The organism is Nocardia brasiliensis, assembly GCF_011801125.1.
GTDB lineage: Bacteria > Actinomycetota > Actinomycetes > Mycobacteriales > Mycobacteriaceae > Nocardia > Nocardia brasiliensis_C.
In genome coordinates, this window is record NZ_CP046171.1 from 6131632 (window position 1) to 6187749 (window position 56118).

The window sequence follows — 56118 nt, forward strand, 5'->3', positions numbered from 1 at the left end:
CGCAAACTCGCCCCCATCAGCCAGGTATGGATTGCCCGCGTGCGCAGGCAGCACGCACGCGACATCTCGGCGACCGACCATCTCTTGATCGGATCATCCCCGCGTGCGCGGGGAGCACGCTCACGGTCGCGATCCGGTGATCCGTTTCCCCGGATCATCCCCGCGTGCGCGGGGAGCACACTTGTTGACTGGGAGTTCTCTTCGAGTCGGCCGACTTTTCGATCGGTTTCTCCCGGCGACCAGAGTCCACAGACTTGGTCACGTCTCGCCTTCTTCTCCGCTAGCTCATCGGGCTTGGGCCCATTCTCGTTCGAACTCGTCTTGTGGTATTTCGACGGCGTCGAATTCGGGCTGGCTTGCGATCTCTTCGACTGGGGCGATGGGTATCCCGGCTAGGTCATGTCTCCCAATAGTTTGAGCCATTCAACTACAAGGGCGATGACGATCCCGGCGCGGTAGGTCAAGGCGAGTTTGTCGTAGCGGGTGGCGACTGCGCGCCAGTGTTTGGCCTTGTTGAAGGCGCGTTCGACGACATTGCGGCCCTTGTAGGCAGTCGAGTTGAACGCTGGTGGTCGCCCACCGGCACGACCGCGGCGTTTCCGGTGGGCGACCTGATCGCTTCGTTCGGGAATAACGCAACAGATACCTTTGCCACGCAACAGAGTTCGGTTGCTTGCTGAGGAATATGCCTTGTCCGCGAGCACCTGGTCTGGATTGCGGCGCGGTGGGCCGCCACCCAGCCGCGGCACGGCGATCGCCTCGGGCACCGCTGGCATCATCGGTGAATCACCTGCCTGGCCCGCACTGAGCAACACCGCCAGACCTCGGCCGTTGCCGTCACTAGCCAGATGAGCCTTCGTCGTCAGCCCGCCCCTGGACCGGCCGACCGCGTGATCAGCCGGCTCATAACTCACCATCCGGGCTGGGGCTCGTGTCCTTGCCACGAGAGGAATTGGCTCCGTGCTGATGCACCCGCATGATCGAAGAGTCCACCGACACAACCCAATCCAGATTCCCGGTCGCGTCCGCGAGCGCGGTCAACGCAACCAGCACCCGATCCCCAGGTTCCGTCACCGGCATACCGGCGATGCCGCTTCCACACCGTCTGCCAGGGCCCGAATACCTCGGGCAGATCCCGCCACGGCACCCCGGTCCGCAACCGGAACAACATTCCTTCCACCACCAGGCGATTGTTGGTGAAGTTGCGGCCCACCCGGCCATCGGATGTCGGCAGTAACAACTCGAGCAGCTCCCACTGCTTGTCCGTCAGAATCCGATATCGGTCACCAACCGCTGTCACCACGGCGAACATGATGCCCGACCCGACGACCTACCGGGACTCGATCCGCGAAACCCGATTGGGAGACATGACCTAGTCCCGCGGTAGCTGTTTCGTGGTTGTCGTCTGCCCATTCTCGGTGCCCGTCGCGGTAGAGCTGGACTCGGCGGTCTCGTAGTTGTCGTCGCCGACTTCGTGGAAGTAGGTGATGGGTTCTTCGTCGAAGTCGTGGTGCCAGTTGACTTTTACGTACCTCATGGTCAGTTCCTTCCCGATCGAACGATTCGTCCTGAGAGGTCGAGGGGCTCGGTGTTGGGGACGACGAAGACGCCAGGGCGTCCCTGGACGACGGTGAGTCCTGTGACGTCGATTTCCAGGAAGTGCGAGAACTGTTGCGCGACGCGATCACCGGCAAGACCATCCGCACCGCGTTCCGCAACGCCTGGCAGGACGACTACCCCGCCATGCTGAATTTCCTGATGCCGCAATATCTTTCCGATTCGGGAAGCAACGACATCGGCTACGTCAACACCGAATTCGACAAGGTGATCGCCACCGCGCTGGCCGCGCAGACTCCCGAGGAGTCCTACGCACTCATCGGCCAGGCGCAAGCCTTCCTGTACCAGGACATGCCCGACGTCCCGGTGTTCAACGACAACAACAACGCCGGACATTCGGACACGGTGCGCCAGGTGAAACTGACCTGGAACGGCCTCTTCGCCTACGAGGGCGTCGAAAAGTAGTCGCCGATGAGGCGGGTAAGGTCGCAGACGCGACCTTACCTGCTCTTCCGGGGCGGGCGGACCACCGTGCGCGTCCTCGCGTCCGGGATCTCATCGGCGAACCACCCGAAGCCGACCGAGCCAGGTCGGGAGCACGGTGCCGATTCGGCGGGCACGCGGGGCGGTGGCACCGACCACGGCGTGCGGGTTCGCCGCAACCCGCCGCAGTAAGGCAGTGAGTTCGGCCAGCACTTCAGTGACGGCGGAGTCGTCGTACTGAGTGGAATTCGCATCGATACGGATGCCGACCCGGCGGTCGCCCGGCAACTCGTACACCGAAACCAAAAGGTCGTCCACCGCCCCGTAAGACAAGGGCTCCATCGCACTCGTCGCATCGCCGAAGCGCGGCGACTCCAGGAAAGGCACCAGATTTATCGCCGGACCCAGTGGATTACGCACGTGACCGGACAGCCCCACGTCGGCAATGACATCGGACAAGGGGTAGCGCGAGTGCGTCATACATTTCGATACCTCGTCCAGGAACGCGGCGACGAAGCTGGAGAACCGGCGATCAGCCATGGTTGCCACTTTTACCGGGACCATGTTGGCCAGCATCCCCACTTCAGATCTCGCGAGCCCCGATCTGTTCGCCGCGACGTATCGCAGGACGAATTCGGAGCTGCGCGCACAGGTCGAGAAGTACGCCGCGACTGCGGCGGAAACGAATTGCAGGACCCACACTCCCAGCTGATCCGCAGCCAGTCGCACCGATTCCCCCGCCGCGTCGGACAGCACCAGCTCTTTGGTCTTCAGGCCGTCTTCGGTACCGTCACGCGCGGACGGGAGCGCGGGCGGCTCAGGAACAACGTCGAGATAGTCCGACCAGAATTGGCGATCCGCAATCCGCTCGGCGGAATCGAGATACTCCTCTTCTTCGCGCACGATCCTTTCCGGTCCGGCGAACGGGGTATCACCAACCGGGTCGCCTGCCAGCAAGGCAGCGTAGATCTGCGCCACCCGGCGGATGAAGATCATCGACCCGTAGCCGTCGATCACCAGGTGGTGCGCGGCCAGAAAGAGCAGGTGCCGGTCATCCGCGATCTTGATCAGGCCGACGCGGTGCAGCTGGTCCGCCGCCAGGTCCACCGGGGCGGCGAGGATGCCGCTGACCAGGTCACGCCCGCTGCGCTCCGGATCCTCCGATCCGCTCAGGTCGTAGTGCGCGGGACAGCAGACCACGTCGGTACGCCTGCGCTGCACGACTCGCCAATCCGCGACCTCGAAATTCACATGGAGAGCGCCCGCTTCAGTTTCGGTTGCCGCTAGCGCTGCAGACATCAGATCGGAATCAATGGGCCCCGTCACCCCCCAGACCACGGAAATCACGTTCTGTAACCGCGGTGCCAGGGACTGGGCGAGCCATAATCCTTCCTGCGGGCGCGTGATCGGAAGCTCGCCCGCAACGGGCCTTCCCACACCGACTTCCATCTCGTCCTCTTACTGTGTCGTCAGAGCTCGGTCATGACGAAATCTTCCTTTGCCGCGCCGCAGTCCGGGCACCGCCATTCGTCCGGAATATCTTCCCAGCGCGTTCCCGGCGCGATCCCTTCCGAGGGAACACCCAGGGTTTCGTAATATACCCAGCCGCACACTAAGCACATCCATGCTTTCGTAGCGGTCTGCTCGGACCGACCCATCGCGATCACTCCTCGATACGATGCGAATACGTGGTTGCCTGCGTTACCGGCGGCGCCGACGCCGCAGCACCGACGTGGCATAGAGTCCGGACACCGGATCGTAAAATCGGCATCTTTTCAATATCCGCCATAACGCCGATACCGTGGCCGGTTGTTCTCGGACCATGCCGGGATAGGCCTCTTTCAACGCCGCCTGCGCCTTGAGCAGGTTATGGGACGGAATTACCGGTGCCACATGGTGCGCGGTGTGGATAGAGATGTAGTGCGTCAGCAGCAGCAACCATCGCGAGTAGACGTAATCGGTGGTCACGAGTAGGCGGCTCGCGTTCCTGGTCCAATACTGGGCCGGTAGGAACGGAATATCCTCGGCGCTGTGATGCATCAGCGTCGTGATGCTGAACCACACATGCGTCAGGAACCACGGCGCGACGAAAAACAGCACCAAGCCGAGCCAGCCGCCTAAATATCCGACGACCCCGAGATAGAGCGATCCGCCGAGCAGGACGAAGACGATGGAACGCCGGACGTCGCGTCGCATCTCCGCCTTGGGAAAGTAGGACGGACGGAACGCCGAGGTAGACCAGTAGTTGATACTGCCCGCCCAGACCGCCCACGTCCGGACACTGAGGTAGCCGAGCCTGCGCCACCACGGCAACCGCCGATACACTGCCTCGGAAATCGGACACCAGTCTCGATCCTCCGTCAGACTGTTGGTGTGGGAATGATGCATATTGTGTGCGTGCCGCCACGAGTGAAACGGGTACAGCAGCGGTATGGAAACGATATGGCCCACCACGAAATTGAGCTTTCGGTTCCGGGAGAACGAGCCGTGTCCGCATTCGTGCGCGACCAGATGCAACCCCCACCCGCCGAGTCCGGACAGGATGATGAGGACAGGGGTCACATACCAATTCATGAGTACCGCGGCCAGTACCAGCGGTCCGAAATATAAGCCCGCGCTCATCACCAGACTCGCGATGCTTCGCGGCAACGAGGGCTCGAAATACGCTCGGGGAATCGCTGCCGCCAGCCGCTCGCCCTTGAGTTCCTCACTTTTCGCGACGAACTCGAGAAAGCGCGGGTCCGGCGCGGACGGTGTCACCTGGCTCATGACGGTCTGCCCTCCGCTCCGGTCATCGCGCCGACAGCTGCAGCCGGTCGGCGAGGTGGACGGTCAGATCATCGATGGTCTGGTACTCGAACAGGATCGCCGGGGACAGCCGCTGCTCGACGAGCTTTTCGAGCTTGCCCGACAACTGCACCGCCGCACGGGAATCCAGCCCATAGTTCTCGAACGGCTGCGCACTGTCGATGTCGGCGGGCGAACAATTCACCCGCTCGGCTATCTGCTCCACCAACCAGCCGTGCAACACGGCCGCGGTGAGCGGCGGCCTGCCCCCTTCGGCGCGGCGGCGTTTGAACATCATCCACGTCCCTTCTTCGGTAACCGCGCGCGGTTCAGGCAGGCGCGTTCCGTCGTAGCTTGGATCCGACGGCGGACGCGCTCGGCGCCTTGAGATCCCAGACAATTCGCAGCTTCGCCAACAGCGCCAAGATCAACCCGCTGAGATCGGGCTCCCACCACCGCATGGCGTGGCGGTAGGCGCCGGAAAAGGCGTGGTGGTTGTTCTGCAGTCCTTCACCGAAGGTGAAGATCGCGACCAGCCAATTGTTGGCGCTGTCGTCCTCGGTGGCGAACGGCCGGGTGCCGATCATGTGACTGATCGAGCCGACACACCAGGCCGCCTGATTCGCCACGAAGACTCGCGCCAGACCGCCGAAAATGAAGCCCGACCACGCGGACCCGGCACTGCCACCGACCAGATATCCGATGAGTGCGGGCAGCGCCAGGCTGGACATGGCCCACAGTGGATAGGTCCGGCTGTAGTTGAACAGCACGCGATCTCGGAGGATGTCCGGCGCGAAGACCTCGACCCGTGATTCCTTGTCACTGAACATCCACGGGATATGCGCGTACCAGAGGCCACGCAATTTTCCGCGCAGACCGGGCCCACTCATGTTCGGGGAGTGCGGATCGCCCAGCTCGTCCGCGAAACGATGGTGTCGGCGATGAGTGATGACCCAGAAGAGCAGCGGTCCCTCGAGCGCCATCGAGCCGGCTATCATCATGACGCCTTCGAACACTCGCGACGTCTTGAACGACTTGTGCGCGGCGTAACGGTGGAATCCTATTGTGATGCCGAGCATCTGCACCGCGTACAGCACGGCGAAAAGAATCCAATCGAGGGCGGAGGCGCTGCCGGTCACCACCAGGTAGACGGCGATCAGAAACCCGATTCCCGGAATCCCGATCGTGACAAGGGCGACGATCCGTTTTGCCCGTGCGCTCTTCGGATTGAGCTGCACGATCGCTCGAGCCACTGATTCCCGGTGCTCGGCCGTCGGGCCGGCGCCTCGGTTCGCGGAAGAATTCACTTTCCCAACTCTCCTTTCGTCTCGGCGCGCACCCTGCTGACCAAGCCGAGGATGTTCAGAAGTCGAATGAAGTCGCCGGCCAGGTCCAACTGCCACCAATGGCGCCTGGTGCGCGCGAGACTCGGCCGCGCATGGTGGTTGTTGTGCCACGAGCCGCCGACCGAAGGGGGTGCGAGCAATGCGATATTCGTGCTGCCGTCCCGCGTCGGATATGGCCTGCTACCGATGGTGTGGCCCAGGGAGTTGACCATCCAGGTGACATGGTCGAGCACGAAGATGCGCGCGAATCCGCCCCACAGGATGCCACCGATCAGACCGCGCACACTCTGCGTCGCCGCGGCGGCAACCAGTCCGGGCAATACGATTCCGGCGAGCGCGATATGAAAGTAGTAGGCGTTCATCTTCATCACGCCGCGGTCCTGCAGCAGGTCTTTGCAGTGCCTGCTCCAGTCCATTCTTTCCACTCTGAACAACCAGCCGACGTGCCCGTGCCAGAGCCCTCGCCACCGCTTGGCCGGGCCGGAACCCCGTGGTCGCGGCGAATGCGGATCTCGTTCGGTGTCGGCGTAGGCGTGATGCACCCGGTGCGTGGCTACCCAGAAGATGATCGGACCCTGGAGCGCCATCGACCCCGAGATACCGAGAAAGACTTTGACCGGATTCACCGCCTCGAACGATCTGTGCGCGAAGTACCGATGGAAGCCCGCTTCGATGCCGAGGGCGGTCACTGCATACATGAGCACGAAGGCGACGACATCCGATGCGAACAGTCCGCTGGTCGACGCGTGGACTACGGCCGCAACGGCGCCGACCGTCGGCAGGCCCACCGTGAGATAAGCGAGCCGCGACGCCGTGCGGTCGCGCTTCGCTGTGTGCCTGCTCGAATCGGTCGTCACGGGAGGCTTCGGAGATACGTCCGTCATAGGCGTACTTCTCTCTGGCGGATCGGCTGGAGTTTCGGAGCGAGGAGATCGGTGTTCGAGAGCAGCCGCCTTACTTCGTACCTACGCACCTTGCCGCTGGTCGTTGTCGGTATCGCTCCTTTGGCGACGATCGCGAAGTGCGCGAGACGCAGCCCGAACGCTGTCGCAATATTCGCCCGAACTTCAGTAGTCAGTCGTTTGTGTGATCGCTCGTCCAGACCTGCGCCATCGAATTCGACCAGCACCCCGAGCTCCTCACCGCGAGCACCTTCGAGTGACACGGCCGCCGCGCGCCTGAAATTCTGGTCGAGCCCAGTGACGAGCAATTCGATATCGCTCGGAAATATATTGCGCGCATTGATGACGATCACGTCCTTGATGCGGCCTCTGACGTACAACTCTCCCTGTTCGATGAACCCGAGATCGCCTGTGCGCAAGTAATTTTCGTCGCCGCCATGCAGGGAAGCAGCGAATGCGACTGCCGTCGACGCGGCGTCGCCATGGTAGCCCGCGGCCACGTTGCGGCCGGAGACCCATATTTCGCCCACGTCTCCTTGGGGCTGTTCGCGAAGCGATGTCGGATCGACGATCCGGACTCGATGCTCCTGATCTACCACGCCGCAGCTGACGACCGCGTCATGGCCAGCCCCGCTCAACCGCAACGGCTGCCCCTTCCGTCGTCCGGAGATGAACAGCGTCGCCTCGGCCAAGCCGTAACACGGAATGATCGCATCGGGATCGAGGCCGCAATCGCCGAAGCGTTTCACGAAACGGGTGAGAGTGCCCGACCGGACCGGTTCGGCACCGCAATACAGGTGGCGCACGCGCGACAGATCCAGCTCGTCCAGTTCCGCGTCGCGCACGGATTCGGCGCACAGATCGAGGGCGAAGTTCGGTCCTACTGTCGTCGTGGCACCGTAGTGCGTGAGCGCCGTGAGCCACCGCAGCGGGCGTTGGACGAAATGCAGCGGTGACATCGTGACCAAGGGCCAGCCGTAGAACATCGACAGGATGATCGTGCCGATCAGGCCCATGTCGTGATATGGGGGCAGCCAGGAGACACCGACGCGCTCGGGATCGTCGCCCATATTGCGTCCGAGTACCCGGCAATTGCTGACCAGATTTGCGTGGGTGATCGCGACGCCCTTCGGCGAACCGGTCGATCCCGAGGTGTACTGGATCAACGCGAGACTGTCCGGTCGCGCGTGCACACGAGGGACGGACGCGCCCTGCTCCAACTGCCTGCCGGTGACGATCGACGGCGCAGGCCGGTCACAGTCCAGGGCGGCCAGCTCTCGAACGCGGTGCTCGAAGATCTCGTCGATGATCACCGCGACCGGAGCCGCGGCCAGCAACGCGCGGAACCTTTCGACATCCTTACCGCGCAGCGGCGGATAACAGGGAACGACGACCGCGCCGATGCTCAGCACACCGTAGAGGGCGGCGATGTAATGCAACCCCGGACTGGACGCCAGGACTACACGGTCACCGGCCCGGACGCCGCCGGCGTACAGTGCGGCCGCATACTCATCGGCGCGCTTGCCACATTCACGAAATGATATTCGTTGCTCCGACTCCACCGTGCCATCGGAGAGAAAAAGGTACCCGGGGTCGTCCGATTCCGAACGCTCGATCAAGATATCGACAATACTGTTTGGCGTGGACATGGTGCAGCCTGTTCCATGCTGATACAAATGTCGGCTCAACCCGAGCAGAGTCGCCCGGAAGCCAACGACGCTGTATTCTTTCGAAGAGTTTACGGCGAGACGGTTGAATGCAGAAGTGGACAACATCCGAGCCTGAGCATTGCGCACATCGATCGCGCGCTCGGCTACCGAGATTTGCCGCACACCGCCCTTCGCGAGCTCACTTCACCGCGTGTCGCACGATGCACGACGCAGAAACGACAGCACCGCGCGTCGGCTCCGCTCGACCCGAAGCAGATCGGCGCTGCCACAAGCGACCTCGAGGTGCGCATCGATTTCGGCTCGAACCGGCTGTGTGCCAACATGATCCGAGGACGAGACATAGAGTGTGCGCCAGGGTGCCTGGTCCGGCGCATCGTCGCCGTAGGCCACCAGCAGAAAGGTGAGCCAGTCGACATACATGCGCGCAGAGGCCTCTGCCGAGACGGAAACGAAATCCTCGGGGATACCGCGGTCCCGCAGCGTGGTCGCCGCGAGCCCGCGCAATTCTTGCTCGAATACTGCGCGCGCCTGCGCCGGATGCCGCAGCGAAAGCGCGATCATCGACGGCTCGATGCTGGTACCACCGAGCATATTCCTCGCGGAGTTGTACGCGTCCGCGATGTCGTCCGCTGTGGCGGCGATCGGATTGAACGCAATCAGGGCTGCATGCGGATGTCCGGCGGCGACCAATTGCCGAATGCACTCTTTCGCCAACGCGAAACTCGAGCAATACGAGATTATTCCGGAAACCGGAATTCCCGTCCCGGCTCGGCCGAGCAGCTCGGACGCGTACTCGTGCCGGTCTGTCACGGCAGGTAACGGTTCGGAGAGCGGGTCCACCAGAACACACCCCGCCGCATCCAGACCCAAGTCCTGAACTCGGGCCTCCGGTCGCTTACCTGGGTAGTCGAGGACGAGTACCCTTTCCACGCCTCACCGCCCGCCGGTAGCAGCGGTGGTCGCGCCCCGTATTTCGGCCGCGATCTCCGCGCGATCGATCTTGCCGCTCGGCGTCCGCGGCAATTCGCCGAGCACGACCAGAAGCTTCGGCACGGCAACGTCCGGAAGTACCTCTTGCAAACGTGCCAGGATCGCCGTCGGGTCAGGACGGTCTGCCGCGGCGTCGGCGGTTACCGCCGCGGCTAGCGTGCGCCGACCCGGCCCGTTGTCCTCGACCACGCAGGCGGCCTCGAGCACACCGGGTTGCTCCAGCAACCAAGCTTCGGTTTCCAACGGATTCACTCGAACTCCGCGAATCTTCACCTCGTCTTCCAGGCGGGTGATGAAGTGCACCACCTCCCCGTCGTACCGCACCAGATCGCCGGTCCGGAATGCACGATCGTGGCCGTGTGCCGTTGGCGCGAGTGGTATGTACTTCGCCCGATTGAGTTCATCGCGACCCAGGTAGCCCAGCGATAACGGCGCGCCCGCCACCAATAGCTCGCCGGTATAGGGATCGGCGGCGTCCGCGGCATCGATCAGGAGTTCACAACCTGGCAGCGGCCGTCCGATCGGTGCCAACGAGGGCCAGGCGGGCACCGGTTCGGACAGGATATGCGCCGACACCATGGCCGATTCACTCTGGCCGTAATGATTCGACAGCCGGCAAGCAGGCAGACGCTCGAACAGCGCTTTGATCGCCGGTGTGCACACCATTTGCTCACCGGCAGTGTTCACCTCCACGAGCGCCGAACGGCCGACATCGAAACCTGCCGAGGCGACGGCCAGCATATGGAGGGCCACATAAGGCAGAAAGAGGCGCTCGATGTGATTCTCGGCCAGCCATTCCCACAGCGCGAAGGGATCCCGTCGGATGTCCTCCGGAACGATGACCAATGATCCGCCGCCACACAGCGTGCCCAGGAGTTCTTGGAAGAAGACATCGAAGTTCAGTGGCGCGAATTGCGCGGTCCGCACGTCGGGGCGGACCGAATGAGCCATCTGCCAGTTCGCCATGTTGTCGACGCAGCGATGTGGCAACGCTACCCCCTTCGGCCAGCCGGTCGATCCGGACGTGTAGATGACGTAAACCGGTCGGTCCGGCGCACAGTGCGGTCTCGTCGACAGCAGCTCGGTCGGTTCGTCAGTATCGGTGGAGCCAATCTCTTCGATGTGGATCCGCGGTACATCCGTCGCCACCCGCGGCGCCGCCGCCGTCTGCAACAGCACCACCGCTCCGCTGTCCGAAACCATGTACGCCAAACGTTTGGCCGGGTAGGCCGGATCCAGCGGAAGATATGTCGCGCCGATCAATGTGACCGCCAGAAACGAGGCCACCGCCGCGCCGCTGCGCGGTACCGCGACCCCGACGATATCGCCGGGCCCGACCGCGTTCCGTCGCAACGCGGCGGCGATACCCCAGACCCAATTCGCGAGTTCACCGTAGGTCAGGCTGGAGTCCGCATCGTCGACAGCGCACGCGTGCGGAGATGTCCGCGCCCGCTCCAGGATCTGGTCCACGAAGCACGCGTACTCCGCGGGCCCGCCCCAGGCAATGGATTCAATATGTCCGCTCACCGACGCCTCCATCATCGTTCACCACGGCTTCCCCGACTTCCCGGTCCGTTGAGCCGAGGCCGTATTGCCGCATGAATTCCCCCAGGTCACGAGCGCTACCGGAGTCGGCAACGCATAACTCGGCAATAATTCGGTCCTGCATATCCGCAGGCTTTTCCTGACTGAGTTTGAACATGCTGTGTACCGAGGTGCTGACGAAGCGGAACGCCCCGACGCCGTGCACGATGCGATCGAAGTAGTCGAGCGAATCCGTTGTGTCCCAGTTCGCCCCGAACAGGTTCTCGAATGCCGCCACGGTCCGGGTCACGACGTCGAGCGTCGGCTCGCCGCTCTCCATCGGGTAGAGCATGCCCGATACGTGTACCGAGATGAAATCCCAGGTGGGCGCGGCCACGGGCACGTTGTACATGGCCGGCGTGATGTAGCTGTTCGGCCCAGAAAATATCAACTTGGCGCCGACTCCGGCGGACAGCGACTGCCAGTGCGGATTCGCTCTGTTCATATGGCCGAGGAACCAGTACTCGGCAGCGTCACCATTCGGATGCGCAGACCTCTCCACAATCAACGGACAATGCGTCGCGAACGGATATGCCGGACCATTCGTCAGCAAAACGGCCAGCGGGTACCGGCGAATCACGTAGTCCGTCCACTCGGCCTTCGCCGGATGATATATCGGTGGTACATACATGCGCTTCTTCAGCCCTCCCGGCCTCCGGCTCAATGGAGATGAATGGAACGGACGATTTCTCCCGCCCGAGCGGCAACATTGGACAACAATCCGGCGGACAACCCATGCGAGTGCTCGGCATATGATCCGTGCACGTAGATACCGCAGCGCATCGATGCGGACATGACCACTCGGTAGTCGCGATCGAGAACGAGCCGCCCCTCTGCGTCCCGCTTGCATTCCTCGGCCAACGTCATGAGGAGTGTGCCGGGGTCGCTGGGAACGTAGCCTGTGGCATAGAGAACGACGTCCGCATCGAGTTCCCGCACCGCACCGGTGGAGAGATCCTCGATCTCCAGTCGGACACTGTCGTTCAACTCTTCGACGCGCAGCACCTTCGAAACGTTCAGCACATACAGCCGTTGCCTGCCGACTACGGATTCTTCGTAGATCTTCTGATATATGGCCCGGCTCAGCTCCAGGTCCACCACGGAATAGTTGGTGTTCCGATGGTAGTGCTGCAACATCTCCTTCACATCGGCGGGTGCCGAATAGAATCGACCGACGCTGTCCGGATCGAAAATACTGTTCACGAACGGGCTGTCGTCCGCCACCGAATATCCGAATCGCGAATGCACGGTCCATATCTCGGCTTCGGAAAATCTGCGATAGAGAAAGTCGACCGATTCCGCCGCGCTCTGGCCCGAGCCGACGACCACGATACGGCGCGGGGGCGCCTGGTCCAGGCCGGCCGCGCTGTGCAGCAGCTGAGACGTATGCCAGACCCGGTCGGAGACCGCTACTCCGCTCGGCAGGCGCGGCTCCTGCCCCGCGCCGATCACCACGTTACGCGTGCGATATACCGTCGTAGCGTGGTTCGCGCGGACGCCAACCTCGATCGACTCCACGCTGCCGTCGACGACAACGGGCCGAAGCGAAATCACCTCCGCACCGTATTGCACTTGCCCCTCGAAATGCCGTGCCGCCCATTCGAGATATTCGTGGAAATCGACCCGCAGCGGATACAAGGTGTTGCTGTTGATGAACGAAGACAACCTGTCTTTCGCGTGCAGATATGAAACGAATGTGAAATCGCTCTGCGGATTCCGCAGTGTCGCGAGGTCTTTCAAGAAGGCGATTTGCATCGTCGCACCGTCGACCAACATGCCGCGATGCCAGCCGAAGGAGGGCTGGCGCTCGAAGAACAGCATGTCGGCGTGACCGTTGCCTGCGGTGGCCCGTTCTTCCCGCAACGCGATTGCCACCGCAAGGTTCGCCGGGCCGAAACCTACTCCGAGCACGTCATAGATTGGCGTCGCTTGCATGGTCAATGCCTTCTCGTCCTACTAGGTTGCCGTTGATATTTCCGACGTTTCCAGAGTTTGACAGCGCTATCCGCTTTTGCTGTAGTGGCTACGGGTTCCGATTGCGTCAGGAGGACATCGTGGGCGAACTACCGCGCACCTCGCGAGAACGACAGTTGGCAACAATTTGGGAAGAAGTGCTGTCGGTGACGGTCTCGGATCGTGAACAGGATTTCTTCGAGATCGGCGGCGACTCGCTGCTCGCCACAATCGTCTCGGTGACCGCACGTCAACGGATCGGCATCGAATTGACGCCAACGATGATGTTTGCGAATCCCGTGCTCGCCGACCTCTGCCGGGAATTGGACCGGCAGCAACCCGACACGACCCCGATCATGCAGAAATCTCCTCGGCGTACTTCCTGACCTTGGCAAATGCCATGGCCAGGCCGTCGATGCCGTCCGTATCGGTGAGCAGCATCGAATGCGGCAGCGTGATCACCTCCTGGTGCGCCCGTTCCGCTTCGGGCAACTCGTACCGGCCGGGATCGATCCTGCGACGGTGTTCGGGGCTGATTCCGTACCGAGTCTTGGTATGCGGCCGGTACAGCGGTGAGCAGTTCAACGGCGCGTAGCAGGTCGTTATCGATCCACCGCTTACTTCGGCATCCAGTGCCCGCGAAATCGCCGCCGTGGTCCGGCCGGCGAACTCCTCACGGTTGATTCGCACGGCGTACTGATAGTAGGTCGGCGTGGTCACTTCGGTAGGGGTGGCGACGGGATGTACACCGGGCACATCGACCAACCGATCGGTCAGCCGTCGAGCATTGGTCGCGCGTAGCTCGTTCTCCTGATCCAGCGTTTCCAGCTGCGAGATGAGGATGGCCGCGCTGAACTCCGACATACAATAGTTGTTTCCCATGAGTTCTGATCTATCCACCAGCTCCATTTCCCCGGGCGTGAGTTCCCCTGCGGCACGCCGTCGGCCGTCGGCCCGCAACTGATACAGACGCTCGGCCAGGGCGTCATCCGACGTGATGACCGCCCCGCCCTCGCCGGCCGTCAGCAACTTGGTCTGTTGCATACTGAAAGTGCCGACGGATCCCAGCGTTCCGGCCCGCCTGCCGCGCCACCGCGCACCGTGCGCTTGGGCGCAATCCTCGATCACCGCGAGTTCGTGGCGCTCCGCGATATCCATGATCCGGTCCATCTGTGCCATCGCACAATAGAGGTGGACCACGGATATCGCGCGGGTTCGGGCGGTGATCGCCGCCTCCACCGCCGCGGGGTCCAGGCAGAGAGTTTCCGGATCGATATCGACCAGCACCGGAACAGCGTTCACGGCGAGCACCGTGGAGGCCGACGCCACCCAGGTCAGCCCCGGGACGATGACCTCGTCCCCCGCACCGATGCCGAGACTTTCCAATCCGATGATCAAAGCGCTGGTTCCGCTGGCGGTAGGGATACAGTGCGGAGTTCCGTTGTACGCGGCAAATAGCTCGGCGAAGCGCTGTTCCATCGCCGGGCGGCCCATCCACGGTCCGGACAGTGCCCACCGACCCGAATGCACTGTCTCGCTGAGCAGTTCCTCGGTCCGAGCCGCAGGACGTGGCCATGCGGGCCATCGGCTCGTCCGGATCGGACTTCCGCCGTTCACCGCCAGCATATTCGACATTGTTCAACCTCTGTTCTCCATCGAACCGTGCGGCTCGATCGTCGAATCGACCGTGGACTACGCCACGTGAAAGAAGGACCTGATGTTTCCCGAGCCGCGACTCAAAGCCAGCTGGAGCGCCGTTTCGTAATCGGCGAGACCGAATTCGTGGGTGAGCAACGGTTCGATGTTCACGTCGCCTCGGCCGAGTACGGAGATCGCATCCGCGAAACGCCCACCCGGCCCGAGCACACCACGAAGTGTGAGTGCTTTCACCGTGATCATATGGGGCTCGGACATGCCGGCCTCATCGGTCCGATACCCCACAAGACAGACCCGGCCGCCCGGCCGGACGATTTCGATGGCCTCCTGCACCGCCGACGGATAACCCGACGCTTCGAATACCACGTCGGGGCGTAGATCTTCCTGACCCTCGATCAGCCGTGCCAACTCGCCCACACCTGCTGCGGCGACCACGCGTGCTCCGCACCCGGCCGCGACGGCGCGGCGTTCCGGGATCGGATCCGAGACGACGGTGACGTCCGCCCCGCGCGACAGCGCCGCCGTCATCAGCAGCAGACCGATACCACCGGCACCGAGCACGGCGACCCGTTCACCGGCCGCCAAGGCGATCGCTTCCATCGCATGTAGCGCGACCGCCATGGGCTCGACCTGGCACGCGGTGCGCAGATCGAGGTCCGCGGGCAGTACATGGAGGTTCGCCGCGGGAATTGTCATGTATTCGGCACATGCCCCGTCTCTGGAAAACCCGAGTTCCTGCAGATTTTGGCACAGCACGTCTTCTCCCCGGCCGCACGCGGCACATTGCCCGCACGCGCAAGTGAGGTCACCGACGACTTTGCGTCCGATGAGATCGGCCGCGACCCCGGCCGCCGTCGCGACAACTTCCCCGCTCCACTCGTGCCCCGGGACGATCGGATACTTGAATCCATGCCACACGCCTTTGAACAGTGATAGGTCACTGCCGCAGATCGAGTTGTATGCGATCTTGACCAGGGCTTCGCCGGCAGCCGGTTCGGGCACGTCCAGTCGGCGTAGGACCGGTTTCATCGGAGATTCGAACACCAATGCTTGCATAGCGTTTCTCCCTGCACAACGACAATCGGACACTTACTCGACTGCGTTTATCGAAGCAATTAGCACGATCCGGCGTCAAGGTCGTAACTTCTATTTCTCGTCCACTTGGCATCGGCGGACTCGTTTCATGCACGGATGCGCCGGTGTATTGTCGACAGTGGCTGAAGTCGGTGCGCTACTACGCGAGTACGCTGCCCGCGTCGTTGTGCAGCGCTCCATTCGAGGTCAACACCGGTGTTCCCGCGTTGGGCGCGCCTCCCGAAAAAGAAGTCATCCGGCCGCCCGCCTCGGTCACGATATGTACGAGCGGCAGCAGGTCCCAGATCGCATTGCCGGGCGCGGATGCGGCGATATCATAGGTACCCTCGGCAACCAACATATGCGGCAGGAAATTGCCATACCCGCGACTGCGCCGACACCTGCGGGCCAGGCGGACCAAGCGGTGTGCCGCCTCTTCGTCATAGTCGCGTAAACCGCCGTAACACAGCTGCGCGGCGCCCATGTCGGCCACCGTCGATACCTGTATCCGCCGATCGCCGCGAAACGCGCCCGCACCGCCCAGAGCCCACCATCGCGCATTCAGGCCGGGCGCGCTGACAATCGAAAAAGCAACCTTTCTATTGCTGGTATAGCTGATCATGTGGGCATAGATCGGAACGCCCTCCAGGTAGTTGCCTGTGCCATCGATGGGATCGATGATCCACAGGTCAGCGCCCTTCCGGTGTACGCCCGATTCCTCGCCCAGGACGGAATCGCTCGGGAACGCCGCGTCGATCCGCGAGACCAGCAGACGTTCCACCTCCAGCTCCAGCCCCGTCACCGGTGTACCGTCGGGTTTCGTGGTCACGTCGTGCCGACCGCGCTTCATGGCATCCAGGGACATCGCGTCTATCACGTCCAATGCTTGCCAGGCCAGCAAAAGCCGGGCATTGTCCTGGACCAATCGGGCTATCAAATCTCTATCTCCGTGAAGCATCGAATCAAGTTCTCCCACATTGCCGCGTCCTCCTCGTTCCCCTCGTGTTCGCCGAAAAAGCGGACCGCGTACTCGGTGAACTCGTTGAAGAACCACCTGATTTCATAGAACCGCATCAGCGCCGCATCCGCTTCTGGCGCCGCGCCGAATGACCTCCGTAAATGGAACCAATCCCGCTCGGGCGGCCCCCACATCAATTCGCCCCAGTCCCCCAGCATGAGGCCGCCGGGTCGCCGCAGGATATTCCCGGTGCCGGGCTCGCCATGGGTCAGCACGAACCGCGGCTTATCGACACGCCACGTTTCGGCGAGTCGGGAGAGTTCCGCCCGCAAGGCACGCAATTGCGTTCGGTGCGACCGGATGAGTTCGGTGAGTGGCGCGCTGAACGGCCCCGAATGCGGCGGGGTGCTGTCCGCGCGACGCATTGCCCAGATGATGTCATCCGCGAACGACAGTTCGAAATCCTCCGACAACAGTTCGACAGCGGGCGTCGACCGGTGCACCTGGTTCAACATCTCGATCACCGCGCCGATCTCGGTGGCCGACAGCGAAAGCGCTTCACGGACCGGCTCGTATTTCGACACAAGCAAAGGACGGTCGCCGAGCATCCGGGATACTCGACCGTCGACGCCCCGCAGCGGCGCGAGCACGAATGCGAGACCGGATTCCTCGAGTAGCCGGGCTCCCTCGTACGCCTCGACGATGTGGCCGCGCAGATCTCGCCGGACACTCACCCAGAGGTCGCCGCTTCGATATTGCCAACTGTCGCCGCCATAGGGCACGAAATCGAGGGTAACGTCCGCCGCACCGTATTGACATCGCAGTAGCGCATCGAGCCGAGAATGATCCAGGTCTTCGAGTGGTGACATCATTTGCGTTCCTCGGTCCGTGTACCGAATCATTGGCCCAGGCGGACGACAAAGCCGATGCACACATCTTTCGCCGGTACGGCCGTTCTGGAAAGGATGTTCACGCCACATGATCACGTTTTCTTCGTTTTCCGCGAAAGACCACGCCGCAGCGGATGAATACGCGGTGGTGATCGTCGGAGGCGGGCTCGCCGGTCTCGAACTCGCCAAGGAGCTCGAATTACGTGGGGTGCCCGGGGTACTCGTCGTCGAGGCCGGGCCTGCGACCGAGCTGGAGCACGCCAACTGGGCGTATCCCGCCGATACCGCACTGCGGAAGTGGCTGCTTCCGGAAACCGACACCTACTTTCGCAGGCCGTGGTCGTCTGCCACCCCGCCGAGCTACACCGGCAGCTCCGGTATCCGGCAGCGCCTGGGCGGTCGGTCACTCTACTGGTACGGCGTGGCACTTCCGATCGAACCGGAGACGCTCGATTCGTCCGCATGGCCCGCCGTGATCGTCGACGATCTGCGGCACTCCGGGCGCGACGGCGCCGGGCTGTATCGGCGGATCGAGCGTCGATTGGCGGCCTGGCGTGGTTTCGACAGCCCGGGTCCGGCGTCGGATGAGGAAACTCCGATGCTCGGACCATACCGACTGCGGCACACCCCCAAGGCAATTCGGTACGCCGCGGACGGGTCCGGCCGATGGCGGGCCTACTCGCCGCTCGAGCATTGGCTCGGGCCGGAGCAGACACCACAGGCGAGGCCGAGAGTCGAGATTCGAACGCATGCCGAGGTACACCGCATCCTCATCGAAGGGGGGCGTGCCCGCGGCGTGGTGGTGCGCGACCGGCTGACCGGCGCTCAGACGAATATCGTTGCCGCACATGTTGTTCTCGCCGCGGGCACCATCCCGAGCACAGCGCTGGCGATTCGCGCGCTCCATGAGAACGGCGCGTTGTCCCGACCGCGCTCGAGCGGGTTGTCGGACCACATGGTCCAGGGTGTCTTTGTCCGGATACGTTCCCGGCACGCCGAGCGTCTGCTGCACCACATTCCGCCCGGCTCCTATTACTCGCCATGTGTCACCGAGGCCCGATCGAATCTCTTTCTCGACCTCACCCGCGAATCCGACGGCTCGGTCTTCGTCGACCTGCAGATGACGGGCGAACAGCTACCTTCCACCGACAACTATGTCGAATTGACCCTGCCCCTCGGGAATCCGTCGATCAGGATCCACGCGGTGCCCACTCGGGCGGATGAAGCCGTTCTCCTCGCGCAACGCCGCATTCTGCAGGACGCGTGGACCGAGCTCGCCGCACTCGCCGCCTGCCGGGCCGGCCTGCTCGAGTTCGGCGATTTCCGCTCGCCCTCCCGGACGAACGAGTTCGTGCTCCCCGAAACCATGCGCACTTCCAAGTGGGGCGAGCCCGCCACATGGTCGGGTTTTCTCGGCACCGAAGATCACGAGGGCTGTACCCTGCCGCTCGGCACGGTGCTCGACGACAATCACGAGTTCCCGCAAATCACCGGGCTGTATGCGGCCGGGCCGGTGGCCTTTCCGCGGCTGGGTGCGGCGAACCCGTCGCTCACCACACTCGCCCTCACCCATCGCCTGGCCGCGATATTGACGGACCGTCTCGGGGCGACACCGGCGGCGCACCAGCACCACGGTTGAGGTGGAACCAGGTCAAGCCGCGGCGAATGTATGGAAAGCACTCCGCAGCGCGCGAACCGGATCACCCTTCGGAATGAACTCGTGCGCAATATAGCCGCTATAACCTCGTTCCTGCAAGAAATTCGCGATCGACACCCAATTCAATTCTTGCCGGTCATCGAGATCATGACGGCCGGGCACACCGGCGGTGTGCAGGTGCAGAATTCGATCCAGGTGCGCGTCCATGGTCCGCAACACGTCACCCTCCATCACCTGCATGTGATAGATGTCGTACAGCAACCCGAGTCCCGCCGATCCGACCAGGTCGACGACGCCCGCGGCCCAGGCGGTGCTGTCGCATTGATTGCCGATGTGGTCGATCTTGCTGTTCAACGGCTCGAGCAACATGGTCACACCGCGGGACAATGCTTCCTCGGCAAGGGGGGCAAGGCCTTCCGCGCAGATGCGGGCCGCGTCCTCGTCCGATGCGGCACCCCGATTTCCCGCGTTGACCGCGATGAACGGGCACCCGGTGCCGGCTGCCAACTCGATGTTGACCCGCACCTCGTCGGTCAGGGCGGCATGGTTGGCGGCGTCGTTGAAACCGACCTCCAGCGACACGTGTCCGTCGATTATGGCGATGTCCAGCCCGAGGTCCAGCGCTTTGCCCCAGTACTCGGCAGGCAGGAAATCGACTCCCGCGTACCCGATTTCCGCGGCATACGTCAGCAGATCTTGATCCGGTGCACACTTTTCGGTGAACGACCACCAGGCAAAACTTTGCCGATAAGGCACACTCATACCCGCTCCCGCGTCAGAAGATTCGACCCGTGCATTCTAACGTTATTCTTTACCAGCGATATACCGCTGACCGATGATGAACCGATGTCGTACATCGCAATTACCGGCGCGAGCGCCGGCATCGGAGCTGCGGCCGCCATCGAATTAGCCGGCCAGGGCCATATCGTCTTGATCGTCGGACGGGACGCGGCAAAGCTCGAGCACGTCCACGCGAAGATGACCGCGGTGGCGCCTGCCGCACCGCCGTCCCCGATCTCCTGCGATCTGGCCGACCTCCGGCAGGTGCGCGCCCTGGCCGCCGAAATACTGGCTCGATACCCGCTACTCGACGTGTTGGTGAACAACGCCGGCGTGCAACCGGTCGTGCGGCAGGAGTCCAGCGACGGTTACGAACTCGCGTTCGCCGTGAACCACCTGGCCCCTTTTCTGCTCACCAATCTGCTCACCGAGCGGCTCGTGCAGTCCAATGGGCGGGTCGTCACGACATCGTCGTCCAACCACGCCGACGGGCAGATCGATTTCTCGGACCTGGCGATGCAGGACTCCTTCAGCAGCGCCGCCGCATACGATCGTTCGAAACTGGCCAATGTGCTGTTCACGAGGGAGTTCCGCAAGCGCACCGGCGTCCCGGCGACTTCTTTTCACCCCGGGACCATTTCGACCGACCTGAACAGAGACGTCCGTTATGTGCGCTGGATAAAACCGGTCGAGCGATTGGTGATGGGCAGCCCGCGCAAGGGCGCCGACACTTTGACCTGGCTCGCGACGAGCCCGGAGGGCGGCGCCCCGACCGCCGACTACTACTGCAAACGCCGACCGGCCCCGGTTTCCCGAACCGCGCAGGACCGCGAACTCGCCGAACAGCTCTGGGAGGTGAGCGAACGCATGGTCGGGCTGTCCCGACGCTGACCCATGCCCACCGGGGCTACTGCGGTGCGTTCGTCCGACCGAGTAATTGCCCGATGCGAGCCGCGAGCTGGTCGATTGTCGAACTCTCCCACGCGGACAACTCACTGAGGTCCACCCCGAGCCGACTCTCCAGCTCGCCGACCACACTGGCCGCGTAGACCGAATCCAGACCGTAATCGGTCAGATCTGCGGCGGGATCGACCGATTCCGCCGGTTGGTCGAGGTAGTACGCGATCCGTGCGCGCAACCATTCCCTGAGGTCGGCGGGGTCACTTCCGTTGTCGATCATCGTTCCTCTTTCTCCACCCGCGGCTCAGGTGCCATCGCCTGATAGATCGGATTCAGTTCGGACTCGAGAAACAATTGCTTCATCAAGGAACGGCGCACCTTTCCGCTCGTCGTGAGTCGCACGGTCCGCGGCGGCACGAACAGGACGCTCGATCGACCGACCCCGAAGTCCTGGATCAAGGCCCGCCTGATCCGCGCGGCCGCCGCCGCGAGCACCCCCTCTTCCGGATCGTCGTCGGACAGTTCCTGGATGACGATCACCCCCGGCTCGTCGTCCATCCCCAATACGACCGAACGGCCGAGGGACAGGCCGCCTGCCGCGCCGCGCACCGTGTCCTCCAGGTCGTGCGGATAGAGGTTGCGCCCCCGCACCACGATCACATCCTTGATGCGTCCCGTCACGTAGAGCGTTCCACTCGAGACAAACCCCAGATCGCCCGTCCGGAGATATCCGCCTCGGCCGTCTGCCGTCATCGCGTCGAAGGATTCGGCGCTCTGGCTCGATTGCTTCCAATACCCTTGCGCGACACACGGTCCGGACACCCATATCTCACCGATTCGCGCCGCGTCCCGTGCCACCCGGGTATTCGGATCCACGATCGCCACGGTGCCGGGCTCGTACTCCCCGCAGCTGACGATTCGTCTCGCACGCTCCCCCGGCGCCACGGGCTCGACCGCGCCACGGGCGAGTGCGTCGTGATCGACGGTCAGCACCGTCGGCATCGTGCCGGATGGCTTCGCCGACACCATCAATGTGGCCTCGGCGAGCCCATAGGTGGGCGTCAGTGCCTCCGCCGCGAAGCCCGCTTTGCCGAATTCCGCCGCGAAGGCGGTCAAGGTATCGGCGCGCACCGGCTCCGCGCCATTCAACGCCTGCCGCCAGGAACTCAAGTCCAATGTCGATACGACGGGATTGTCCCGGCCCGCCCGAGTGCACAGGGCATAGGCGAAATCCGGAGCGGTGGCCAGATCCGCGCGATACCTGCTCATCAGCGACAGCCAACCCAGAGGCCGTCGGACGAACTCCGACGGCGAAGTCAAACATACCCAGCCCCCGGTGAAAAGAGGGAACAGCAACTGCCCGAGCAAGCCCATGTCATGGGTGAGCGGTAGCCAGCCGCACGCGCCGCGGCCGAGACCGCCGCCGAGGCGGGTCCGAATGACGTTCAGGTTGGCGACGACGTTGGCATTCGTGACGACCACGCCTTTCGGCTCACGTGTCGAACCCGACGTGTACTGCAGCAGCAGCACGTCGTCGGCTCGCGCGAAGGGTGTCACCCGGTCGAACTCGACGGGAGTTTGCAGTGACCGCACATCACACACCGGGAGCGACCCGCTACCGGTGCGCAGCGCCCAATCCTGGAACCCGGACGCGCCTCGACCATCACACAGCACGACGCTCGGTTCGGCGTCCGCCACGATTCCGGTGAGTCGTTCCCGCCCGGTGCGCGAAGGGCCGGGAACCGGCGCGGGCACCGCGATGACACCGGCCCAGGCGCAGGCGAAGAAGGCCTCGGCAAATGCCACCGGCCGATCGAATACCAGTAGCGCCCGATCACCGGGCCGGAAACCGTTCCGCACCAGCCATATTCCGATGGTCAACGCGCGTTCGCACAATTTCCGATAGGTCAGCTCTTCGGAAACAGAAAGTGCGGCGAGATCTGGCACATATCGGATCGCAACCTTTTCCGGCATATCTTCGGACCGATATCGCACTATATCCGCAACAACCCGAATAGCAGAACTATCCATCGTTCGACCATCCCCCTCCATCAGCGCGAGCACCTTTTCGGGATCGCATTACGCGCTCTACAGTACCTGCGGAGCCCGGTCCGCAGAACCTTCAGGAGTACCACGATGTATCGTTCGAAGCTCTCGGCCGCTCATCTGCTCGCCGCGGAACTGGACACCGTCCTCGGTGATCCCGAGGTGCCGGGAAGCCCTTTCTCCTTTCGGGATACCGTCCTCGCCGACAATCGGCTGGAGCTTCCGCCGGGCGCGCGCCAACTGCTCGTGGAATGGGGATTCCATCATCTGCTGGTGCCGCAACGCATAGGCGGCAGACTGCGTGATTTCGATGAACTCTTCTTGGCCTCCCGCACCGTAGCGCAGCGCAACATGGCCGCGGCGGTGATGTTCGGGTCCAGCTTCCTCGCCGCGCTGCCGATCTGGCTCTGGGGAACCACGGCCCAGCAGCAACGTCTGGCCGACGGTCTGCTCGACGGAGCGTCGGCCTGCTTCGCGCTGTCCGAAGAGGAGCATGGCAGCGACCTGCGCGCGACCGAAACTACGCTCACCTCTTTCGATTCCGGGTGGTCCGTCACCGGGCGGAAGTGGCCGGTGGGTAACGCCGGGCGAGCGCGGTTCTGCACCGCGTTCGCCAGATCGGGAAAGGCCGAATTCTCTCTCGTCCTCATAGATCTGGCGGGCTTGGCCGCGCGCGCTGTCGAAGTGGATGCGCCAATCCGACATCGACGACGGAAACAAACCGGGGACCACGCGCAGCGAGTCTGCCGAGTTGCGTGATGCCCGTCGCCGGATCCGGTTGTTGGAGCAGGAGAACGAGGTCCTGCGCCGCGCCGCGGCGTATCTGTCGCAGGCGCAGATCCCGGGAAAAGGCTCTACCCGCTCGTGAAAGAGCTTGCCGCCGAAGGGATTCCTGTGGCGGTGACGTGCCGGGTGCTGCAGCTCGCCCGCCAGCCCTACTATCGGTGGCTGGCCGAACCGGTGACCGCCGGCGAACTCGCCGAGGCGTATCGGGCCGACGCCTTGTTCGATGCCCACCGCGACGACCCTGAATTCGGCTACCGGTTTCTGGCCGATGAGGCCCGCGAGGCCGGTGAATCGATGGCCGATCGGACCGCGTGGCGGATCTGCTCGACCAACCGGTGGTGGAGCGCCTTCGGCAAACGGCGGCGCGGTAAGAACGGCAGACCCGGTCCGCCCGTCCACGACGATCTGGTGCAGCGAAACTTCGTTGCCGATGCTCCGAATCGTTTGTGGCTCAGCGACATTACCGAACATTGCACCACTGAAGGCAAGCTGTATTTGTGTGCGGTCAAGGACGTGTTCTCCAACCGGATCATCGGTTACTCGATCGATTCGCGGATGAAGTCACGGCTGGCGGTGACCGCGGTGAACAACGCTGTCGCCCGGCGCGGCGATGTGGCCGGTTGCATCCTGCACAGCGACCGCGGAAGTCAGTTTCGCTCGAGGAGATTCGTCCACGCACTCAACCGTCACCGCATGGTCGGATCCATGGGCAGAGTCGGCGCGGCCGGTGACAACGCCGCCATGGAAAGCTTCTTCAGCCTGCTGCAACGCAACGTCCTGGACCGTCAGCGCTGGGAAACTCGCGAACAATTACGGATTGCGATCGTCACCTGGATCGAGCGCACCTACCACCGTCGGCGCCGACAGGCCCGGCTCGGCCGGTTGACCCCGATCGAATTCGAAACCATCATGTCCCCAGCAGCCCGACAGGCTGCCTAACCACTGTCACCCAATCCTGCAGCAGCCCCCAGTGCCGTCAGTTCGAATGCGCTTGTAGCCCGCGTCGCTGCCACGCGCGGCAAATCACCCAGGCTGGCCCTCGATGCGATGGCTCAGAACGTGAAAGGGCCGCTGAATTCGGGTGCCACGTGGGGGTCCGCGATTAACGTCTGCGACCGTCAGACCAATGAACTGCACTGTGCCACAACGTCGTTGCGCAGCAGTATCCCGATGATCACGGACATTAGTGACCACGGCAAGAGAGCCTGATTGAAGCGGTTTAGGTGACATGGCGGTCCTCGTGGCAATCGGTTCCGATCACGCGACACGAGACAACATGCTCGTGCGGGATCTGTGGAATTAGCGACGCCACTGGGGAAAACCGCCCAGCGCACGACCAGTTAACCATGTTCGACTTGTAACGTCAATCACATATAGCAGTAAGCTCTTGATCATGAAGGGTAGGCCGAGGGTGGGATCTTTACTCCGAAAGTGAGAGCTTGGAAGCATGACCAACAGCAGTGCTGTGCCTGCGGACCGGCTGCCCCATCCCCGTGGACGGTTGCCGATCCTCGGGGATGTGGCCAGTGTGGACCGGCGTCGTACCACCCAAAACGAGCTCCTGCTCGCCCAGCGCGGACTTGGGCCGATCTTCGAACGCAAGGTCCTGCGCAGCCGGGTGATCATCGTCTCCGGCGCACGGCTCGCGACGGAGTGCTGTGATGAAACATCTTGGGCCCGTTGCCTTGCCGGTCCCGTCAAAATGCTGCGCGATGTGGTGCCTGAGGGCTTGTTCACCGCCCGGACATCGAACCCGCTGTGGGGGCAGGCTCGTCGAATTCTCACTCCTGGTTTCAGTCAGGCCGCCATGCGCGTCTACCACGACGCCATGACCAGCGTCGCCGACGATCTGATCGCGGCCTGGTCCGCCGCACCAGGTGGCAAAGTCGACGTACACGAGGCGATGACGGCGGCAACCTTGGAGGTGATCGGCCGGGCCGGGTTCTCCCGCCGGCTGGGGTTGCTCGGGCCTGGCGATGTCGACGGCACAGACTCCCGACAGTTCGCCGAGGCGTTCGCGGAGATTTTGAGCTGGTTCAGCGGGCAGGCCAACGACCTACCGGTAGTGGGCACCGTTCGAACGCTCGCACGCGCTCGCCGTATCCGGGCTCAGATCGCAGCCATTCGAAGCTATGTCGACTCCATGGTCGCCGAGCGCACGACACACAACCGCGGCGAGGCGCATGACCTACTCGGTTTGATGCTGACTACCGCCGACCCTGAGACCGGGGAACTCCTGCCCGCATCCAATGTGAGCGAGCAGGTCCTCACCTTCCTGGTGGCCGGTCATGAAACGACGGCAGCTCTGCTGGAAACCGCGATGCACTATCTCGCGGCAGCCCCCGGGCTACAAGAGGACTTGCGGGCTGAGATCGCAACGCACGGAGGCGAGTTCGGATATGAGGCGATCATCAGGATGCGGCAGATTCGTGCAGTATTGAATGAGGTGCTGCGCTTGTGGCCGCCGGTATCGGGGTTCTTCCGCGTCGCCCGTTCCGACCAAGTTCTCGGCGGCTACAAGATCCCCGCCGGACGGTCTGTGTTCGTGCTCGCACTGGCCGCGCAACGCGACCCTGCGGTGTGGGGACCGCAGGCAGAGGAGTTCGATCCCGGGCGATTCGACCCCGAACGGTCACGTGAGTTCCCAGACCGGTTTTTCCATCCGTTCGGCTCAGGCCCAAGGTCATGCATCGGCCGTGCCTTCGCTTTACATGAAGCAACACTGCTGCTGGCCCGGATACTCGACGCCTACGACCTGAGCGGTGTATCGCCACTTCGTATGTACGAGCGAGGCACCCTGCGACCCGAGCCCTACGCCCTTACAGCTCGATCCCTCCATCAACCCTGAAATCGAAACGACCAGAAGCGGAGAGAATTCGCGGTGAGTTGGTTTGTGGTGGAATGCCTTGCGTCCCTACCGGAACCGATGACCATCGTGTGCAAGGATGGGGACGCACGCGCCTGGACGTCGTTACGGACGCTGCATCGTCACGAATTCGTCGACATCGAGGACTTACTGGACTCCGTGCGGCGCAACGGAACACCAATACAACGAGTCATTCGCGCCGGAGATGGGAGCATGCGCCTGATCGACATCAGGCCGGTGATAGGACCTGCTGGCGACGCCCACGGCATGCATCTATGGATCGGCCCCGACACCGAAGACCCGCCCCCACATTGCCCCGCCTCTGGCATGTCGTGGAACCTCGACGACCTTCAGGTCCGGGTGACCGAACAATGGTGGCGCAACTGGCGCGGACCAGACAGCGTGGACACGAAGCCCTCGCTTACCCTCTCACCACCCGAATTCTTCCGGAACGTGGTCAGATTCGACCGCATCGAGGAACTCCTGGTCCAAGCCTCCGATCCGGACGCCACGACAGCACACCGCTCCTCTACCGTAGTGCTTCACGACCTGGGCTACCTGATGACCTGGTACAACGTCGCACGCGGCCGAAAAGACGAGCAGCACAACGGAATGCGCGGACTCGCCATCGACGTGACGGACACCAACCCGCCAGTGATCAGCCCCGTCGAAGTACGCGACCTCAGCGCAGGCGCCGGATCGTTCAGCGCACGAAAAGAAGGCTGGTGGACAGAGCCACCTCCCGACGACGAAACCACCGCCGCGGCCCTACTCGCCTACTCTCCGCGTCTCCGAATGCCGGTCATCGCCGAATGGATCAGCCGCGTACCAAGCTGGATCGACTGGGAACGCGAAGGCGATCCCGTCACCTTCCACCCCGACGACCACAACGCACTCCAACGCACCTTCGAAACCCTCGCCGGCAACAGCGAGACAACCACTCCCGCACGGATACGAGCCTTCACCGAAACGGGGTGGCAATCAGTCATGGTCACCTCGCGCCGCTACCCCGGCGACGTCGGCAACCATCTTCACATCGTCCGCATCGTGAAAACAGCAAATAATTGACTAGCTGCTGAACCTCGCCCGGCAAGACCAGCGTGTGCCAGGCGGAAGCGTCCTTAGGAACCCGTGGCCGCCGGATCATCCCCGCGTGCGCGGGGAGCACGACCCGGACGGCCGGGTGGAGGGCCTGTGTTCCGGATCATCCCCGCGTGCGCGGGGAGCACTTCCTCGGCGCGGCGACCCTCGCCCACATGGCCGGATCATCCCCGCGTGCGCGGGGAGCACCGTCCCAGTGCCGGGATCCCTCTTCACCCCCGCGGATCATCCCCGTGTGCGCGGGGAGCGCGGGTCGCGCTCCAAATCGAGCCGCGACAGGCCGGGATCATCCCCGCGTGCGCGGGGAGCACAAGTCGCCGGTGCCGCTCGCGCGGGTGGAGTTCGGATCATCCCCGCGTGCGCGGGGAGCACTCGGTGTAACCCGCTACGCTGAAGGCGTTCTGGGATCATCCCCGCGTGCGCGGGGAGCACACTCTCATTCATATGTAACGCTCAGTTCTAACCGGGATCATCCCCGCGTGCGCGGGGAGCACGCCGTCACGGCCCAGATGGAGGGTCTCAACGCGGGATCATCCCCGCGTGCGCGGGGAGCACACTTGTTGATCTGCATGTTCTCTACCCAAACTGCGACTTTCCGATCGGTTTGTTTCGACGATCCGACCCTACCGTCGACAGGACAGACAAGAACTCCCCTCACCTTGAAGGTCTGCCGAGTGCGCGGTGGCTTAGCCCGACATCGCATGCACCAGGACGGAATTGTGAAACTGGGTCAGAGAGTGCCACGCAGGTGGCAGCAGGTTTCGGAAAGGGGCGGGTTCGTCGGTGGGTGCGGTAATGATTCGCGTATGGAGCCACGCGCCTACACCTCAGGCGGGCCGCTGATCCCGCACCGCACCGATCACGATGACGACCGTGACCCCGTCTGCGGGCATCGGCTCATAGACCACTGCAATGGCTGTTCGAGTTGTACGCACTGCGATATCTGCTGGTGCGCAGCAGCGGAAGACGAGTACCTCGATCCGACCAGCTGAGCTCATACGTGTGGTGGAGGCTCGCCGCCGTCGAGCACGAGCCGGTGCCCGAGTGCCCCGCAGCACAGATGCAAGCGATCCAACAGCACGAGATCAGCTTCGGCAAACCAAGAGGCTGCTTGCGAACCTACCGGTCGTCGCGGATCCATCCGTCTAGGTCTCCGGCGAGGGATGCCACAGACGGACCAGGCATTCAGCTCAGCCTCGGCCAGTGCGCTTCTTGGCCGAACCCTTCCCACGCTTCTTGCCGGGCTCGATAAACGCCGGGACATCGGGCTTACTTCTCGTCGGTGAGGGCACCGCTGATGAAGCCTGGGCTGCTCGATACGCGGCGACTACCTCCGCAGAAATTCGCCCGCGCCCCGACACGCTATAACCGTTGTCCGCCGCCCAAGAGCGAATCGCTGCTACCTGACCATTGGCCGATGCGCGCCGTGTGCTGTCGCGATGAGCACTGGTACGCCCCAGCTTCCGAGCCGAATCCGCCCACATCCCAACAGCTTCTCGCAGCCTGGCAGCGTTTGCATACGACAGATCAATCTCATACATTCGGCCGTCGAAGCCGAACGCTACCGTTTCATCGGCCTCCGACCCATCGATATCGTCAACGAGCGCCTCAACAATTCGCCTGGCCATTCTGATCCCTTTCCAAGAATACGGACCGCATATCGCGACATTAGCACGACACAGGAGCATAAACGGCCATCACTCACAGAGATATGGCGCGTCCCGCGTGGATCCACTTGCAGTTCAACCGTTGTACCGGCAATCAACCTCACCGGCCGATTTCCCGGCTCAGGGGGACAGCTTCCAACCGCCCGCTGCACCATGCTCAGCTGAATCTATCCACCTCTCAGCGACTGCTCCGCAAGCTCGCACGGTCCTAGTGTCGAAAACCAAGCCGAAATCCGGAGTGAACAGACGTAGCACCCGCTACGCGCGCACCTCTACTCCGGAAGGCCCTCCATGACACGCCCTCATCACCGACCCCAGACGGCCGCAGAAGGCCGGTCCAGCAGCACACCCTCGAGCGACGCTCGCCGGCGGCACTGGCACGTTCAGCGGATCGAAACCACTCAGATGACAGCACAGCAGTACGACCAGGCAGTCACGGCGCTATCTGCACTATTCAGCGAATGGACGCTAAATCAGCAAACCTCGACACCTGCCGATCTATTAACAATGGATGCCATTCCCCTCCATGCCGAGAACGAGGGATCGTAACCACACAGTGCGTTATTGATAACTCACCCATCGGCCAGAAGAGGGGTTAGATGACACCGCCCGCACTCAAACGCCGGAACACACGATCGTCGTTTACGACGCTTGGCGACGACGTCCGGGTTGGAATTTACGTGCGCCGCTCGACCGATGACGAACATCAACCGTATTCCATCGAGGCCCAGGACACTCGGCTCGATGCCTACATCGACTCCCAACCAGGGTGGCGACGCGTCGCCCGCTTTCATGACGATGCCTCCGGAGCGAGCACCAACCGACCAGGCCTGGAGAAGGCGATAGCCGCCGCCCACGCTGGTCTGATCGATGTCCTTCTCGTCTACCGCGTCGACCGGTTCTCTCGCAACCTGCGCGACATGGTGGTGCTGCTCGACGAACTCGACGGCGCCGGGGTCGTATTCCGCTCGGCCACCGAGCCTTTCGATACCGCCACCCCGATGGGCCGGATGCTCGTTCAGATGCTCGGCATGTTTGCCCAGTTCGAACGCGACACCATCATCGACCGTGTCATCGCAGGCATGGAACGCAAAGCAGCCAAAGGCAAATGGAAAGGAGGCAAACGCCCCTTCGGCTACCTCGTGGACCCCACCACTCATGTCCTGACGATCAACCCGACCGAAGCCGCTGTCGTCCGAACCATCTTCGCCATCTACACCCGCGACCGCGATGGCGCACGCACGATCGCCACCATCCTCAACGACCGCGGCCACCGCACCACCACCGGCGGGCTTTGGTCCACCCAACAAGTACTGCGAGTATTGACCAACCGAACCTACCTGGGCGAGATCAACTTCCGCGGAAACACGACCACCGACAGCCACGAACCAATCATCACTACTTCGACATGGCAACAGGCACAACACATCCTCGAAGCTCGCGCCGAAAGCCCCGCCCACCGCGCGGCCTCAGGATCGGACTACATGCTCACCGGCCGACTGCACTGTCCCCACTGCAATCGAGCCATGGTCGGCACCCGCGCCACCGGACGAAGCCGCTCCTACCGTTACTACACCTGCGGCAACGTCTCCCGTTTCAACGCAGCAAAATGCGACTTTCCGCGCCTGGACGCCGACGCCGTCGACGCAGCCATCCTCGACGCCCTAGCCACCTTCTACCGCACACAACACACCATCATCGACGCCGCCATCGACAACGCCCGCCGCAACCACCGCACAGCACACGCCGACCGCCGAGCCGAACTGACAACCATCAATACGGAACTCACAAAAACCAATCACGCCATCGAGCGCTACCTCACCGCGTTCGAACGCGGAACCCTCGCCGACGAACTCCTCGCCGAGCGCCTCACCAGCCTCCACACCAAGACCAACCAGCTCCAGAATCGCCGCGACGAGCTGACCTACGAGATGGAAGAAGAACCCCGATCACCCGAACCCGCCACACTCAACGACATCGCACACCACATCGCCGAGGTCATCCGCGACGGCAACAACAACCAAACCAAAGCACTCATCGAAGCGCTCATCGCCAAAGTCACCATCACCGCACCGGATCGACTGATCCCGATCTTCCGGATTCCCCAACCCACCTCACAGGACCCAACCCCTGCAGGAAACACGAAAACCGCCCCCGAAGGGACGGTTCGTATACCGACTACATCGGTGGAGCTAAGGGGACTCGAACCCCTGACCCCCACACTGCCAGTGTGGTGCGCTACCAGCTGCGCCATAGCCCCGAGTGGGTTGCTTTCAGGTTTCCCTGACTGCCTGAACGAAGTTACACCACGGGTGTGGTGGCGGCCAAATCGCCTTGAATTGGGGGTGGCGGAGGGGAGTTTGGAGTCGTAGTATCGAACGCATGTTCGAAGGCAGTGGTTCCTCGGAGCTGGGCTTTCAGGCCATGAGCGAACGAAGAGAGCGAATCATGACGCAGCGCACATCGCGCATGAGCGATGAGGGGTTGATCGAGGCCCTTCGGACGGCGCATGGGGCTGCCGCGGCGGCGCAGGCGGCGGAGGTGTTCGCGGTTCGCGAGTTGTATCGGCGGCACCGGGCGTCGAGTGCGCAGCCGGGGCCCGGTGGGGTGCGGGCTGGTGAGTTCGCGGCGACCGAAGCGGCGATGGCAATACAGGTCGACGAGGGGTCGGTCGCGGCGATGATCGATGTGGGGTTGGCGTTGGAGGGTTGGTTGCCGCGCACGCGGGCGGAGTTCGCGGCGGGGCGGATCGATCTGGCCAAGGTGCGGGTGATCATCGACAACACGCGTGCGGTGGCCGGGGAGGTGCTCGCGGAGTTGGAGCCGCGGTTGCTGGAGACGGCGCGGCGGACGACGCCGGTGCGGCTGCGGCAGACGGCGCGGCGGTGGGTGGCGCGGTTGGATCCAGGTGGGGCGCAACGGCGGCGAGAACAGCGGCAGGACGATCGGGACGTCCGGATTCGGGCCATGCAGGACGGCATGGCGGTGTTCGACGGGGTGTTGCCCGCGCCGGACGCGCAGACGGTGGCGATGCGGCTGCGAGAGATGAGTCTGCAGGTGTGCTCGTCGGATCCGCGGACGATGCCGCAGCGGCGGGCGGACGCGCTGGTGGCGTTGGCGGACGGCTCGGGGCGGTTGCGGTGCGCGTGCGGTCGCGGCGCGCGATGCCCGAAGCGGGAGATTACACAGCCGCCGCGGCGGCCGCTGATCCAGATCGGTATTCCGGCGGACACGCTGCTCGGCATGACGGAGGCGCCGGCGTTCCTGGCCGGGTACGGGCCGATCGATGCGGCGTTGGCGCGCATGATCGCCGAACATGCGCGGTTTCAAGTGATTCCGGAACAGTCCGGCGCCGAGGAACCGGTCGCAGCCGAACAGGTCGCGCACACACCACGATTGGCGCGCGAGGTGCGCGCGCTGGACGGCATGTGCCGGTTCCCGAACTGCGTCATGCCTGCGGCGGAATCCGAACTGGCACACCATCGCTCGACTGCCACCAGGGCCGACCTGACGGCACTCTGCACGCGACATCACCGCTTGAAAGTGTTGGTGGACAAGCGGAAAGTGCCATGGGAGACCTGGCTGACCGAGGCCGACCGACTGCAATGGACCACACCCACCGGCGAGAAGCAGACGACCGCGCGCGAAGGTGCGCGATACCTGTTCCCGCACAACGACTCCGACGCACCAGCCGAGACCGTGCCGGTAACGGAGACGACCACGCGCGCACTGCCCGACGACCTCGCCTATCCCCTGCGCGGCCACGTCCTGGTCCATCGGCAACTGTGCCGGATCGCACCGGAAGACGAAATCCCCGATGACGCAGCGCCTCCCGCGGTCGACACCGCGTACTGAACCACGAGTTCGGCCGGTGCGGTCGAACAGCCGGGCCGGGGCGTCGGCAACCGGAGTCGACGCCCCGCCCACCGACCACCCGAAATATCGACGCGCAGCAGTCCCGGGCTACTGGGGAAGCCGGGATGGCGCCGTCGAGCAGGCCGGGCCGGCGACTGGTGGAGTCGCCGGCCCGGCCATGCAACCGAACCTGCGGCCGCCCCACCATATCTGGCGCGTCGAAAACAACTCCCGCACAACCGAACCGGCTCGACACCTGCCGCGAACGCCGGAGCAAATGATGTGCCCGGCCACGGCACCGGCGGCGTGGGCAGATCGAGCTCACCACCCTCAGCCGGGGGCGCCCAGCAAGCGTGCGACGACTCAGACCTCAAACCACCCGAATGCTCGGCGCCGCGGTCCCGGGGGACTCCAGGAGTCGGATCGCGCGCCGGGCGGGGCCGGGCCGTGGCGGGTGGTGCGTCCGGCTCGGCCCCCCGGTCTCAGGACTTGACCGCGATCCCGCCGACGATGATCTGCTCGACCAGGGTGAGGTTGTCGCGCACGATGGTGTCCGGCCGCCAGTAGCTCAGCGGCACCAGGCCGGGCTCGACCAGCTCGTAACCGCGGAACAACCGCTTGATCTCCGCCTCGGTCCGGAAACGTCCGGTGCCGAGGAATTCGAGGAACGACTTCTCCAAGGCCTGCGATTCTGGACCGTTGTTCAAGAAGTGCGTGATGAACAGATGACTGCCGACCGGCACCGCGTCCATGTACCCGTCGACGACACCTTCCGGGTCCTCGTCATCGTGCAGGTGATGCAGCATGCCGACGAGCATCACGGCCACCGGTTCGGAAAAATCGATCATCTTCTGCACGTCGGGATGGGCGAGCACGGCCGCCGGATCCCGCAAATCGGCGGTGATGACTCGGGTTTGGCCGCTGTCGCCGAGCAAAGCCCGGCCATGCGCCAAGACAATCGGATCCTTGTCGACATAGACGACCCGGGCCTCGGGCTGAAACGCCTGCGCCACCTGATGGGTGTTCTCCATGGTGGGCAGACCGGCGCCGAGATCGAGATACTGCTTCAGGCTCGCCTTGCCCGCGAGGTATTTGACGCCGCGACCGAGCACGGCGCGATTCAGTTTCGCCAGCTCGTCCACTTCGGGCATGGTTTCCTGGAGATGCTTGATGACATGCTCGTCGGACGGGTAATAGTCCTTACCACCGAGTAGCGCGTCATAGACTCTCGAGATGCTCGGCTTGCTCACGTCGAAATCAACAGGCGCCGACTCGGAACTCGTCATCGTTCATCCTTCGGGCGAATACTCGGACAATTGACCGTATTCGAAAAGCCTAGCTACCCAACCGGCTGCCGTGCGGGCCAATGCCACAATCCGGTAGGCGATCGCTACCGGGTCAGCGCATCGACCCAATCCTCTTTGCTGACATCGATCTTCGTCTTGCCGTCGAACACGGCGGGTGTGGCCGCTGTGCCGTCGAGCGCCTCGCCGAGCGCCGCGGTGGCGGCGGTAGCCGTGACCTTGGCCTCGTCGACCCGGGCACCGGTGGCGATGCACTGCAACTGCGCCTCGGGCGCGCCCGCGACCCGGGCGAGCGCGGCGAGCTCGTCGTTGCTCAGATCCGCACCACCCTCGCTCGGTCGCTTGGTGGTGAACAGTTCCATGTGGAACTTAGAGTACACCGGGCCCGAACCACCCTCAGCGACACACTGATTCGCCGCAACCGCCCGGCTGGAATAGTCCTTGCTCTTTGAACGGGCGTCCAGAAAGTTCACCAACCGGTAGCGCACGGCCAGCTTGCCCTCGTCGACCCGCTGCGCGATCTCCTGACCGTAGATGCGTTCCAGGTTGCCGCAGCCGGGGCAGAGCGGGTCCTCGAAGATATCGATCGTCTTCTTCGCGTCCTGACGTCCGAGCAGAATCGAACCGTCCGGTTCCAACTGCGCCCGGACGGAGGCCTCGCGCACCGTCCCATATCCCTCGTTGCGCACGCTCACCTCGTCGTGTCCCCAGTTGATCGCCGCGACGACGATCACGGCGATCAAGGCGAGGGCCACGGCGCCCAGCGCGTACGTGGTCTTACTGGACATGGGTCGTGGGGTGTAGTTCGAACGCGATTCGCTCACCCCCACACTCTGCCGCAACGCGCGCGGCACCCGCGCGCCAGCCCCCGCACGCTGCGACGATCCCCACAGGCCGGTCACCGGGCCGTGGTGGCGTCCTCGGAGCGATCCGTGCCGGGACGCACCGCGCGGTCCCGTTCGGCGACAGCGGATTCGACATCGGCGACCGGCGGCACCGCACTGTCGGCGACGGGCGCGCCCGCCACCTCGCTCACCGCCTGATCGACCTTCTCCTCCTCGGACAACAGTTGATGGTCCGCACCGTCCGCGCCACAGAGATGGTCACATCCGACGGTCTGCTCGGCGGTCCGCCTACGCAGCGGCTCCGGCACGATCGCCCAGCCCACCGCGGCGATGGCGAGCAGCGCGCCGGTGACCGTGAGCGCGAGCCCGTAGGAGCTCTGTTGCGCCAGCGCGCCCACCGCGACGGGACCGAGCACGGTACCGAGGTCGGCGGCCATCTGGAATCCGGCGAGCACCGGTCCGCCGCGCGCGTTCGGCCCGATCACGTCGGCGACGGCGGCCTGCTGGGTCGGGGTGAACAGGCCCGCGCCGAGACCGGCCACGAACGAGGTGACGAGCAGCAACGGCAGGGTGTCGGCGACACCGAGTCCGGCGGTGCCGACCGCGCACACCAGCGACCCGGCGATCAGGAAAGGCTTGCGCCCCCATCGATCCGAGTACCGGCCTGCCAGGAACAGCACCGCGACGTTGCCCGCGGCGAACACGGTCAACGCCACCCCGGCCATGCCTGGGGTCTGGTGCAGCACCTCGACGACGAGCAACGGCACCAACGCCATCCGCACGCCGAAGATGGCCGCGCCGTTGGCGAAGTTGGACCACAGCACCGCGCGATACTCCGATCGCGCCCAGGCCTCGCGGAACGACATCATCCGCACGCCGCCAACGGGTTCCGGCGCGGCCAGCTGCGAATCACGCAGGGCCAGATACACCGCGACGGTCACCGCGAGCAGCGCCACCGCGTAGATCACGAACGGCATCCGCAGCCCGAGCCCCGACAGCGCACCACCGACCAGCGGCCCGCTGACCGACCCGATCAGAAAGCTGGTGGACCACAGGCCGGACACCCGGCCGCGCGCGGCGGGCGGGGACATCCGGATCACCAGCGCCAGCGAGGACACCGTGAACATGGTCGACCCGATGCCGCCGAGCGACCGCAAAACCATCAGCTGCCAATAACTTTGGGCCAGCGCGCTGGCGCCGGTGGAGACCGCGACGATCAGCAGGCCGCCCAGATACACCGACCGCTCGCCCAGGCGCTGCACCAGCCGCCCGCTCAGCGGCGCGAACAGCAGCCGCATCAGGGCGAAGGCGCTGACGATCGCCGAGGCCGCCGCGACGCCGACGCCGAAGCTGCGCGCGAACTGCGGCAGCACCGGAGCGACCAACCCGAATCCGATCGCGATGACGAACGCACCACCGACGAGCACCCAGATCTCGATGGGAAGAGCGTCGGCGCGGGGGTTCGATCTACCGCTCACCGATCCGTCACTCACCGGATAGCGCCTGTCCCACCACTTCTTCCGCGGCCGCCTGCACCTGGGTCAGATGCTCGGGGCCGTGGAACGACTCCGCGTAGATCTTGTATTTGTCCTCGGTGCCCGACGGGCGGGCGGCGAACCAGGCGTTCTCGGTGGTCACCTTGAGCCCGCCCAGCGGCGCGCCGTTTCCTTTCGCCCTGGTGAGCACGGACGTGATGGGCTCACCGGCGATCTCCTTGGTGGTGATCATGTCCGGAGTCAACTTCGCAAGCAGTGCTTTCTGTTCCGACGTCGCCGCCGCGTCGATCCGGGCGTAGGCCGGGGTGCCGTAGCGCCGTTCGAGTTCGACGTAGCGCGCGGACGGACTCTGGCCGGTGACCGCGGCGATCTCGGCGGCCAGCAGCGCGAGCAGGATGCCGTCCTTGTCGGTGGTCCACACGGTGCCGTCCATCCGCAGGAATGAGGCGCCCGCGCTCTCCTCCCCGCCGAAAGCGAGACTGCCGCTGAACAATCCGGGCACGAAGAACTTGAACCCGACGGGCACCTCGTGCACGTCACGGCCGAGCACGCCGACTACCCGGTCGATCATCGACGAGGTGACCACGGTCTTGCCGATCTTGGTCAGCGCGTCCCAGCCCATCCGGTTCGCCACCAGGTATTCGATGGCGACCGCGAGGAAGTGATTCGGGTTCATCAGCCCGCCGTCCGGGGTGACGATGCCGTGCCGGTCGGCGTCGGCGTCGTTGCCGGTGGACAGGTCGTAGTCGTCCTTGATCGCGATGAGCGAGGCCATCGCGTACCGCGAGGACGGGTCCATCCGGATCTTGCCGTCGCTGTCGAGCGTCATGAAACGCCACGTGGGATCGACGAACGGGTTGACGACCTCCAGCTCGAGATCGTAACGCTGGCCGATCTCCTCCCAGTAGTCCACGCTCGCCCCGCCCATCGGGTCGGCACCGAGGCGGATGCCCGCGCCGCGAATCGCGTCCAGGTTCAACACGTTCGGCAGATCGGCGATGTAGTGGTCGAGGTAGTCATAGCGCTGGACGTTGGTCTCCAGCGCATGCTGCAGCGTGGTCCGCTTGATCCCGGCCAGGCCGCTGTGCAGCAGCTCGTTGGCCCTGGCGGCGATCGCGTCGGTGGCGGTGTTGTCGGCAGGACCGCCGTGCGGCGGGTTGTATTTGAAGCCGCCGTCGCGCGGCGGATTGTGCGACGGGGTGATCACGATACCGTCGGCCTGATGCTTGGTGCCGCCCCGATTGTGGCGCAGCACAGCGTGACTCAGCGCGGGCGTCGGGGTGTAGCGGTCCCTCGCGTCGATCATCGCGACGACGTCGTTGGCGGCGAGCACCTCGAGCGCGGTGACCATGGCGGGCTCGGACAGCGCGTGGGTGTCCCTGGCCAGATACACCGGGCCGGTAATCCCGCGCGTGGCACGGTATTCCACGATCGACTGGGTGATCGCCAGGATGTGCGCCTCGTTGAAGGCGGTATCGAGGCTCGAGCCGCGATGCCCCGAGGTGCCGAACACCACCCGCTGCGCCGGATCGGACGGATCCGGGATGCGGCTGTAATAGGCCGTGACCAGGTGGGCGATGTCCTCCAGGTCGGTGGGACGCGCGAGTCGCCCTGCTCGATCATGGGCCATGCTCGGGTCTCCCTTCCGTATCGGCTGCGCCCTGCTCGTCATCAGGATCATGTCCACAACCACTGTCTCGTCGACGCCACGGCGAATACCGCGACGAGGCTTGTGCTGAACGTGATCAGCGCGCCGCGAACGTCTGCGGCGGCCGGCAGCCAGTCGCCGGCACCCGCGCCGACCAGCCCACCGAGCAGCGCCGAACCGACAATGTTAACGGTCGGTGCCCCAAGTGGCAGCAGAGACTCGAAACGTGCTGCTACCGCACGGTCCATGGGGTGCTGCGGCACTGTCATCGGGCGGCTCCCTGCCACAGCTCCAGTGGCGAGAGCGCGACGTTGATGGTGGTGAACAGTTCCGCGTTCTGCTCGACGAACGCGCGCAACCGCTCCGGTTCGTCGACCAGCATCAGCACCAGCGGCAGGTGATCGGCCATGTCCAGGATGCGGGTGCTGTGGATGCGTGAGGACGCGCCGTAGCCTTCGATGCCGCGCCAGACACTGGCCCCGGCGAGGCCGGTGTCCCTGGCTCTGCTGACTATCTCGGCATACAGGGGCAGATGTCGCCACTTGTCGTCTTCGTCCAGCAACACGGTCAACCGTGCCGCCGGCTGCCAGCGTCCCGCTTCCATCATGCCCAGGCCCCCTTTCGTCGCACCGTCGACCGCCGAGTCGTTCCAGTTGTCCCTCGGCGACGCCACTACCGATCCCCCCGAGCCGCTCGGGCACCCGACCCGAGCAGTCTACGAACCGCGAGGCAGTAGGTGAAGTGGTGAAGCCGCCGAGCACTCCGATCCGGAGAACGGGACGCAGCAGTCTGTGGGCTACCCATCCCTCGGGCTGCGGAACCATCAGGATCCCGATGGCAGTGCATCCCATGACATTTACCGTATCCAGGCAATGTTATCGGTTGGACCGGACGGTCCGTTCAGCCGCACCCCACCGCACAAAACTGCGAACAGTGTTGTTCATTGACATCCGGGCCAGTTCCGCGTACGAATGGCCTGAAGGTTTGGCCGAAGTTGTCTCCCCCTACCTCACCTCTCAGGTCGGAGCGACGATGGCGGCACAGCGGGCACAACTGAATACGTACCCGGCGGCGGACACCGGACGCCACCCGGGTCATCAGCAAATATCCGGCAGACATAGATCCGTCCGCCGGACACTGCGGCGACTCTGCGTCACGGCACTGGCGGTGGCCACGGCCGGGCTCGGCCACGCGGCGCCCGCGGTGGCCGCGCCGATCTACCCGATCCCCGACGGCGACGGGTTCTATTGGGCACCACCGGATGTCGGGAACTTCCAGCCCGGTGACGTGATCCGCAGCAGGCCGGTGGCCGCCAACGGCTTCCCCGGCGCGAGCGCGTGGCAGTTGCTCTACCGGTCGAGCAATTCCGCGGGCGATCCGATCGCCGCCGTGACCACCCTGCTGCTGCCGCCGGGCGGGGGCATGAACCGGCCGCTGGTGTCGTACCAGCCGTTCGTCAACTCGCTCGGCATGCAGTGCGCGCCCTCGCACAGCATCTTCAACGGCACCATGCAGGAGGCGCCCGCGCTGAACCTGCTGCTCGCCCGCGGTTGGGCGGTGGCGGTGCCGGACCATCTCGGACCGACCAGCTCCTATGGCGCCGCCAAGCTCGGCGGCAGGCTGACCCTCGACGGCATCCGGGCCGTACAGCGTTTCGGCCCAGCGGATCTCAGGCTCAGCCCCGTCGGTATGGCGGGCTATTCCGGCGGCGGGATGGCGACCGGTTTCGCCGCGGCGCTGGCACCGGAGTACGCGCCGGAGCTGAACATCGTCGGCGTCGCCCAGGGCGGTGTCCCGATGAACATCGGCAAGCTGGCGCTCGATGTCGGCATGCAACCGAACCCGCTGTTCGGCCTCGGTTTCGCCGCCGCCATCGGACTGGAGCGGGAATACCCGGGTGAGCTGCCGATGGAGCAGGTGCTGAACCCGGCGGGCCTGGCGCTGCGCAACCAGCTCGCCAACGCGTGCACCCAGGAGATCATCAACGCGGGCGCGAACAAGAGTTTCGGCGACGTCTTCTACGGCGACATGTACGCCGACGCCACGGTGGCCCGCATCCTGCACGAGAACAGCATCGAGATCTACCCCGGCATCCCCCGCACCCCGATCTACGAGTGGCACGGCGCCAACGACCAGGTCTCCCCCCAGTTGGTGCGCGACGTCCTCGGACGCTATTGCCACGCAGGCGTTCCCGTCCTGCTCAACATGGTGCCCGGCGCAGACCACGGCACCGCCATCGCCGCGGGCGCCTCCGAAGCATTCACCTACCTCGGCGACCGATTCGCAGGCCTCCCCGCCCCGAGCAACTGCTGATCCAACAACAAAGCGCAACATAGACATTCACACAACACACGGTGCCCGCGTTCACATCGGACGCGGGCACCGTGCTGCAACGAAGCGAAATATCCACCCCGACAACATCATCGGAACCAGGCACGTAGCTCCTGATGAGACAAAACCCACGAACGCAACGCGCCCCCAACGGAGCAAGTCTTACGAGTGCCTCGGTTCGCGGCCGTCTCGTGGCTCAGCGGTCGAAGCGCATGCGCCGCAGGCGCGAGTCTCGACCGCTGAGCCACGAGACAGCAGGGGCCGCGAACCACGCCGCGGCCACGCGGCCAACAATTCAGTGCACGATCACCGGTTCGCCTTCGGACGGTGCGGGCACCGTGTTGGGCATCAGGATCGCGGTGATCACCGCGCCCGCCACGAAGATCGCTGTGGCCCACCAGAAGCTGGTGGTGTAGCTCTCGATCGCGGACTGCGCGATGGTCAGCGGGTCGGGTGTGCGCGAGGACAGGTAGCCGGTCGCGGCGGAGGCGGCGATCGTGCTCAGTAGCGCGGTGCCGATGGAGCCGCCGACCTGCTGGCTGGTGTTGATCATGGCCGAGGCCACTCCGGCGTCTTCATGGTGGACGCCGGCGGTCGCGCCTTGGAACGCGGTGGACATCGCGCCACCGAGGCCGAGGCCGAGCAGGATCAGTGCCGGCAGGATGTGGGTGGCGTAGCCGGTGTCGAGGCCGATCCGGGTCAGCCAGGCCATGCCGCCTGCGGCGATCAGGAAGCCGCCGGACATCACGATCTTCGGACCGATCTTGGGCAGCACCAGCGACGGGACGGTGGTCGATGAGGCGATCATCGCCGCCACCATGGGCAGGAACGCCAGGCCGGTCTTGATCGGCGAGTAGCCCATGCTCAGCTGCATGTAGTAGGTCAGGAACAGGAAGATCGCGAACATGCCGATGCCCATGACGAACACGGTGAGGAACGATCCGCCCCGGGTGCGGTCGAGCACGATCCGCAGCGGCAGCAGCGGGTGTGCCACCCGGCTCTCGATCACGACGAACGCCGCGAGCAGCACCGCGCCGCCGATGAGGAAGGCGAGGGTGACCGGGTTGGTCCAGCTGGTCGACTCGGCGTGCGAGAAGCCGTACACGATGCCGAACAGCGCCGCGGTCACCACGACGGTGCCGGGGATGTCCAGCTTGGGCCGCTCGTTGGTCACGTGCTTGGCCAGCAGCAGTACCGCGCCGACGAGGGCGACGGCGGCGAAGGCGAGGTTGACGAACATCACCCAGCGCCAGTTGGCCCATTCGGTGAGCATGCCGCCGAGCAGCAGACCGATCGCGCCGCCCGCACCGGCGACCGCGCCGAAGATGCCGAAGGCCTTGGCTCGTTCGGCGGGTTCGGTGAAGGTCACCGTGAGCAGCGAGAGCGCGGCGGGTGCCAGCAGCGCACCGAAGACGCCTTGCCCGACGCGGGCGGCGACCAGCATTTCGAAGCTGGTTGCCGCGCCGCCGATGGCGGAGGCGCCCGCGAAACCGATCAGGCCGATGATGAAGGTGTTGCGCCGCCCGAACAGGTCGCTGAGGCGGCCGCCGAGCAGCAGCAGGCTGCCGAACGCGAGCGCGTATCCGGTGACGACCCACTGCCGGTCGCCGTCGGAGAAGCCGAGGTCTTGCTGTGCGGCGGGAAGTGCGATGTTCACGACGGTGGCGTCGAGCACCACCATGAGCTGTGCCACGCCGAGTGTGGCGAGCACCCACCAGCGCAGGGCGTGCGAGCCGCGACGGCCCTGGTCTGATTTCGCGGGGGCGGGTGCCCCACGGTCGAACGTGGTAGTCATGTGTCCCCTTTGTCTCGAGTACTGATCCGGAGTTTGCATCTCCGGTTACCCTGGAAAAGCTACCACCATAACGGAGAGATCGCCTCCGCTTAATCCCGATACTTGTTAGGATGTGGGTGTGAATCACGCCACGGCAGTCTCTCCGCCCCGCCGCCTGCGTGCCGATGCCGCGCGCAATCAGCAGCGGATCATCGCCGCCGCGCGCGAACTATTCGCCGACCACGGACTCGAGATCACCCTCGACGACGTCGCCGAACGCGCGGGCGTCGGCGTCGGCACGGTCTACCGCCGCTTCGCCAACAAGAAGGACCTCATCACCGAGGTCTTCGAGCAGAACCTGCGGGAGTTCGCCGAGGCGGCCGACGCGGCCCACCGGCACGCCGACCCCTGGTTCGGCCTGGTCGAGTTCTTCGAGTACGCGTGCAGGCACATGGCGGTGAACCGCGGCTTCAGTTCGGTGATGCTGCAACTGGAAGAGGACAACATCGATCGGTTCGTGGTCGTGCGCGACCGGATCAAGCCGACCGTGACGGCCATCGTGGACCGAGCCCGCGAGGCGGGCGCGCTCGCCCCCGGCGTCGAACCCTCGGACTTCTTCGCGCTGATCCACATGGTCGACGGCATCGCCGAGTTCTCCCGGCCGGTCAATCCCGATGTCTGGCAACGCTATATGGCGATCGCGTTGAACGGCGTGCGCGCCGACAGCACCCCGCGCCAGCAGCTGCTCGTGCCGCCGCTCACCGACGTCGAGGTCGAGCAGGCCAAGGGCGCGTGCACCGGCCGCAAGAGGTAACAACTACGTAATCGATCCCCACATCAGAGGGCTATCCCCTAAAGTTGGTCGCATGACCAACTCGTGGGTGAACTGGGCTGGCGATCAGCAGTGCACACCGGCAACCGTGACCGCGCCGCGGAGCACCGCCGACCTCGCCGAGATCCTCGGCCGCGCCGGCGACGCCGGGCAGACGGTCCGCGTCGCCGGGGCCGGGCACTCGTTCACCGACACCGTGCTCACCGACGGCGTGCTGCTCGATCTGTCGAAGTTCGACCGCGTCCTCGACGTGGACCGCGCCACCGGGCGGGTGCGGGTCGAGGCGGGCGCCACCCTGAAGACGGTGAGCGAGGCGTTGCACGGGCACGGCCTCGCGTTTCCCAACCTGGGTGACATCGACGTCCAGACCGTCGCGGGCGCCACCGCGACCGGCACCCACGGCACCGGCGCGACGCTGCAGAACCTCTCGGCCGCACTGCATTCCATCGAACTCATGCTCGCCGACGGCAGCGTGGTCGAGCTGAACGCCGAGACCGACCCGGAAGCCTGGCGGGCGGCCAGGGTCAGCGTCGGCGCGCTCGGCGTGATCACCGCGGTGACGTTGCAGCTGGTCCCCTCGTTCGTGCTCGAGGGCGTCGAACGACCGATTCCGCTGGAAGACGTACTCGCGGACCTTGATTCGTATGTCGACGGCAACCAGCACTTCGAGTTCTACATGTTCGCGCACAGCGCGCTGGCGTTGACCAAGCGCAACAATCCGGTCGAGCTGGCCGAACAACCGCGCGGCAAGGCCGTCGACTGGTTCGCCGACATCCTGATGTCCAACTACGCCTTCGACACGCTGTGCAAGCTGGGTCGCCTGCAGCCGCGGCTGGTGCCGTGGATCCATCGCGGCGCCGCCTACGCGGGCAGCTACCGCCGTCAGGTCGACCGGTCCTATCGAGTGTTCGCCTCGCCGCGGCTGGTCCGCTTCACCGAGATGGAGTACGCGATCCCGCGCGAGCATTCGGTCGCGGCAATCCGCGAGATCAAGGCGCTGTCCGCGAATTTCGAGACCCCGATGCCGATCGAGGTGCGCTGGGTCGCCCCCGACGACGCCTTCCTCTCCCCCGCGGGCGGGCGCGAAACCTGCTACATCGCGGTGCACCAGTACCGCGGCATGCCCTACGAGCCGTATTTCCGTGCCTGCGAAGCGATTTTCGACAAGTACAACGGCAGGCCGCACTGGGGCAAACGACACTTCCAAACCGCCGACACACTGCGCGACCGCTACCCCGACTGGGACCGCTTCACCGAAGTCCGCCGCCGCCTGGACCCCAAGGGCCGCTTCACCAACCCCTACCTAACCCGAGTCCTCGGCCCCCTCTAACCCAATCCCCCAGCCGCCGAGATGATTTCGGCTACCAGGCGGGGGATGGCGGTGCCGATGGGTTCTCGGATGACCTCGGTTGCCAGGGGGTCGTAGGGGGTTGGTTCGGCGTTGACGATGATCAGGTCGGCGCCGGCGCGGACGGCTACGGCGCATAGCGAGGCCGCGGGCTCTACCTGTAGCGAGGTGCCGATCGCGAGGAAGATGTCGCTGGTTTGCGCGGCGAGCGCGGCCTTGGTCATGGCGCGGGGGTCGAGCTGTTGGCCGAACATGATGATGGCCGCTTTCAGCACCCCGCCGCAGGCCGGGCACGGCGGGTCGGGCTCGCCGGCCGCCACCCGGTCCAGGGTCTCGGCCATCGTGGCCCGGTACTCGCATTCGACGCAGACCACCTCGAACATGTTGCCGTGAATCTCGACCACGCGGTCCGGCGCGGAGCCGCCGCGCTGGTGCAGACGGTCGATGTTCTGCGTGATGACAGTGACCGCGCGCCCCGCCCGCGCCAAGTCGGCGAGGGCCTTGTGCGCGGCATTGGGCTCGGCCTGCCAGGCGGGGTTGTCCCGGCGCGCCAGCCACGACCGCCTGCGCAGTTCGGGGTCGGCCAAGTAGCTGTCGTATGTCGAAAGCAGTTCTGCGATCGGGTCTTCGGTCCATACACCGCGCGGGCCACGGAAGTCGGGGATGCCGGAGTCGGTCGAGATCCCCGCCCCGGTGAGCACCCCGATGCGCCCTTGGCGGCTGCGCCACTCGCTCGTCATAGCAACCCAGCCTAGGTCGCACACCGACGAAGATGATGAGAGAATGTTAGTCTATTTATCTCATCGTCTGAATGTTGTTGATCAAGGGAGATCACGATGACCGCATCCGCCGCCCTCGACACCGGCCGCCCACGGACACTGCCGTCCCGCCGCCCCTTCGCGCCGGGCAATCGACTGTGGGACGAGACCGGCCTGATCACCTTCTCGCTGACCGCGGGCTCGGCCTTCCTGCTGCAGACGATGGAGCCGACCATCTCGGCCGTCGTGGACGAACACTCCACCTTTCGCACCGATCCGATGGGCCGCGCGGTGCGCAGCATCGCGTCGGTGATGATGTGGATCTACGGCGGCGAGGAGGCGATCGCCGAGGCGGACCGGCTGCGCACCATGCACGCCTCGCTCAACACCACCGACGCGAACGGCGTCCGACACAAGGCACTGACCTCGGGGCCGTGGGCATGGGTGCTGCACACCGGCACCTTCGCCTTCGCCGAGAACGCCAGATACTTCGCCCGCAACCCGCTCACGGCCGCGGAGAAGGAGGACGTCTACCAGGAGATGGTGCAGCTGATGCGCAACTTCTCGGTGGCGCCCAAGGAGATTCCGGCCAGCTACACCGAATTCGAGAAGTTCTTCGCCGACCAGGTGGCCAATCACCTCGAGGCCACCGACACCGCGCGCGACTATCTGCGCGTGATCCGCTCGGTCGCCCCGCCGAAGCAGTTGCCACGGGTCTTCGCGCCGATCTGGCGGCTGGCGGTCGCCCCGATCGGCAGGATGCAGTACTTCGTGACGGTCGGTACCACGCCCGAGGTGGCGCGCGACAAGCTCGGACTCACCTGGACCGCCGCCGACGAGCGCAAGCTGCGCGCGCTCGGCTGGATGATCGCACGCATGATCCCGCTGCTGCCGGAGCGGGTGCGCTACTTCCCGATCGCCTTCGAGGCCCGCAGGCTGGAACGCGACCGGCAGCGGCTGCGCAAGATGATCGACTTCCGGCCGATCTGAGATACCGCCGAGTAGTTCCGTTTCGCCGTTGTACGACAACGGTTTTCATCGCTCCCATCGCGCGGGCCGCGCTGTCACCCGACAGCGCGGCCCGCGTCGTTCGAGTACCGACCGGTCCGATTCGTCGGGTCGACACGTTGGCCGCCAACACGTCTCGGCATCCGACATTTGCCCGATATCGCACCGCGCACACAGAACCGTCCAGTACGGTGCGCGGCCCACGTGCACGCCGATTGTTGCTGTGTATCAACGACTTCGATGCCCTGACCTGCGTCGTGCGCCGACCGCGGCAGGCGGTGGCCCGGTGCGCGGTAACGATCTTCGCCACGCTGGTATACGTATCCCGTACGCTTCGACAGCGTTTCGGCCACACTGTGCCGGACGACCGGTCCGCGGCACAGCACACTCCTAGCTCAGCTCACCCGAAAGGCGCCTCTATGTCGCACAAGCCCAGCGTGCTGTTCATCTGCGTGCACAACGCAGGCAGATCGCAGATGGCCGCAGGGTTTCTCAACGCGCTGGCCGAAGACCGCATCGAGGTCCGGACCGCGGGCAGCGCCCCGGCCGCCGCGCTCAATCCGGTCGCGGTCGCGGCGATGGCCGAAGTCGGCATCGATATCTCCGACCGCACCCCCAAGCTGCTCACCATGGACGCCGTGGGCATCTCCGACGTGGTGGTCACCATGGGCTGCGGGGACGCCTGCCCGTTCTTTCCCGGCATCAGCTACCGCGACTGGGTCCTGCCGGACCCGTCCGAGCAGACCATCGACGTGGTGCGCACCATCCGTGACCGGATCCGAATCCTGGTGGAGAACCTGATCGCCGAGCTGGTGCCCGCGCCGGCCCGCTGACGCCCGGCCGCGCTGTCCGATTCGTTCAAGACCGCAGTGACGGCGGCTGGCTACCGTTCGGGTATGACTCCTCAACTCGACGTCGTCGGCCTTGTCGTCACCGATATGAGCGCTTCCATCGCGTTCTATCGCCGACTCGGCCTCGACTTTCCCGAAGACTCCGAACAGGCGCCGCATGCCGAGGCCGCCCTGCCGAACGGGCTGCGGTTGGCTCTGGACACCGAAGCCACCATCGCGTCCTTCCACAGCGCCTGGACTCCCCCGGCGAGCGCGGGCCGGATCAGCCTGGCCTTCCGCTGCACGAACCCCGCCGAAGTGGACTCGGTCTACACCGAACTCGTCGACGCGGGCTACCACGGCGAGCTGAAGCCGTGGGACGCGTTCTGGGGCCAGCGCTACGCGGTCGTGCAGGATCCAGACGGCAACAACATCGACCTGTACGCCACGCTCGCCACCGACTGACGCGGCTCAGCCTGCCGCGGCCACGGTGTCCGGGGCGGTGCCCGATCGAATCAGCACCTGCCCCAACGGCATTCCGGTGAGGTCGCGGACCTCGCGCGCCAGGTGCGCCTGATCGGCGTACCCCGCGCCGATGGCGGTCGCGGCGAACGACACTCCCGCGCGGGCCTGCGCCAGCGCCCGCTGCAGGCGCAGCACCCGCGCCAGGGTCTTGGGACCGTAGCCGAAGGCGGCGAGCGAACGCCGATGCAGCAGCCGGGCATTGAGCCCCACCGCCGCCGCGGTCGCCCCGACCGACCAGCCCGCGTCCAGCGCCGCCACGATTCGCCGGAGCACCGGATCGGGCGGCGCCACCGCGGCCGCGCGCCGCTGGACCAGCGCCTCCATGGCGGCCAGCGGGTCCGTGGCCGCGGCCAGCCGCGCGGTCAGCCGCCGCACCTCGGCGGCGGACCACAGCTGATCCAATTCGACGCGCTGATCGCGCAATTCCGCGGCGGGCACGCCCAACAGGGCCGGGGCGGTGCCCGGCGAAAAACGCAGCCCCGCATATCGGGTACCGGTGGCGACCACAGGTCGGAAAGCCCGGGTATCTGGGCCCGCCACGATCAGCCGTCCATCCACCCACAGCAGGTCCATGCAGCCGTCCGGCAGCACCGGCACGGCCGCGTCCCGATCGGTCACCGTGCGGGTCCACGCCACGGCCGCTCCGAACCGCGACGGTCGTTCCCGATACCCGTCCGCGTCCATGACCCGACGCTACCGCGATTCCGCGGGCGCTCGCGCCCGCACCGAACGCGGTCAGCGCTGCGGCGGCACCGGGAACACCCCGCGCGGGACCACCCGGACGAACGGGGCGGGGTGGGCGGCCGCGATACTCGACTCCGGGTCGCTGCATCCGACGGTCACCTCACCGGCGGGAGCGGAGGAAAACGTCCAGACCGTCACCCAGTCCTTGCCGCCGACCGTTTCGGTCTTTTTCATGTCGCTGGACCGAAGATCTTCGTTCCGCCCAGAACTGTCCACGGCCGTGCAGCGCAACGTATTAGCGGCCGCGCCCCAGTCCGCGGGCACCCGGATATCCATCACCGCGTCGGCGGGAATGGGGACCTTTTTCGTCTCGCCGAGCGCGATCCGCGTCCCGCCCGCTTCGTCGCCATTGTTCGAATCGGGGGCGGGGGAATCGGAACTCGAGGACGCCGCAGCACTCGACGAGGTCGATTCCGGGCTCGCCGACTTGTCGTCGGAGCACCCCGCCACCGCAACGGCGACCAGCGCCGGAACCCCCAGCCAGCTCAATTTCACGAGTCAAACCTCTCGTCGCGCCCATTCACCAGGCGATTGGTACGGATCGGCGATCGAACACGCTGCCGTAATCGCGCGGACCCTGCGGGGCCGGTGAAACGTGACCACTCGGGAGCCGCACACGGCATCGACTAGAGAGCATGTCAACTCCGGCGTCGAATGGAGCGTGTACACGCCCGAAATTGCTGATTCCCGCAGTAATTTGCCTGGGTAATGACATGCTCGGCCGATGCCGTCATTCCTCCGTAGACTTGCTTCGGTGACTTCCCCTGTGGCTTTTCAGGCCATCGATATTCCGCTCCCCGACGGCACCGCCGACGCCTACTTCGCGCACCCCGACGACGGCGCCCGCCACCCCGGTGTGCTGCTCTACATGGACGCGTTCGGCCTGCGCCCGTATCTGCGTGAACTGGTGGAGACCATTGCGGCGCAAGGGTTCAGCGTCCTCGCGCCGAACATCTTCTACCGCTCCGGCCGGGCGCCCGTGCTGCCCATGCCCGACTTCACCGAGCCGGACGCCGGCGCGAAGTTCTTCGCCGAACTGGCGCCGATCCGCGAAGCGCTCACCCCGGACGGCGCCATCGAGGATGCGCGGCACTACCTGGACTGGCTCGCGGCCGCCCCGACGGTGACGCCGGGCCCGGTGGCCACCACCGGCTACTGCATGGGCGGCAGGCTCGCGCTGCGCACCGCCGCCGCGTTCGGTGACCGGATCGCCGCCGCCGCCAGCTTCCACGGGGGCAATCTGGCCGCCGAGGACCAGCCCGACAGCCCGCACTTCGCGGCGGCGGGGATCACCGCGCGGGTGTACGTGGGGCACGCCGATCACGATTCGTCCATGCCGCCCGAGCAGATCGCCCGCCTCGAACAGGCGCTCGACGCGGCGGGCACGCGCTACACCTCAGTCCTCTACCCCGACGCGCCACACGGTTTCACCATGCGGGACGTCCCGGTGTACCGCGAGGACGCCTACCAGCGTCACCTGCACGATCTGCTGAGCCTGCTCCGGAGTTCGCTCGCCGCGGAATAAGACCGAATCATCCTATGTTTCGACTGGGGTCGGTTCCGGCCCCAGCACCCGCTGGATCGTGCCGTCACGCGACCGACCGGCCGGTTTTCGAGACCCGCATTCCCCGTTACCGCCGGTTCCGCTTAATGTTGTTCGGTAGGCGATCATCGGGAGGACCACATGGCGAAGCTGGTGTGGATGTGAGCGAGGAACGCGCCGCGGCCGCCGCGGCCCCGCATATCGCGACGCGGATCGGATACCGGCAGGCCGCTTTCCCCGCGGATTCCTCGGTTCGCCCGGTACTCATCGGCCTGGCCCTGGTGCTCAGCGTGCTGCTGGTCTACGAGGCACATCAGGCCGCCAATCACGGCACCGATCACGCGTGGTTCGTCGCCGTCTCGGTGGCCGGTCTCTTCGTCGCCCGCGGGCTGCACCTGCGCAGGCCGATCACGCTGGCCCACTTCACGGTCGCGCTGCTCGTGCTTGCCCTCGCCCATCTCGCCTACCGCGCGGAGCATCCCGGCTACGGCTTCGTGCTGCTCGCCTCGAGCGGCTTCCTGCTGGTGCTGCCGCAGTCGAGCAGGCCGCAGCCCGAACAGCTCTATCGCGTCGCCGAACTCGTCGGCCGGACCGAGCGCGACCCGCTCGCCCCGTTCGCGCTGCACTCCTCGAAAACCTACTTCTTCAACGCGGATTCGACCGCGGGCATCGGCTACCGCGCCCGCTTCGGCATCGCGGTGGTCGCGGGCGATCCGATCGGCGACCGCGCCGCCTTCCCCGCGTTGCTCACCGAGTTCTCCGAGTTCGCGCTCAATCAGGGCTGGCGCATCGCCGTGCTCGGCGCCAGCCCCGAACTGGCCGAGCTGTGGCGCATCCGGGCACTGGAACACCGTGGGCTGCACGCCGTTCCGATCGGGCGCGACGTGGTGATCGACGTCGACGATTTCGCGATGGTCGGCAGGCACTTCCGCAACCTGCGCCAAGCCGTCAGCCGCACCCGCAATTTCGGCGTCACCACCGAGATCGTGGACGAGTCGGCGCTGACCGACGCGCAGCGCACGGATCTGCTCGGCATCGTCGACGAGTGGGGCAAGGGCAGGCAGACCCGCGGCTTCTCGATGATCCTCGATCACCTGCTGGACGGCCGGAACCCGAACATGCTGGTGGTCATGGCCAAAGACGCGGACGGAACGGTCTCGGGCTTCCAGCGCTACGGCATCTCCGGGCGCGGTCGCGAGCTCAGCCTCGACGTGCCGTGGCGGCGCAAGGGCGCCCCGAACGGCCTGGACGAGCGGATGATCATCGATCTGGTCGACTACGCGCGCGAGCACGGCATCAATCGGATCTCGTTGGCGTTCGCGCCTTTTCCCGAGTTGTTCGCCGACAAGCAGAAGTCGCGCACCGCGAAGCTGATCTATGTGCTCGTGCACCTGGGTGACCCGCTCATCCGGCTGGAGTCGCTGTACCGATTCCTGCGCAAGTTCCACGCCCTGTCGGATCAGCGGTACGTGCTGATCCGCTGGCGCGAGGTGCTCATCGCGGCCGCCGCACTGCTTACCCTGGAGTTCGCACCGCACCGCCGCGAACACTGAGGAGCGCAATGGAACTCGGCCACACCGATATCAAGGCCGCCGTCGAGCGAGTGGCGGGCCGGGTGCGACCGATCACCCTCGCACCCGCCGGGGACAACCTCTGGTTCGCGCTGGAACTGCTCCAACACACCGGCAGCTTCAAGGCGCGTGGCGCCCTCAATTTCCTACTGGCGCATCAGGAGAACGGCACCCTGCCCGCGGCGGGCGTGACGATCGCCTCCGGTGGCAATGCCGGGCTCGCCTGTGCCTGGGCGGCGCGGACACTGGGCATCGAGGCCACGGTGTTCCTGCCTGCCACCGCGCCGGAGGTGAAGGTGCGACGGCTGCATTCCTATGGCGCCGAGGTCAATCTGATCGGCACGCAGTACGCGGACGCGCTGGCGGCCAGCCAGGAATTCGCGGCCGCGACCGGCGCGCTGCTCTCCCACGCCTACGACCACCCGTTGATCGCCGCGGGCGCGGGCACCCTCATGACCGAGATCCACCAGCGCATGCCCGATCTCGACACCGTCGTGGTCGCGGTCGGCGGTGGCGGACTGTTCGCCGGGATCGCCACCGCCGCAGACCATTACGGGGTGCGCACGGTGGCCGTCGAGCCGCGCGCGTGCCGTGCGTTCCACGCCGCCGTCGAGGCGGGCAGGCTGGTCGACGTGTCGATCGATTCGATCGCCGCCGACTCGCTCGGCGCGCGGCGCGCCACCGAGCTGGCCCTGTACGCCGCCCAGCACTACCGAGTCGACTCGGTCCTGGTCGACGACGCCGACATCATCGCGACCCGCCGCGGCCTCTGGGAAGAACGCCGCCTCGCCGTCGAATACGGCGCGGCCACCGCCCTCGCCGCCCTGCGCGCTGACACCCACCCACCCGCCTTCACCCCCGAACCCGGCGAAAAGGTCTGCGTCGTACTGTGCGGCGCGAACACCGACCCGTCCGATCTGGCGAGTTGACCCGGTAATCGAGGGCGCCGAATTCCGGCGCGTTCGTGGGGGCCGGATTATGCTCGGGGCGTCTTCGATCCCGACGGAAGGCATCGCCGGCATGGCGCTCGCATCCAGCATGGTCCCCCTCGGCACGCCCGCACCGGATTTCGCGCTGCCCGATCTCGATCAGCGCGTGCACCGCCGCGCGGATTTCGTGGACGGCCCCGGCCTGCTGGTCGTGTTCGCCGCCAACCACTGTCCATACGTCAAACATGTCGAAGCGGTGCTCGGCGAGGTGGTCGACTCGCTACCCATGCCCACCGTGGCGATCTGCAGCAACGATGTCGGCCGCTCCCCCGACGACGCCCCGATCGGCTTGCGCGACCAAGCGATTCGCGCGGGGTGGACCTTTCCCTACCTCATCGATGCGACCCAGCAGGTCGGCCGCGCCTTCCACGCCGCGTGCACGCCCGACTTCTTTCTCTACGACGCGAACCTCACCCTCGCCTATCGCGGCGCGCTCGACGAATCCACGCCGGGCAACGGAAAACCGGTGACCGGCAATGCGTTACGAGCCGCCATCGAAGCGGTACTGGATGCCGTGCCGGTGCCGGAACCGCACCGGCCGAGCATGGGCTGCTCGATCAAATGGCGCGAGAACTGAGCCGGGGGACGCGAGAGCTGGGCGACCCGTCCGCGCATGCGGGACAATAGCCGCGGACAACGTCGCAGGCCGGACGGCCGGAGGAAAGGGGAGGGACGTTGGCAACAATCGTCCTCGTACACGGCATCGCTCAGGAGCAGGGGTCGGCCGACACGTTGGAGGCCCAGTGGCTGCCCGCCATCGCGGGCGGGGTGCGCAACCACGGCGACCTCGAACTCGCAGATCGGCTATGGCGCAACGGATCACCGGGCGACATCTCGACCAGGATGGCGTTCTACGGCAATCAATTCCTGGCGAAGGGGGCGCAGGGCGAGGCCGTCGGCGACCTCGACGACGAACAACTGGAACTGATGGAACAGCTCGCCGAGCTGTGGTTGACGACCGCCGCCGAGCACGCGGGCGACCAACGCGACCGGCTGACCGCACAGCGCCTCGCCGCGGTGGTGCCACCGGAGGCCAAGCCGCAGGGCGCCAAAGCCGCACTGCGCCCGGCACTCAACGCCCTGGTGCGGCTGCGCTGGTTCGCGCCGTTCGGCATCGGGCTCGCCGAGAAGTTCGTGGTGCGCGCGCTGTCACAGGTGGTCAGGTACTTCACCGACGAGAACGTGCGCGAGTACGCCCAGCAGCAGGTACTCGCGCAGGTGGGGCCGGAGACCGAGCTCGTCATCGCGCATTCGCTCGGCTCCGTCGTCGCCTACGAGGCGCTGCATCGCGTCGACCAGGATGTCACCCTGCTGACCATGGGTTCCCCGCTCGGCCTGCGCACCGTCATCTACGACCGATTGCGCCCGCAGCCGACCACGGTCCCCAAATGCGTTGCCGACTGGCACAATCTGGTGGACCGCGACGATCTGGTCGCCGCGCATCTCGATCTCGCCCCCTTCTTCCCCCCGTTCCCCGGTGCCGGCGTCGTGCCGATCACCGAGGAACCGCTGGACAACGGCGCGAGCCCGCACGACTCCACGCACTACCTGACAAAGGCGATCACAGGCGGCATCGTCGCGAAAGCGCTGACCACCTGACACTTCTCGACCGACCCGGGCGGCACGGCGCACCGCCGCCGCGATCTTCGGCGCCGAGTCGGTTACCGATCCGCCTCGGGCAGATGCACTTTCGCGTCCTCGTAGGTGGCCGTGCCCGCGGCCTCGTCGCGGGTGTAGATCAGGTTGAGCACGCCGGTCTCGAACGTCTGCGAGGAGAGCAGCCGCAGCGGCAACGTCGATTCCCGGTCCGGGAACAGCCGATCGCCCTTGCCGACGACGATCGGGTGCACCAGCAGGTGCAGCTCATCCAGCAGGCCGGCGTCGAGCAGCTGGAGCACGACCGAGACCGAGCCGCTCATGCCGATATCACCGCCGGGCTCCTGCTTCAGCGCGGTCACGCCCTCGATCAGCTCACCCTGCAACAGCTCGGAATTGCGCCAGGTGAACTCCAGGTCCTGATGCGAGACGACGACCTTGCGCGCGTCACCGAGCACCTTCGCGAACGACGCGTCCTCCCCGCCCGCCGCCTCCCGCTCGGGCCAGGCGCCCGCGAAACCGTCGTAGGTCTTGCGCCCGAGCAGCAGGGTGTCGGCGGTGCCGAGCTGGGCGTTGACCGCAACGCCCATCTCGTCGTTGAAGTAGGGGAAATGCCAGTCCTGCGGGTCCTGAATGACGCCGTCGAGTGACATGAACAGCCCTGCGGTGATCTTTCGCATCGCGCAACTCCTGGATCGGTAGTGTGTGTCCTCTGTTCCGACGGAGCCGCGCGAGGAAATTAATCGGTCAGACCCGTTCCGCTTCCAGCACCCAGACCCCGAGCAACAGGTGACCGTCCGGATCCAGATCCAGCGGCACCCCGCCGCCCTGCAGCATGCGCGCGAACACGGGCGGCGGTTTGATCGCGGTCAGCTTGCCGGGCCGCAACTCGGTGAGCCGCCAGTCCGGCACCGCGAACGCCGCGCGCAGCTCGTCGTCACCGATCGCGAAGGGCGCGTAGTTCGCGCTGTGCGGTCCCTCCGAGAAACAGAGCTGGAACAGCCGCGCACCGGGCCGCATCACCCGATGCAGCGCTGCCACATGCGATGTGCGCTGTTCGGGGTCGAGACAGTGGGCGAGCGCGCTGCTCACCACGGTGTCGAACCGGTTGTCGTAGCCGCTGAGCTCGGTGGCGTCGGCGACGGCGAAATCCACCGTCACCCCGCGCTCGGCGGCCCGCGCGCGAGCCTTCTCGATCGCGGTCGGCGCGAAGTCCAGGCCGGTCACCCGGTAGCCGAGACCCGCCAGATAGATGGCGGTATCCCCTGGGCCGCAACCGATGTCGAGCACATCGCCGGAGATCCGGCCGGTGCGCTCGAACTCCACGAGCAGCGGCTGCGGGCGATCGATCTCCCAGGGCAGCCGGTCCATCACCTCGCCCTCGACGAGCGTTCCGCTCTGATACGCCTGCTCGAAATCAATGCTTGCCGGGTCGAGCCCGGACGATGCGTCATTGTCAGTCATGAAC

At 65.2% G+C, this 56118-nt stretch carries 54 protein-coding genes, 1 tRNA gene, 3 pseudogenes and 1 CRISPR repeat array; of the genes and pseudogenes, 21 read left to right on the plus strand and 37 right to left on the minus strand.

The annotated features are described in order from the left end of the window. Positions 1-285 precede the first annotated feature (285 nt). From F5X71_RS37835 to F5X71_RS37840, 4 genes and pseudogenes are all read right to left on the minus strand, one after another. The gene (locus F5X71_RS37835; protein ID WP_428981405.1) at positions 286-423 is read right to left on the minus strand and encodes a DUF6881 domain-containing protein; all 138 of its coding nucleotides are present in this window, start codon (positions 421-423) and stop codon (positions 286-288) included. Then, positions 393-1300 (minus strand): annotated as a pseudogene (locus F5X71_RS27765) (IS5 family transposase). Before F5X71_RS27765 ends, F5X71_RS37835 begins: the two are co-directional and overlap by 31 nt. A gap of 72 nt (positions 1301-1372) precedes the next feature. After that, positions 1373-1537 carry a DUF6881 domain-containing protein gene (locus tag F5X71_RS27770; protein ID WP_167464662.1) on the minus strand — a complete coding sequence of 55 codons (165 nt, stop codon included), beginning with the start codon at positions 1535-1537 and terminating at the stop codon, positions 1373-1375. A gap of 2 nt (positions 1538-1539) precedes the next feature. Then, positions 1540-1767 carry an HYD1 signature containing ADP-ribosyltransferase family protein gene (locus F5X71_RS37840; RefSeq protein WP_203218224.1) on the minus strand — a complete coding sequence of 76 codons (228 nt, stop codon included), beginning with the start codon at positions 1765-1767 and terminating at the stop codon, positions 1540-1542. Between F5X71_RS37840 and F5X71_RS36695 the strand changes: the two genes are divergently transcribed. Continuing rightward, on the plus strand, positions 1660-2022 hold the full coding sequence (locus F5X71_RS36695) for a hypothetical protein (protein ID WP_203218400.1): 363 nt from the start codon (positions 1660-1662) through the stop codon (positions 2020-2022). The genes F5X71_RS37840 and F5X71_RS36695 overlap by 108 nt on opposite strands. 90 nt (positions 2023-2112) lie before the next feature. Here F5X71_RS36695 and F5X71_RS27780 read toward each other — a convergent pair whose 3' ends face one another. The 11 genes from F5X71_RS27780 to F5X71_RS27830 all read right to left on the minus strand — a co-directional run bounded on the left by F5X71_RS27780 (position 2113) and on the right by F5X71_RS27830 (position 13254). Beyond that, a complete protein-coding gene (locus F5X71_RS27780) occupies positions 2113-3489 on the minus strand; it encodes a condensation domain-containing protein (protein ID WP_167464664.1) in 1377 nt (458 codons plus the stop codon). Between the two features lie 20 nt (positions 3490-3509). Beyond that, the gene (locus tag F5X71_RS27785; protein WP_167464665.1) at positions 3510-3698 is read right to left on the minus strand and encodes a rubredoxin; all 189 of its coding nucleotides are present in this window, start codon (positions 3696-3698) and stop codon (positions 3510-3512) included. Between the two features lie 43 nt (positions 3699-3741). Next, the gene (locus F5X71_RS27790; protein WP_167464666.1) at positions 3742-4809 is read right to left on the minus strand and encodes a fatty acid desaturase; all 1068 of its coding nucleotides are present in this window, start codon (positions 4807-4809) and stop codon (positions 3742-3744) included. Positions 4810-4831: 22 nt separating this feature from the next. Next, the gene (locus F5X71_RS27795; protein ID WP_238815508.1) at positions 4832-5125 is read right to left on the minus strand and encodes an acyl carrier protein; all 294 of its coding nucleotides are present in this window, start codon (positions 5123-5125) and stop codon (positions 4832-4834) included. 31 nt (positions 5126-5156) lie between these two features. Beyond that, complete coding sequence (locus F5X71_RS27800; RefSeq protein ID WP_167464667.1) at positions 5157-6080, minus strand: acyl-CoA desaturase; 924 nt, start codon at positions 6078-6080, stop codon at positions 5157-5159. A 50-nt stretch (positions 6081-6130) separates the two neighbouring features. Then, a complete protein-coding gene (locus tag F5X71_RS27805; RefSeq protein WP_238815509.1) occupies positions 6131-7030 on the minus strand; it encodes an acyl-CoA desaturase in 900 nt (299 codons plus the stop codon). Positions 7031-7053: 23 nt separating this feature from the next. Then, positions 7054-8724: a fatty acyl-AMP ligase gene (locus tag F5X71_RS27810; RefSeq protein WP_167464669.1), complete on the minus strand. Its 1671-nt coding sequence runs from the start codon at positions 8722-8724 to the stop codon at positions 7054-7056. Between the two features lie 204 nt (positions 8725-8928). After that, positions 8929-9585, minus strand: coding sequence for a hypothetical protein (locus F5X71_RS27815; RefSeq protein ID WP_167464670.1), 657 nt, complete (start codon positions 9583-9585; stop codon positions 8929-8931). Between the two features lie 93 nt (positions 9586-9678). Beyond that, on the minus strand, positions 9679-11277 hold the full coding sequence (locus F5X71_RS27820; RefSeq protein ID WP_203218225.1) for an AMP-binding protein: 1599 nt from the start codon (positions 11275-11277) through the stop codon (positions 9679-9681). Next, positions 11246-11950, minus strand: coding sequence for an FMN-binding negative transcriptional regulator (locus F5X71_RS27825; protein WP_167464671.1), 705 nt, complete (start codon positions 11948-11950; stop codon positions 11246-11248). Before F5X71_RS27825 ends, F5X71_RS27820 begins: the two co-directional genes overlap by 32 nt. A gap of 29 nt (positions 11951-11979) precedes the next feature. After that, positions 11980-13254 carry a lysine N(6)-hydroxylase/L-ornithine N(5)-oxygenase family protein gene (locus F5X71_RS27830; protein ID WP_167466795.1) on the minus strand — a complete coding sequence of 425 codons (1275 nt, stop codon included), beginning with the start codon at positions 13252-13254 and terminating at the stop codon, positions 11980-11982. Between the two features lie 119 nt (positions 13255-13373). Between F5X71_RS27830 and F5X71_RS27835 the strand changes: the two genes are divergently transcribed. Then, positions 13374-13658 carry a phosphopantetheine-binding protein gene (locus F5X71_RS27835; RefSeq protein WP_167464672.1) on the plus strand — a complete coding sequence of 95 codons (285 nt, stop codon included), beginning with the start codon at positions 13374-13376 and terminating at the stop codon, positions 13656-13658. Here F5X71_RS27835 and F5X71_RS27840 read toward each other — a convergent pair. The 4 genes from F5X71_RS27840 to F5X71_RS27855 form a co-directional block, all read right to left on the minus strand. Beyond that, complete coding sequence (locus F5X71_RS27840) at positions 13627-14907, minus strand: DegT/DnrJ/EryC1/StrS family aminotransferase (protein ID WP_167464673.1); 1281 nt, start codon at positions 14905-14907, stop codon at positions 13627-13629. The two genes, F5X71_RS27835 and F5X71_RS27840, sit on opposite strands and share 32 nt — an antisense overlap. A gap of 57 nt (positions 14908-14964) precedes the next feature. Next, on the minus strand, positions 14965-15984 hold the full coding sequence (locus tag F5X71_RS27845) for a zinc-dependent alcohol dehydrogenase (protein WP_167464674.1): 1020 nt from the start codon (positions 15982-15984) through the stop codon (positions 14965-14967). 178 nt (positions 15985-16162) lie between these two features. Continuing rightward, complete coding sequence (locus F5X71_RS27850) at positions 16163-16927, minus strand: inositol monophosphatase family protein (protein WP_167464675.1); 765 nt, start codon at positions 16925-16927, stop codon at positions 16163-16165. Between the two features lie 8 nt (positions 16928-16935). Then, positions 16936-17832 (minus strand): phosphotransferase, encoded by an 897-nt coding sequence (locus tag F5X71_RS27855; RefSeq protein WP_167464676.1) that lies wholly within the window; start codon positions 17830-17832, stop codon positions 16936-16938. A gap of 106 nt (positions 17833-17938) precedes the next feature. Here F5X71_RS27855 and F5X71_RS27860 point away from each other — a divergent pair, with 106 nt between their 5' ends. Next, a complete protein-coding gene (locus F5X71_RS27860) occupies positions 17939-19489 on the plus strand; it encodes an FAD-binding protein (RefSeq protein ID WP_167464677.1) in 1551 nt (516 codons plus the stop codon). A gap of 12 nt (positions 19490-19501) precedes the next feature. Here the strand turns inward: F5X71_RS27860 and F5X71_RS27865 are convergent, their stop codons facing one another. Beyond that, a complete protein-coding gene (locus F5X71_RS27865) occupies positions 19502-20269 on the minus strand; it encodes a TIM barrel protein (protein WP_167464678.1) in 768 nt (255 codons plus the stop codon). Between the two features lie 84 nt (positions 20270-20353). On the opposite strand from F5X71_RS27865, the gene F5X71_RS27870 reads away from it, so the two are divergent. Further along, positions 20354-21178, plus strand: coding sequence for an SDR family NAD(P)-dependent oxidoreductase (locus F5X71_RS27870; RefSeq protein WP_167464679.1), 825 nt, complete (start codon positions 20354-20356; stop codon positions 21176-21178). Between the two features lie 16 nt (positions 21179-21194). On the opposite strand, the gene F5X71_RS27875 is transcribed toward F5X71_RS27870, so the two are convergent. Next, positions 21195-21467, minus strand: coding sequence for an acyl carrier protein (locus tag F5X71_RS27875; RefSeq protein ID WP_167464680.1), 273 nt, complete (start codon positions 21465-21467; stop codon positions 21195-21197). Then, positions 21464-23239 carry a fatty acyl-AMP ligase gene (locus tag F5X71_RS27880; protein ID WP_342803744.1) on the minus strand — a complete coding sequence of 592 codons (1776 nt, stop codon included), beginning with the start codon at positions 23237-23239 and terminating at the stop codon, positions 21464-21466. The genes F5X71_RS27875 and F5X71_RS27880 overlap by 4 nt, the downstream gene beginning before the upstream one ends. Before the next feature lie 84 nt (positions 23240-23323). Between F5X71_RS27880 and F5X71_RS27885 the strand changes: the two genes are divergently transcribed. The 4 genes and pseudogenes from F5X71_RS27885 to F5X71_RS27900 all read left to right on the plus strand — a co-directional run bounded on the left by F5X71_RS27885 (position 23324) and on the right by F5X71_RS27900 (position 27953). Next, on the plus strand, positions 23324-23992 hold the full coding sequence (locus F5X71_RS27885) for an acyl-CoA dehydrogenase family protein (protein WP_167464682.1): 669 nt from the start codon (positions 23324-23326) through the stop codon (positions 23990-23992). Then, positions 23910-24958 (plus strand): annotated as a pseudogene (locus tag F5X71_RS27890) (IS3 family transposase); the annotation flags it as partial. The gene F5X71_RS27885 and the pseudogene F5X71_RS27890, both read left to right, overlap by 83 nt. 508 nt (positions 24959-25466) lie before the next feature. After that, the gene (locus tag F5X71_RS27895) at positions 25467-26867 is read left to right on the plus strand and encodes a cytochrome P450 (protein WP_167464683.1); all 1401 of its coding nucleotides are present in this window, start codon (positions 25467-25469) and stop codon (positions 26865-26867) included. 33 nt (positions 26868-26900) lie between these two features. After that, positions 26901-27953, plus strand: a complete 1053-nt coding sequence (locus tag F5X71_RS27900; RefSeq protein ID WP_167464684.1) for a GAF domain-containing protein — start codon at positions 26901-26903, stop codon at positions 27951-27953. 72 nt (positions 27954-28025) lie between these two features. Then, positions 28026-28541: a CRISPR direct-repeat array (repeat unit 28 nt; unit sequence GGATCATCCCCGCGTGCGCGGGGAGCAC). Between the two features lie 635 nt (positions 28542-29176). On the opposite strand, the gene F5X71_RS37620 is transcribed toward F5X71_RS27900, so the two are convergent. Then, on the minus strand, positions 29177-29674 hold the full coding sequence (locus F5X71_RS37620) for an Lsr2 family protein (RefSeq protein ID WP_342803745.1): 498 nt from the start codon (positions 29672-29674) through the stop codon (positions 29177-29179). 578 nt (positions 29675-30252) lie between these two features. On the opposite strand from F5X71_RS37620, the pseudogene F5X71_RS37845 reads away from it, so the two are divergent. Beyond that, positions 30253-31308 (plus strand): annotated as a pseudogene (locus F5X71_RS37845) (recombinase family protein); the annotation flags it as partial. A 9-nt stretch (positions 31309-31317) separates the two neighbouring features. Here F5X71_RS37845 and F5X71_RS36710 read toward each other — a convergent pair. Beyond that, the gene (locus F5X71_RS36710) at positions 31318-31536 is read right to left on the minus strand and encodes a hypothetical protein (protein ID WP_203218226.1); all 219 of its coding nucleotides are present in this window, start codon (positions 31534-31536) and stop codon (positions 31318-31320) included. 304 nt (positions 31537-31840) lie between these two features. Continuing rightward, positions 31841-31913 (minus strand) — tRNA-Ala (locus tag F5X71_RS27915). 188 nt (positions 31914-32101) lie between these two features. On the opposite strand from F5X71_RS27915, the gene F5X71_RS27920 reads away from it, so the two are divergent. Next, on the plus strand, positions 32102-33508 hold the full coding sequence (locus F5X71_RS27920; protein WP_167464686.1) for a DUF222 domain-containing protein: 1407 nt from the start codon (positions 32102-32104) through the stop codon (positions 33506-33508). A 482-nt stretch (positions 33509-33990) separates the two neighbouring features. Here the strand turns inward: F5X71_RS27920 and F5X71_RS27925 are convergent, their stop codons facing one another. The 6 genes from F5X71_RS27925 to F5X71_RS27950 form a co-directional block, all read right to left on the minus strand. After that, the gene (locus tag F5X71_RS27925; RefSeq protein ID WP_167464687.1) at positions 33991-34794 is read right to left on the minus strand and encodes an SAM-dependent methyltransferase; all 804 of its coding nucleotides are present in this window, start codon (positions 34792-34794) and stop codon (positions 33991-33993) included. Positions 34795-34898: 104 nt separating this feature from the next. Continuing rightward, on the minus strand, positions 34899-35600 hold the full coding sequence (locus F5X71_RS27930; RefSeq protein WP_167464688.1) for a DsbA family protein: 702 nt from the start codon (positions 35598-35600) through the stop codon (positions 34899-34901). A 110-nt stretch (positions 35601-35710) separates the two neighbouring features. Continuing rightward, positions 35711-37135: an MFS transporter gene (locus F5X71_RS27935; protein WP_342803746.1), complete on the minus strand. Its 1425-nt coding sequence runs from the start codon at positions 37133-37135 to the stop codon at positions 35711-35713. A 7-nt stretch (positions 37136-37142) separates the two neighbouring features. Next, entirely contained in the window at positions 37143-38783 is a 1641-nt protein-coding gene (gene pgm, locus F5X71_RS27940) for a phosphoglucomutase (alpha-D-glucose-1,6-bisphosphate-dependent) (protein ID WP_167464690.1), read from the minus strand. A 47-nt stretch (positions 38784-38830) separates the two neighbouring features. After that, complete coding sequence (locus F5X71_RS27945) at positions 38831-39070, minus strand: hypothetical protein (protein ID WP_167464691.1); 240 nt, start codon at positions 39068-39070, stop codon at positions 38831-38833. Next, complete coding sequence (locus F5X71_RS27950; RefSeq protein WP_167464692.1) at positions 39067-39474, minus strand: DUF190 domain-containing protein; 408 nt, start codon at positions 39472-39474, stop codon at positions 39067-39069. Before F5X71_RS27950 ends, F5X71_RS27945 begins: the two co-directional genes overlap by 4 nt. Positions 39475-39968: 494 nt before the next feature. On the opposite strand from F5X71_RS27950, the gene F5X71_RS27955 reads away from it, so the two are divergent. Continuing rightward, positions 39969-41114: a lipase family protein gene (locus tag F5X71_RS27955; protein WP_238815511.1), complete on the plus strand. Its 1146-nt coding sequence runs from the start codon at positions 39969-39971 to the stop codon at positions 41112-41114. Positions 41115-41427: 313 nt separating this feature from the next. Here F5X71_RS27955 and F5X71_RS27960 read toward each other — a convergent pair whose 3' ends face one another. Continuing rightward, positions 41428-42927: an MFS transporter gene (locus F5X71_RS27960; RefSeq protein ID WP_167464693.1), complete on the minus strand. Its 1500-nt coding sequence runs from the start codon at positions 42925-42927 to the stop codon at positions 41428-41430. A gap of 118 nt (positions 42928-43045) precedes the next feature. Here F5X71_RS27960 and F5X71_RS27965 point away from each other — a divergent pair, with 118 nt between their 5' ends. Both F5X71_RS27965 and F5X71_RS27970 read left to right on the plus strand, forming a co-directional pair. Further along, on the plus strand, positions 43046-43720 hold the full coding sequence (locus tag F5X71_RS27965) for a TetR/AcrR family transcriptional regulator (RefSeq protein ID WP_167464694.1): 675 nt from the start codon (positions 43046-43048) through the stop codon (positions 43718-43720). Between the two features lie 52 nt (positions 43721-43772). Continuing rightward, on the plus strand, positions 43773-45068 hold the full coding sequence (locus F5X71_RS27970; RefSeq protein WP_167464695.1) for a D-arabinono-1,4-lactone oxidase: 1296 nt from the start codon (positions 43773-43775) through the stop codon (positions 45066-45068). Here F5X71_RS27970 and F5X71_RS27975 read toward each other — a convergent pair. Continuing rightward, positions 45065-45787, minus strand: coding sequence for an SIR2 family NAD-dependent protein deacylase (locus tag F5X71_RS27975; RefSeq protein ID WP_238815512.1), 723 nt, complete (start codon positions 45785-45787; stop codon positions 45065-45067). The two genes, F5X71_RS27970 and F5X71_RS27975, sit on opposite strands and share 4 nt — an antisense overlap. 135 nt (positions 45788-45922) lie before the next feature. Between F5X71_RS27975 and F5X71_RS27980 the strand changes: the two genes are divergently transcribed. The 3 genes from F5X71_RS27980 to F5X71_RS27990 all read left to right on the plus strand — a co-directional run bounded on the left by F5X71_RS27980 (position 45923) and on the right by F5X71_RS27990 (position 48147). Beyond that, on the plus strand, positions 45923-46834 hold the full coding sequence (locus tag F5X71_RS27980) for an oxygenase MpaB family protein (RefSeq protein WP_167464697.1): 912 nt from the start codon (positions 45923-45925) through the stop codon (positions 46832-46834). Positions 46835-47271: 437 nt separating this feature from the next. Next, positions 47272-47685: an arsenate reductase ArsC gene (locus tag F5X71_RS27985; RefSeq protein WP_167464698.1), complete on the plus strand. Its 414-nt coding sequence runs from the start codon at positions 47272-47274 to the stop codon at positions 47683-47685. 63 nt (positions 47686-47748) lie between these two features. Further along, on the plus strand, positions 47749-48147 hold the full coding sequence (locus F5X71_RS27990; RefSeq protein WP_167464699.1) for a VOC family protein: 399 nt from the start codon (positions 47749-47751) through the stop codon (positions 48145-48147). A 6-nt stretch (positions 48148-48153) separates the two neighbouring features. On the opposite strand, the gene F5X71_RS27995 is transcribed toward F5X71_RS27990, so the two are convergent. Both F5X71_RS27995 and F5X71_RS28000 read right to left on the minus strand, forming a co-directional pair. After that, positions 48154-48891, minus strand: a complete 738-nt coding sequence (locus tag F5X71_RS27995; protein ID WP_167464700.1) for a DUF6597 domain-containing transcriptional factor — start codon at positions 48889-48891, stop codon at positions 48154-48156. 51 nt (positions 48892-48942) lie between these two features. Then, complete coding sequence (locus tag F5X71_RS28000; protein WP_167464701.1) at positions 48943-49446, minus strand: hypothetical protein; 504 nt, start codon at positions 49444-49446, stop codon at positions 48943-48945. A gap of 259 nt (positions 49447-49705) precedes the next feature. On the opposite strand from F5X71_RS28000, the gene F5X71_RS28005 reads away from it, so the two are divergent. The 5 genes from F5X71_RS28005 to F5X71_RS28025 all read left to right on the plus strand — a co-directional run bounded on the left by F5X71_RS28005 (position 49706) and on the right by F5X71_RS28025 (position 54653). After that, a complete protein-coding gene (locus F5X71_RS28005; protein WP_238815513.1) occupies positions 49706-50476 on the plus strand; it encodes a dienelactone hydrolase family protein in 771 nt (256 codons plus the stop codon). A 179-nt stretch (positions 50477-50655) separates the two neighbouring features. After that, positions 50656-52047 carry a bifunctional lysylphosphatidylglycerol flippase/synthetase MprF gene (locus F5X71_RS28010; protein WP_167464702.1) on the plus strand — a complete coding sequence of 464 codons (1392 nt, stop codon included), beginning with the start codon at positions 50656-50658 and terminating at the stop codon, positions 52045-52047. A gap of 8 nt (positions 52048-52055) precedes the next feature. Beyond that, complete coding sequence (locus F5X71_RS28015) at positions 52056-52994, plus strand: threonine/serine dehydratase (protein ID WP_167464703.1); 939 nt, start codon at positions 52056-52058, stop codon at positions 52992-52994. 91 nt (positions 52995-53085) lie between these two features. Continuing rightward, positions 53086-53631 (plus strand): thioredoxin family protein, encoded by a 546-nt coding sequence (locus F5X71_RS28020; protein ID WP_167464704.1) that lies wholly within the window; start codon positions 53086-53088, stop codon positions 53629-53631. Between the two features lie 98 nt (positions 53632-53729). Further along, the gene (locus F5X71_RS28025; protein WP_167464705.1) at positions 53730-54653 is read left to right on the plus strand and encodes a hypothetical protein; all 924 of its coding nucleotides are present in this window, start codon (positions 53730-53732) and stop codon (positions 54651-54653) included. 62 nt (positions 54654-54715) lie between these two features. Here F5X71_RS28025 and F5X71_RS28030 read toward each other — a convergent pair whose 3' ends face one another. Continuing rightward, positions 54716-55330, minus strand: a complete 615-nt coding sequence (locus tag F5X71_RS28030; protein WP_167464706.1) for a dihydrofolate reductase family protein — start codon at positions 55328-55330, stop codon at positions 54716-54718. 67 nt (positions 55331-55397) lie between these two features. Then, the gene (locus F5X71_RS28035) at positions 55398-56114 is read right to left on the minus strand and encodes a class I SAM-dependent methyltransferase (protein WP_167464707.1); all 717 of its coding nucleotides are present in this window, start codon (positions 56112-56114) and stop codon (positions 55398-55400) included. Positions 56115-56118 lie beyond the last annotated feature (4 nt).

What these genes read in the sequence shown, in the direction of transcription:
- F5X71_RS37835 (WP_428981405.1), bottom strand. Translation starts at nt 423, where the DNA reads ATGGCTCAAACTATTGGGAGACATGACCTAGCCGGGATACCCATCGCC.
- F5X71_RS27770 (WP_167464662.1), bottom strand. Translation starts at nt 1,537, where the DNA reads ATGAGGTACGTAAAAGTCAACTGGCACCACGACTTCGACGAAGAACCC.
- F5X71_RS27780 (WP_167464664.1), bottom strand. Translation starts at nt 3,489, where the DNA reads ATGGAAGTCGGTGTGGGAAGGCCCGTTGCGGGCGAGCTTCCGATCACG.
- F5X71_RS27785 (WP_167464665.1), bottom strand. Translation starts at nt 3,698, where the DNA reads ATGGGTCGGTCCGAGCAGACCGCTACGAAAGCATGGATGTGCTTAGTG.
- F5X71_RS27790 (WP_167464666.1), bottom strand. Translation starts at nt 4,809, where the DNA reads ATGAGCCAGGTGACACCGTCCGCGCCGGACCCGCGCTTTCTCGAGTTC.
- F5X71_RS27795 (WP_238815508.1), bottom strand. Translation starts at nt 5,125, where the DNA reads ATGATGTTCAAACGCCGCCGCGCCGAAGGGGGCAGGCCGCCGCTCACC.
- F5X71_RS27810 (WP_167464669.1), bottom strand. Translation starts at nt 8,724, where the DNA reads ATGTCCACGCCAAACAGTATTGTCGATATCTTGATCGAGCGTTCGGAA.
- F5X71_RS27820 (WP_203218225.1), bottom strand. Translation starts at nt 11,277, where the DNA reads ATGATGGAGGCGTCGGTGAGCGGACATATTGAATCCATTGCCTGGGGC.
- F5X71_RS27825 (WP_167464671.1), bottom strand. Translation starts at nt 11,950, where the DNA reads ATGTATGTACCACCGATATATCATCCGGCGAAGGCCGAGTGGACGGAC.
- F5X71_RS27830 (WP_167466795.1), bottom strand. Translation starts at nt 13,254, where the DNA reads ATGCAAGCGACGCCAATCTATGACGTGCTCGGAGTAGGTTTCGGCCCG.
- F5X71_RS27840 (WP_167464673.1), bottom strand. Translation starts at nt 14,907, where the DNA reads ATGTCGAATATGCTGGCGGTGAACGGCGGAAGTCCGATCCGGACGAGC.
- F5X71_RS27845 (WP_167464674.1), bottom strand. Translation starts at nt 15,984, where the DNA reads ATGCAAGCATTGGTGTTCGAATCTCCGATGAAACCGGTCCTACGCCGA.
- F5X71_RS27855 (WP_167464676.1), bottom strand. Translation starts at nt 17,832, where the DNA reads ATGATGTCACCACTCGAAGACCTGGATCATTCTCGGCTCGATGCGCTA.
- F5X71_RS27860 (WP_167464677.1), top strand. Translation starts at nt 17,939, where the DNA reads ATGATCACGTTTTCTTCGTTTTCCGCGAAAGACCACGCCGCAGCGGAT.
- F5X71_RS27865 (WP_167464678.1), bottom strand. Translation starts at nt 20,269, where the DNA reads ATGAGTGTGCCTTATCGGCAAAGTTTTGCCTGGTGGTCGTTCACCGAA.
- F5X71_RS27870 (WP_167464679.1), top strand. Translation starts at nt 20,354, where the DNA reads ATGTCGTACATCGCAATTACCGGCGCGAGCGCCGGCATCGGAGCTGCG.
- F5X71_RS27875 (WP_167464680.1), bottom strand. Translation starts at nt 21,467, where the DNA reads ATGATCGACAACGGAAGTGACCCCGCCGACCTCAGGGAATGGTTGCGC.
- F5X71_RS27880 (WP_342803744.1), bottom strand. Translation starts at nt 23,239, where the DNA reads ATGGAGGGGGATGGTCGAACGATGGATAGTTCTGCTATTCGGGTTGTT.
- F5X71_RS27885 (WP_167464682.1), top strand. Translation starts at nt 23,324, where the DNA reads ATGTATCGTTCGAAGCTCTCGGCCGCTCATCTGCTCGCCGCGGAACTG.
- F5X71_RS27895 (WP_167464683.1), top strand. Translation starts at nt 25,467, where the DNA reads ATGACCAACAGCAGTGCTGTGCCTGCGGACCGGCTGCCCCATCCCCGT.
- F5X71_RS37620 (WP_342803745.1), bottom strand. Translation starts at nt 29,674, where the DNA reads ATGCTCCTGTGTCGTGCTAATGTCGCGATATGCGGTCCGTATTCTTGG.
- F5X71_RS27920 (WP_167464686.1), top strand. Translation starts at nt 32,102, where the DNA reads ATGACGCAGCGCACATCGCGCATGAGCGATGAGGGGTTGATCGAGGCC.
- F5X71_RS27925 (WP_167464687.1), bottom strand. Translation starts at nt 34,794, where the DNA reads ATGACGAGTTCCGAGTCGGCGCCTGTTGATTTCGACGTGAGCAAGCCG.
- F5X71_RS27930 (WP_167464688.1), bottom strand. Translation starts at nt 35,600, where the DNA reads ATGTCCAGTAAGACCACGTACGCGCTGGGCGCCGTGGCCCTCGCCTTG.
- pgm (WP_167464690.1), bottom strand. Translation starts at nt 38,783, where the DNA reads ATGGCCCATGATCGAGCAGGGCGACTCGCGCGTCCCACCGACCTGGAG.
- F5X71_RS27945 (WP_167464691.1), bottom strand. Translation starts at nt 39,070, where the DNA reads ATGACAGTGCCGCAGCACCCCATGGACCGTGCGGTAGCAGCACGTTTC.
- F5X71_RS27960 (WP_167464693.1), bottom strand. Translation starts at nt 42,927, where the DNA reads ATGACTACCACGTTCGACCGTGGGGCACCCGCCCCCGCGAAATCAGAC.
- F5X71_RS27970 (WP_167464695.1), top strand. Translation starts at nt 43,773, where the DNA reads ATGACCAACTCGTGGGTGAACTGGGCTGGCGATCAGCAGTGCACACCG.
- F5X71_RS27980 (WP_167464697.1), top strand. Translation starts at nt 45,923, where the DNA reads ATGACCGCATCCGCCGCCCTCGACACCGGCCGCCCACGGACACTGCCG.
- F5X71_RS27985 (WP_167464698.1), top strand. Translation starts at nt 47,272, where the DNA reads ATGTCGCACAAGCCCAGCGTGCTGTTCATCTGCGTGCACAACGCAGGC.
- F5X71_RS27990 (WP_167464699.1), top strand. Translation starts at nt 47,749, where the DNA reads ATGACTCCTCAACTCGACGTCGTCGGCCTTGTCGTCACCGATATGAGC.
- F5X71_RS27995 (WP_167464700.1), bottom strand. Translation starts at nt 48,891, where the DNA reads ATGGACGCGGACGGGTATCGGGAACGACCGTCGCGGTTCGGAGCGGCC.
- F5X71_RS28015 (WP_167464703.1), top strand. Translation starts at nt 52,056, where the DNA reads ATGGAACTCGGCCACACCGATATCAAGGCCGCCGTCGAGCGAGTGGCG.
- F5X71_RS28020 (WP_167464704.1), top strand. Translation starts at nt 53,086, where the DNA reads ATGGCGCTCGCATCCAGCATGGTCCCCCTCGGCACGCCCGCACCGGAT.
- F5X71_RS28030 (WP_167464706.1), bottom strand. Translation starts at nt 55,330, where the DNA reads ATGCGAAAGATCACCGCAGGGCTGTTCATGTCACTCGACGGCGTCATT.
- F5X71_RS28035 (WP_167464707.1), bottom strand. Translation starts at nt 56,114, where the DNA reads ATGACTGACAATGACGCATCGTCCGGGCTCGACCCGGCAAGCATTGAT.